This is a genomic window from Flavobacterium sp. LMO8, from assembly GCF_009495755.1.
In the GTDB taxonomy this organism is placed as follows: Bacteria; Bacteroidota; Bacteroidia; order Flavobacteriales; family Flavobacteriaceae; genus Flavobacterium.
On record NZ_WIBJ01000031.1, the window covers coordinates 292,811 to 349,439 of the forward strand.

General features: G+C 31.8%; 60 protein-coding genes, 1 tRNA gene, 1 pseudogene and 1 riboswitch (1 of these 63 only partly in view). Of the genes and pseudogenes, 36 read left to right on the top strand and 26 right to left on the bottom strand.

The genetic code is table 11. From position 1 onward, the window contains the following. Positions 1 to 374 precede the first annotated feature (374 nt). From GFJ94_RS09255 to GFJ94_RS09280, 6 genes and pseudogenes are all read left to right on the top strand, one after another. Entirely contained in the window at positions 375 to 836 is a 462-nt protein-coding gene (locus GFJ94_RS09255) for a mobile mystery protein A (protein WP_153201259.1), read from the top strand. After that, on the top strand, positions 827 to 1,423 hold the full coding sequence (locus GFJ94_RS09260) for a mobile mystery protein B (protein WP_153201260.1): 597 nt from the start codon (positions 827 to 829) through the stop codon (positions 1,421 to 1,423). The genes GFJ94_RS09255 and GFJ94_RS09260 overlap by 10 nt, the downstream gene beginning before the upstream one ends. 362 nt (positions 1,424 to 1,785) lie before the next feature. Next, positions 1,786 to 2,157 carry a type II toxin-antitoxin system RelE/ParE family toxin gene (locus tag GFJ94_RS09265; RefSeq protein WP_153201261.1) on the top strand — a complete coding sequence of 124 codons (372 nt, stop codon included), beginning with the start codon at positions 1,786 to 1,788 and terminating at the stop codon, positions 2,155 to 2,157. Then, the gene (locus GFJ94_RS09270; protein ID WP_153201262.1) at positions 2,150 to 2,458 is read left to right on the top strand and encodes a helix-turn-helix domain-containing protein; all 309 of its coding nucleotides are present in this window, start codon (positions 2,150 to 2,152) and stop codon (positions 2,456 to 2,458) included. The genes GFJ94_RS09265 and GFJ94_RS09270 overlap by 8 nt, the downstream gene beginning before the upstream one ends. 185 nt (positions 2,459 to 2,643) lie before the next feature. Continuing rightward, a pseudogene (locus GFJ94_RS12715) lies at positions 2,644 to 3,456 on the top strand (RHS repeat-associated core domain-containing protein); the annotation flags it as partial. 6 nt (positions 3,457 to 3,462) lie between these two features. Beyond that, positions 3,463 to 3,633 carry a hypothetical protein gene (locus GFJ94_RS09280; RefSeq protein ID WP_153201263.1) on the top strand — a complete coding sequence of 57 codons (171 nt, stop codon included), beginning with the start codon at positions 3,463 to 3,465 and terminating at the stop codon, positions 3,631 to 3,633. A 270-nt stretch (positions 3,634 to 3,903) separates the two neighbouring features. Here GFJ94_RS09280 and GFJ94_RS09285 read toward each other — a convergent pair whose 3' ends face one another. The 3 genes from GFJ94_RS09285 to GFJ94_RS09295 all read right to left on the bottom strand — a co-directional run bounded on the left by GFJ94_RS09285 (position 3,904) and on the right by GFJ94_RS09295 (position 5,214). Beyond that, positions 3,904 to 4,203, bottom strand: a complete 300-nt coding sequence (locus GFJ94_RS09285; protein ID WP_153201264.1) for a type II toxin-antitoxin system RelE/ParE family toxin — start codon at positions 4,201 to 4,203, stop codon at positions 3,904 to 3,906. Continuing rightward, a complete protein-coding gene (locus tag GFJ94_RS09290) occupies positions 4,193 to 4,420 on the bottom strand; it encodes a DUF2683 family protein (RefSeq protein ID WP_153201265.1) in 228 nt (75 codons plus the stop codon). The genes GFJ94_RS09285 and GFJ94_RS09290 overlap by 11 nt, the downstream gene beginning before the upstream one ends. A 296-nt stretch (positions 4,421 to 4,716) precedes the next feature. Next, positions 4,717 to 5,214 carry a DUF456 domain-containing protein gene (locus tag GFJ94_RS09295; protein WP_153201266.1) on the bottom strand — a complete coding sequence of 166 codons (498 nt, stop codon included), beginning with the start codon at positions 5,212 to 5,214 and terminating at the stop codon, positions 4,717 to 4,719. A gap of 65 nt (positions 5,215 to 5,279) precedes the next feature. On the opposite strand from GFJ94_RS09295, the gene GFJ94_RS09300 reads away from it, so the two are divergent. Then, positions 5,280 to 5,762: a hypothetical protein gene (locus GFJ94_RS09300; RefSeq protein ID WP_203228652.1), complete on the top strand. Its 483-nt coding sequence runs from the start codon at positions 5,280 to 5,282 to the stop codon at positions 5,760 to 5,762. Positions 5,763 to 5,942: 180 nt separating this feature from the next. Here the strand turns inward: GFJ94_RS09300 and GFJ94_RS09305 are convergent, their stop codons facing one another. Together GFJ94_RS09305 and GFJ94_RS09310 are read right to left on the bottom strand one after the other, a co-directional pair. Further along, positions 5,943 to 6,968, bottom strand: coding sequence for a glycosyltransferase (locus tag GFJ94_RS09305; protein ID WP_370513814.1), 1,026 nt, complete (start codon positions 6,966 to 6,968; stop codon positions 5,943 to 5,945). Between the two features lie 87 nt (positions 6,969 to 7,055). Further along, positions 7,056 to 7,982 (bottom strand): hypothetical protein, encoded by a 927-nt coding sequence (locus tag GFJ94_RS09310; protein ID WP_153201268.1) that lies wholly within the window; start codon positions 7,980 to 7,982, stop codon positions 7,056 to 7,058. A 54-nt stretch (positions 7,983 to 8,036) separates the two neighbouring features. On the opposite strand from GFJ94_RS09310, the gene ruvC reads away from it, so the two are divergent. From ruvC to GFJ94_RS09350, 8 genes are all read left to right on the top strand, one after another. After that, entirely contained in the window at positions 8,037 to 8,591 is a 555-nt protein-coding gene (gene ruvC, locus GFJ94_RS09315; protein ID WP_153201269.1) for a crossover junction endodeoxyribonuclease RuvC, read from the top strand. Between the two features lie 51 nt (positions 8,592 to 8,642). Further along, positions 8,643 to 9,017 (top strand): four helix bundle protein, encoded by a 375-nt coding sequence (locus GFJ94_RS09320; protein ID WP_153201270.1) that lies wholly within the window; start codon positions 8,643 to 8,645, stop codon positions 9,015 to 9,017. A 53-nt stretch (positions 9,018 to 9,070) separates the two neighbouring features. After that, positions 9,071 to 10,204: a radical SAM family heme chaperone HemW gene (gene hemW, locus GFJ94_RS09325; RefSeq protein ID WP_153201271.1), complete on the top strand. Its 1,134-nt coding sequence runs from the start codon at positions 9,071 to 9,073 to the stop codon at positions 10,202 to 10,204. A 90-nt stretch (positions 10,205 to 10,294) separates the two neighbouring features. Then, positions 10,295 to 11,059: a cyclase family protein gene (locus GFJ94_RS09330; RefSeq protein WP_153201272.1), complete on the top strand. Its 765-nt coding sequence runs from the start codon at positions 10,295 to 10,297 to the stop codon at positions 11,057 to 11,059. Between the two features lie 10 nt (positions 11,060 to 11,069). Continuing rightward, positions 11,070 to 11,462, top strand: coding sequence for a hypothetical protein (locus GFJ94_RS09335; RefSeq protein WP_153201273.1), 393 nt, complete (start codon positions 11,070 to 11,072; stop codon positions 11,460 to 11,462). Between the two features lie 24 nt (positions 11,463 to 11,486). Further along, positions 11,487 to 11,858, top strand: a complete 372-nt coding sequence (locus tag GFJ94_RS09340; protein WP_153201274.1) for an MmcQ/YjbR family DNA-binding protein — start codon at positions 11,487 to 11,489, stop codon at positions 11,856 to 11,858. Between the two features lie 104 nt (positions 11,859 to 11,962). Further along, positions 11,963 to 12,673, top strand: coding sequence for a PH domain-containing protein (locus tag GFJ94_RS09345; RefSeq protein WP_153201275.1), 711 nt, complete (start codon positions 11,963 to 11,965; stop codon positions 12,671 to 12,673). Positions 12,674 to 12,790: 117 nt separating this feature from the next. Further along, positions 12,791 to 13,993 carry an NAD(P)/FAD-dependent oxidoreductase gene (locus tag GFJ94_RS09350; protein WP_153201276.1) on the top strand — a complete coding sequence of 401 codons (1,203 nt, stop codon included), beginning with the start codon at positions 12,791 to 12,793 and terminating at the stop codon, positions 13,991 to 13,993. Positions 13,994 to 14,035: 42 nt separating this feature from the next. On the opposite strand, the gene GFJ94_RS09355 is transcribed toward GFJ94_RS09350, so the two are convergent. Both GFJ94_RS09355 and ahcY read right to left on the bottom strand, forming a co-directional pair. Then, positions 14,036 to 15,136, bottom strand: a complete 1,101-nt coding sequence (locus GFJ94_RS09355; RefSeq protein WP_153201277.1) for a DUF4407 domain-containing protein — start codon at positions 15,134 to 15,136, stop codon at positions 14,036 to 14,038. Between the two features lie 184 nt (positions 15,137 to 15,320). Then, positions 15,321 to 16,637, bottom strand: coding sequence for an adenosylhomocysteinase (gene ahcY, locus GFJ94_RS09360; protein WP_153201278.1), 1,317 nt, complete (start codon positions 16,635 to 16,637; stop codon positions 15,321 to 15,323). Positions 16,638 to 16,767: 130 nt separating this feature from the next. On the opposite strand from ahcY, the gene GFJ94_RS09365 reads away from it, so the two are divergent. From GFJ94_RS09365 to GFJ94_RS09390, 6 genes are all read left to right on the top strand, one after another. After that, positions 16,768 to 17,397: a 4'-phosphopantetheinyl transferase superfamily protein gene (locus GFJ94_RS09365; protein WP_153201279.1), complete on the top strand. Its 630-nt coding sequence runs from the start codon at positions 16,768 to 16,770 to the stop codon at positions 17,395 to 17,397. Between the two features lies 1 nt (position 17,398). Beyond that, a complete protein-coding gene (locus tag GFJ94_RS09370) occupies positions 17,399 to 18,115 on the top strand; it encodes a geranylgeranylglyceryl/heptaprenylglyceryl phosphate synthase (RefSeq protein WP_153201280.1) in 717 nt (238 codons plus the stop codon). Then, a complete protein-coding gene (pnuC, locus tag GFJ94_RS09375; RefSeq protein ID WP_153201281.1) occupies positions 18,112 to 18,726 on the top strand; it encodes a nicotinamide riboside transporter PnuC in 615 nt (204 codons plus the stop codon). The genes GFJ94_RS09370 and pnuC overlap by 4 nt, the downstream gene beginning before the upstream one ends. Next, positions 18,696 to 20,228 (top strand): DUF4301 family protein, encoded by a 1,533-nt coding sequence (locus GFJ94_RS09380; RefSeq protein ID WP_153201282.1) that lies wholly within the window; start codon positions 18,696 to 18,698, stop codon positions 20,226 to 20,228. Before pnuC ends, GFJ94_RS09380 begins: the two co-directional genes overlap by 31 nt. Beyond that, the gene (gene arfB / locus GFJ94_RS09385) at positions 20,221 to 20,622 is read left to right on the top strand and encodes an alternative ribosome rescue aminoacyl-tRNA hydrolase ArfB (RefSeq protein ID WP_153201283.1); all 402 of its coding nucleotides are present in this window, start codon (positions 20,221 to 20,223) and stop codon (positions 20,620 to 20,622) included. Before GFJ94_RS09380 ends, arfB begins: the two co-directional genes overlap by 8 nt. Positions 20,623 to 20,711: 89 nt before the next feature. Next, positions 20,712 to 20,824, top strand: a riboswitch (TPP riboswitch). 81 nt (positions 20,825 to 20,905) lie between these two features. Continuing rightward, positions 20,906 to 23,059 (top strand): TonB-dependent receptor, encoded by a 2,154-nt coding sequence (locus GFJ94_RS09390; protein ID WP_153201284.1) that lies wholly within the window; start codon positions 20,906 to 20,908, stop codon positions 23,057 to 23,059. Positions 23,060 to 23,114: 55 nt separating this feature from the next. Here GFJ94_RS09390 and GFJ94_RS09395 read toward each other — a convergent pair whose 3' ends face one another. Then, positions 23,115 to 23,537: a hypothetical protein gene (locus GFJ94_RS09395; RefSeq protein WP_153201285.1), complete on the bottom strand. Its 423-nt coding sequence runs from the start codon at positions 23,535 to 23,537 to the stop codon at positions 23,115 to 23,117. A gap of 156 nt (positions 23,538 to 23,693) precedes the next feature. On the opposite strand from GFJ94_RS09395, the gene greA reads away from it, so the two are divergent. Both greA and GFJ94_RS09405 read left to right on the top strand, forming a co-directional pair. After that, a complete protein-coding gene (gene greA / locus GFJ94_RS09400) occupies positions 23,694 to 24,170 on the top strand; it encodes a transcription elongation factor GreA (protein ID WP_153201286.1) in 477 nt (158 codons plus the stop codon). Positions 24,171 to 24,183: 13 nt separating this feature from the next. Next, positions 24,184 to 24,573, top strand: coding sequence for an HIT family protein (locus GFJ94_RS09405; RefSeq protein WP_153201287.1), 390 nt, complete (start codon positions 24,184 to 24,186; stop codon positions 24,571 to 24,573). A 44-nt stretch (positions 24,574 to 24,617) separates the two neighbouring features. On the opposite strand, the gene GFJ94_RS09410 is transcribed toward GFJ94_RS09405, so the two are convergent. Both GFJ94_RS09410 and GFJ94_RS09415 read right to left on the bottom strand, forming a co-directional pair. Beyond that, on the bottom strand, positions 24,618 to 24,866 hold the full coding sequence (locus GFJ94_RS09410; protein ID WP_153201288.1) for a GlsB/YeaQ/YmgE family stress response membrane protein: 249 nt from the start codon (positions 24,864 to 24,866) through the stop codon (positions 24,618 to 24,620). A 57-nt stretch (positions 24,867 to 24,923) separates the two neighbouring features. After that, positions 24,924 to 26,072 carry a PAS domain-containing sensor histidine kinase gene (locus tag GFJ94_RS09415; protein WP_153201289.1) on the bottom strand — a complete coding sequence of 383 codons (1,149 nt, stop codon included), beginning with the start codon at positions 26,070 to 26,072 and terminating at the stop codon, positions 24,924 to 24,926. Between the two features lie 152 nt (positions 26,073 to 26,224). On the opposite strand from GFJ94_RS09415, the gene GFJ94_RS09420 reads away from it, so the two are divergent. After that, complete coding sequence (locus GFJ94_RS09420; protein WP_153201290.1) at positions 26,225 to 27,100, top strand: flavin reductase family protein; 876 nt, start codon at positions 26,225 to 26,227, stop codon at positions 27,098 to 27,100. An 11-nt stretch (positions 27,101 to 27,111) separates the two neighbouring features. Next, positions 27,112 to 27,492, top strand: coding sequence for a DUF3127 domain-containing protein (locus tag GFJ94_RS09425; RefSeq protein WP_153201291.1), 381 nt, complete (start codon positions 27,112 to 27,114; stop codon positions 27,490 to 27,492). On the opposite strand, the gene GFJ94_RS12740 is transcribed toward GFJ94_RS09425, so the two are convergent. Continuing rightward, the gene (locus GFJ94_RS12740) at positions 27,458 to 27,709 is read right to left on the bottom strand and encodes a hypothetical protein (protein WP_370513830.1); all 252 of its coding nucleotides are present in this window, start codon (positions 27,707 to 27,709) and stop codon (positions 27,458 to 27,460) included. The genes GFJ94_RS09425 and GFJ94_RS12740 overlap by 35 nt on opposite strands. Here GFJ94_RS12740 and aat point away from each other — a divergent pair. From aat to GFJ94_RS09445, 4 genes are all read left to right on the top strand, one after another. Then, entirely contained in the window at positions 27,595 to 28,233 is a 639-nt protein-coding gene (aat, locus tag GFJ94_RS09430) for a leucyl/phenylalanyl-tRNA--protein transferase (protein WP_153201651.1), read from the top strand. The genes GFJ94_RS12740 and aat overlap by 115 nt on opposite strands. Positions 28,234 to 28,281: 48 nt before the next feature. Next, a complete protein-coding gene (locus GFJ94_RS09435) occupies positions 28,282 to 29,964 on the top strand; it encodes a sensor histidine kinase (protein WP_153201292.1) in 1,683 nt (560 codons plus the stop codon). Continuing rightward, positions 29,957 to 30,607 carry a LytTR family DNA-binding domain-containing protein gene (locus tag GFJ94_RS09440; protein ID WP_153201293.1) on the top strand — a complete coding sequence of 217 codons (651 nt, stop codon included), beginning with the start codon at positions 29,957 to 29,959 and terminating at the stop codon, positions 30,605 to 30,607. Before GFJ94_RS09435 ends, GFJ94_RS09440 begins: the two co-directional genes overlap by 8 nt. A gap of 93 nt (positions 30,608 to 30,700) precedes the next feature. After that, positions 30,701 to 34,027: a LamG-like jellyroll fold domain-containing protein gene (locus GFJ94_RS09445; protein ID WP_153201294.1), complete on the top strand. Its 3,327-nt coding sequence runs from the start codon at positions 30,701 to 30,703 to the stop codon at positions 34,025 to 34,027. A 132-nt stretch (positions 34,028 to 34,159) separates the two neighbouring features. Here the strand turns inward: GFJ94_RS09445 and GFJ94_RS09450 are convergent, their stop codons facing one another. The 7 genes from GFJ94_RS09450 to rplM all read right to left on the bottom strand — a co-directional run bounded on the left by GFJ94_RS09450 (position 34,160) and on the right by rplM (position 38,416). Then, complete coding sequence (locus GFJ94_RS09450) at positions 34,160 to 34,411, bottom strand: VF530 family DNA-binding protein (protein ID WP_153201295.1); 252 nt, start codon at positions 34,409 to 34,411, stop codon at positions 34,160 to 34,162. Further along, positions 34,377 to 34,937, bottom strand: coding sequence for a DNA-3-methyladenine glycosylase I (locus tag GFJ94_RS09455; RefSeq protein WP_153201296.1), 561 nt, complete (start codon positions 34,935 to 34,937; stop codon positions 34,377 to 34,379). The genes GFJ94_RS09450 and GFJ94_RS09455 overlap by 35 nt, the downstream gene beginning before the upstream one ends. Continuing rightward, positions 34,927 to 35,586 (bottom strand): queuosine precursor transporter, encoded by a 660-nt coding sequence (locus GFJ94_RS09460; RefSeq protein WP_153201297.1) that lies wholly within the window; start codon positions 35,584 to 35,586, stop codon positions 34,927 to 34,929. Before GFJ94_RS09460 ends, GFJ94_RS09455 begins: the two co-directional genes overlap by 11 nt. A 92-nt stretch (positions 35,587 to 35,678) precedes the next feature. Then, the gene (tsf, locus tag GFJ94_RS09465; RefSeq protein WP_153201298.1) at positions 35,679 to 36,500 is read right to left on the bottom strand and encodes a translation elongation factor Ts; all 822 of its coding nucleotides are present in this window, start codon (positions 36,498 to 36,500) and stop codon (positions 35,679 to 35,681) included. Positions 36,501 to 36,637: 137 nt separating this feature from the next. Beyond that, positions 36,638 to 37,399, bottom strand: a complete 762-nt coding sequence (gene rpsB, locus GFJ94_RS09470; RefSeq protein WP_008256012.1) for a 30S ribosomal protein S2 — start codon at positions 37,397 to 37,399, stop codon at positions 36,638 to 36,640. A gap of 175 nt (positions 37,400 to 37,574) precedes the next feature. Continuing rightward, positions 37,575 to 37,961 carry a 30S ribosomal protein S9 gene (gene rpsI / locus GFJ94_RS09475; protein ID WP_008256015.1) on the bottom strand — a complete coding sequence of 129 codons (387 nt, stop codon included), beginning with the start codon at positions 37,959 to 37,961 and terminating at the stop codon, positions 37,575 to 37,577. Beyond that, the gene (gene rplM, locus GFJ94_RS09480; RefSeq protein WP_162523833.1) at positions 37,961 to 38,416 is read right to left on the bottom strand and encodes a 50S ribosomal protein L13; all 456 of its coding nucleotides are present in this window, start codon (positions 38,414 to 38,416) and stop codon (positions 37,961 to 37,963) included. The genes rpsI and rplM overlap by 1 nt, the downstream gene beginning before the upstream one ends. Before the next feature lie 194 nt (positions 38,417 to 38,610). On the opposite strand from rplM, the gene GFJ94_RS09485 reads away from it, so the two are divergent. Further along, complete coding sequence (locus GFJ94_RS09485) at positions 38,611 to 39,633, top strand: LacI family DNA-binding transcriptional regulator (RefSeq protein WP_153201299.1); 1,023 nt, start codon at positions 38,611 to 38,613, stop codon at positions 39,631 to 39,633. Here GFJ94_RS09485 and GFJ94_RS09490 read toward each other — a convergent pair. The 5 genes from GFJ94_RS09490 to polA form a co-directional block, all read right to left on the bottom strand. Next, positions 39,628 to 40,338, bottom strand: a complete 711-nt coding sequence (locus GFJ94_RS09490) for a nicotinamide mononucleotide transporter family protein (RefSeq protein ID WP_153201300.1) — start codon at positions 40,336 to 40,338, stop codon at positions 39,628 to 39,630. The genes GFJ94_RS09485 and GFJ94_RS09490 overlap by 6 nt on opposite strands. A gap of 2 nt (positions 40,339 to 40,340) precedes the next feature. Beyond that, a complete protein-coding gene (locus GFJ94_RS09495; RefSeq protein WP_153201301.1) occupies positions 40,341 to 41,711 on the bottom strand; it encodes a serine hydrolase in 1,371 nt (456 codons plus the stop codon). Between the two features lie 41 nt (positions 41,712 to 41,752). After that, positions 41,753 to 42,394, bottom strand: coding sequence for an SdpI family protein (locus tag GFJ94_RS09500; protein WP_153201302.1), 642 nt, complete (start codon positions 42,392 to 42,394; stop codon positions 41,753 to 41,755). Between the two features lie 3 nt (positions 42,395 to 42,397). After that, complete coding sequence (locus GFJ94_RS09505; RefSeq protein WP_008256034.1) at positions 42,398 to 42,652, bottom strand: autorepressor SdpR family transcription factor; 255 nt, start codon at positions 42,650 to 42,652, stop codon at positions 42,398 to 42,400. 576 nt (positions 42,653 to 43,228) lie between these two features. Continuing rightward, complete coding sequence (gene polA / locus GFJ94_RS09510; protein ID WP_153201303.1) at positions 43,229 to 46,081, bottom strand: DNA polymerase I; 2,853 nt, start codon at positions 46,079 to 46,081, stop codon at positions 43,229 to 43,231. Positions 46,082 to 46,205: 124 nt separating this feature from the next. On the opposite strand from polA, the gene GFJ94_RS09515 reads away from it, so the two are divergent. Both GFJ94_RS09515 and GFJ94_RS09520 read left to right on the top strand, forming a co-directional pair. Further along, positions 46,206 to 47,435: a metallophosphoesterase gene (locus GFJ94_RS09515; protein ID WP_153201304.1), complete on the top strand. Its 1,230-nt coding sequence runs from the start codon at positions 46,206 to 46,208 to the stop codon at positions 47,433 to 47,435. A 75-nt stretch (positions 47,436 to 47,510) separates the two neighbouring features. Further along, entirely contained in the window at positions 47,511 to 47,807 is a 297-nt protein-coding gene (locus GFJ94_RS09520; RefSeq protein WP_008256043.1) for a co-chaperone YbbN, read from the top strand. Between the two features lie 39 nt (positions 47,808 to 47,846). Here the strand turns inward: GFJ94_RS09520 and GFJ94_RS09525 are convergent, their stop codons facing one another. Together GFJ94_RS09525 and GFJ94_RS09530 are read right to left on the bottom strand one after the other, a co-directional pair. Continuing rightward, positions 47,847 to 48,485 (bottom strand): polysaccharide deacetylase family protein, encoded by a 639-nt coding sequence (locus GFJ94_RS09525; RefSeq protein ID WP_153201305.1) that lies wholly within the window; start codon positions 48,483 to 48,485, stop codon positions 47,847 to 47,849. A gap of 143 nt (positions 48,486 to 48,628) precedes the next feature. Then, positions 48,629 to 51,829, bottom strand: a complete 3,201-nt coding sequence (locus tag GFJ94_RS09530) for a DUF2723 domain-containing protein (protein ID WP_153201306.1) — start codon at positions 51,827 to 51,829, stop codon at positions 48,629 to 48,631. Between the two features lie 156 nt (positions 51,830 to 51,985). Here GFJ94_RS09530 and GFJ94_RS09535 point away from each other — a divergent pair. Beyond that, positions 51,986 to 52,056 (top strand) — tRNA-Gln (locus GFJ94_RS09535). Positions 52,057 to 52,175: 119 nt separating this feature from the next. On the opposite strand, the gene GFJ94_RS09540 is transcribed toward GFJ94_RS09535, so the two are convergent. Further along, positions 52,176 to 53,000, bottom strand: a complete 825-nt coding sequence (locus tag GFJ94_RS09540) for a universal stress protein (RefSeq protein ID WP_153201307.1) — start codon at positions 52,998 to 53,000, stop codon at positions 52,176 to 52,178. Between the two features lie 170 nt (positions 53,001 to 53,170). Here GFJ94_RS09540 and rimP point away from each other — a divergent pair, with 170 nt between their 5' ends. The 3 genes in view from rimP to infB are tightly spaced (at most 48 nt apart) and all read left to right on the top strand, a layout consistent with a single transcriptional unit that may run on beyond the window. Beyond that, on the top strand, positions 53,171 to 53,638 hold the full coding sequence (gene rimP / locus GFJ94_RS09545; RefSeq protein WP_153201308.1) for a ribosome assembly cofactor RimP: 468 nt from the start codon (positions 53,171 to 53,173) through the stop codon (positions 53,636 to 53,638). 14 nt (positions 53,639 to 53,652) lie between these two features. Then, positions 53,653 to 54,894, top strand: a complete 1,242-nt coding sequence (gene nusA, locus GFJ94_RS09550; protein WP_111566182.1) for a transcription termination factor NusA — start codon at positions 53,653 to 53,655, stop codon at positions 54,892 to 54,894. A gap of 48 nt (positions 54,895 to 54,942) precedes the next feature. Continuing rightward, positions 54,943 to 56,629 carry the 5' portion of a translation initiation factor IF-2 gene (gene infB / locus GFJ94_RS09555; RefSeq protein WP_153201309.1) on the top strand. Its footprint extends 1,112 nt past the window's final position, so 1,687 of the gene's 2,799 nt are visible here — the first part of the coding sequence; its start codon is at positions 54,943 to 54,945; its stop codon lies off the right edge, out of view.

A 56,629-nucleotide genomic window follows, 5' to 3' on the forward strand; every position in this document is an offset into this window, starting at 1 on the left:
TTAACTAGTTTGCAAAAAATTAAACGGCATTGATGTATGATTCAGAAATGCCGTTTTTTTGTGCACTGAATTGTATTGGTACATTGAGATAAACTCAAGAACTCGTAAAGTATATATATTAGAACAACGGAGAAATACATCAAATCAAATGCTAAAAACGAGCGGGTATTGATAAACAGGTATTTTCTAATTTTATAAAGTAATCTTTTATGTTTGCTTTTATTATGTAAAGTAAACTTTTAAGTGTACTATTTTTTTTAAAAGTAATCTTATAAATTTACTTAAATATTAAAAAGTAATCGTTTGTGTTTACTATTTTTTTAAAATGTAAATAAATATGTTTACATTTGTAAAGTTTTGTAAACATATACGTAATGAGAAATCAAAAAAAACTATTAATAGAGCAATTGGATAGAAAGATAAAACCTTTCCAAAAAACTGAAAATGTTATTATTCCTGAAAAAGGATGGGTATATAGTATTAGAACGGCTTTAAATATGACGCTTGAACAATTAGGTGAAAGATTGAATATTACAAAGCAAGGAGTGAAAAAGATTGAGGAAAGAGAAGCAAATGAATCTATTTCTTTAAATTCGCTCAAAGAAATAGCTAATGTATTGGATATGAAATTTGTTTACGGATTTGTTCCTAAGAAAGGTTCAATTGAAAATTTTATAGAATATAAATCCGAAGAATTAGCTAGAAAAATTGTTTTAAGAACAAATCACAACATGAAACTTGAGAATCAAGGTAATAGCGAAGAACAAATTCAGAAAGCAATAAAAGATTTGGCAAGTGAAATAAAACGAGAAGTACGTAGATCATTATGGGATTAGAATTACAATACGAAGATGGTCAAACACCACTAAGCGAAGAAGAAAAAGAAGGGCTTTTAATAAAGACCATAACAACACATGCTGAATTAGATGAATATGAACAATTAAATATTGAAAATGCGGTTGAATGGCTTATGAGACAGAAGTTGAAAAAAGATAAGGTTTTGACTGAGGATTTTATAAAAGCATTACATAAAAGAATGTTTGGTAAAGTTTGGAAATGGGCTGGGGAATTTAGACAATCAGAAAAAAATATTGGGGTAAAATGGATAAATATTTGGACTGATTTAAAAGTATTATTAGATGATACTAGTTATTGGATTGATAATGATACTTTTCCGCCAGACGAAATAGCAATCAGATTCAAGCATAGATTAGTCAATATTCATTGTTTTCCGAATGGTAATGGTAGACATTCAAGATTGATGGCCGATATAATTGTTGAATCAATTTTTGAAAAAGAAATATTTTCATGGCATAGTTCCAATATGGTTAAAGCTGATGAAGTTAGAAAAGAATATATTAAATCGATAAGGCTCGCTGACAATGGAGATATTGAATCATTAATAAAATTCGCAAGAACTTAACTCCCAAATTTGGGAGTTTTTTTATGTTCAAAATTTATAAAAACCGTAAGATTAGTTAACTAGTTCGCAAAAAATTAAACGGCATTGATGTATGATTCAGAAATGCCGTTTTTTTAATAGTAAAAACAAGAAATCCTAACCGTTAAAAGTTAGGATTTTTTTTTGTTTGAAAATTGTAATTGGTTAAACGAACGAAAACTAACATTGTTGCAAACGCAAGAACTCGCAGTACTATATGGATTGGAACAACGGAGAAATACATCAAATCGGATTCTAAAAACGAGTGGGAATTGATAGACAGGTATTTTCCTAAAATTTAAAATAAAAGTTGCACTTTGGTACAACTTTTGTATATTTGTAACATGAATAAACAAAGAACAATCATTTTTTATAAAGATTATTTTGAAGAATTCTTTGATAAACAGCGAGATAAAGTAAAAAATAAAATTATCTGGACGTTTCAATTAATTGAAGAATTAGAAAGAATTCCCGAAACATATCTTAAACATATTGAAAATACGGACGGCTTATTTGAAATCAGAATTCAACAAGGTAGCGACATCTTTAGAATATTCTGTTTTTTTGACGAAGGACAATTGGTAGTGTTGGCGAATGGATTCCAAAAGAAAACCCAAAAAACTCCAAAGAATGAAATTGAAAAAGCAATAAAAATTAAAAACGAATATGAATTGGAAATAACGAATTCCAGAAAAAAAATAAATAGCGATGAGTAAAACGAAAAATAACAACATCAAAACATTAGACCAATTTAAAGACAAACATTACGGAAAAGTAGGAACTGCTAAACGTGATGAGTTGGAAATTGGCTACGACAATTTTAGAATTGGTGCAATGATTCACGAGGCTAGAATTCAAAAAGGTTTAACACAGGAAGAACTTGCTGAAAAGGCTGGAACTACAAAATCATATATTTCAAAAATTGAAAATAATGTAAAAGAAGCTAGATTTTCAACGCTTCAAAAGATTGTAGAACTAGGTTTGGGTGGTCATTTAGAATTATCGATAAAAATTTAGTTAGAAGTTAATGCAAATTAAAGCTCTCAAATCGAGGGCTTTTTTTATGCTCAAAAGTTAGGAAAACAATAAGATTAATCTTATTTTCGTTATCCAGAAAATGAAGTTGGAACGTTCTTATTTGGTAAAAAGTTGAGGTGCTTTATGTGGTTTAGTCAAGTTTTACAAAGGCGTATAAGTATAAATACAATGGCAAAGAATATCAAGATGAACTAGGGCTTAATGTTTATAACTATGGATTTAGAAATTACATGCCTGATTTAGGAAGATGGTTTAATATTGACCCTCTAGCAGAAGAATATTATGATAATTCAGCTTATGTGTATGTAAAAAATAGTCCTTTAACAAATATAGACCCTGACGGACGCTACCTATTTGGTTTATTTGGAAGTACTTCATCCGAAAGAAGAATGGCACGTGCAGAAAAATATGCTGAAAAAACTGGAGGAACTGTATCGGTAAACAGTAATGGTAATCCTTCGGTATCAACATTTACAACTGATGCAGACGGAGGTGTAACAATGACTACGCAATCTAATTTTGGAGATTTTTCATCTTGGAAAAACTTTAAAAATACTTTATTAGGTTTGGATAGTGCTATGCAAGGTAGTAGCGGAAATGAATATACAGGAACTAAAGGAATGAGAGAGTTTGGAGAAGATTTAGGTAAAGGTAGCACGTACGTAAAGGCTGGTGGTGTAGTCTTAGTAGTAGGAGGGGTTATGACAGCTCAGCCACAATTTGTTACTGCTGGTGTTGGCGCCTACAAGTTTGGGGATGGGATGGACAAAACATCAAATTTACTATTAATCAATGCAGATATTGACCAAAAGAAAGGTGGAGATGCAGCTGTTAGACTTACAGCACTTGCAGTTGGACAAGCGGCAGGGGCTAAAATTGATAGTAAAATTACTCAAGAAGCAACAAAAACCGTTATAAATTCAGTTGTAGACAAAGCAATTGATAAGGCAAAAGAGGAATCATTAAGTAAAGATTAATTATATATGAATGTTTTAAAAGCAATAGGTTTTATAATAATAGGAGTTTTTGTAGCATATTATACTTATAAACATCCTAACAAAACTTTTCCGACTAAAGATTTTGGAGGTTATATGGCAGGTGTTGGTTTTGTTATTTTGGGAATATTATTGTTGCTTGGCAAAATTAAAATATAAAACTATTAAAAACCTCCCCCGACCGCTCGGATATCTCCCCGCAACGCTAGCGCAGATTTGCAATTTGTGCCTACAAAGTGAGGAAAAAAGAACTCTAACAATTCATAAATCCTAAATTAAACTAGGATTAGTTAACTAGTTTGCAAAAAATTAAACGGCATTGATGTATGATTCAGAAATGCCGTTTTTTTAATAGTAAAAACAAGAAATCCTAACCGTTGAAAAGTTAGTATTTTTTATTATTTGAAAAGGTTTTGTTGTATTTATAAATTACAATTTCTCTATTTTGTTAGGATTTTGATGAGTGTTAAAAACAGCATTTAAGAAAACGGTTTTTGTAGGTTCATCTACTAAAAAGAAAGCGATAAAAGGAAATTTTTTAAAAGGCAAATACCTGTAATTACTATCATGAAAAGAATAAAAAGGGTTTTTCTGTAAATCTTTATAGGTTTTCTTGTAATCATTTAAAAAATCAATCGCTACTTTTTTACTAACTTCTTCAATGTAATAATTTACAGCATTATCAATGTTCTTGATTGCTATTGGCGAAACAATAATCTTATAAGCCATATTTGTTTTTTAAATCGGCAAAAACAATGTCAGCATCTGTGTAGTGTTTTTTATCTAAACCTATTTGACTATCTAATACTTTTTGTTGTTCACTGGATAAAACAAATGTTTTTTCTTTAGAAATCTCAAACTTCATTTTTAAAGCTTTTACAAATGCTTTTAAAGCACTTTCTTGCTCTGGAGTTTCTGTGCGTATAATAAAAGTGTGCTCTGCCATAATTTCTAAATTTTAATCATTTATTATTATTTTATTCCTTGAAAAACAACAATTTAAGCAAAATTTGCCTTTACAGGACTCATAATCAATTACAAAGATATTATTTTTTCTATTATATCAGTATCATTACAAGTTTGTACAAGTAATTTTAGTCCAATTTACATTAAAATTATATTCGTTAAAACAATCATTCATTTCGAAAACGTAACTCAAAAAGGTAGCTATTTAAAATTAAACTTTGAAATCTCTTGTTGTTATTACAAAAAATTAATCGGGTTCGAGTCCCGTCCAAACCATCAAAACCAAATTCCTCTATTCTGCCAAACCAAAACAAAGAATAATCCAAAGAAAAGTAAACTCACTAAGAACTTAATAAACGTTCCCGCTAAGAAACCTAAGAACGAACCTGTAGCCGCTTTAAATGCACGTTTTCCTTCGTTTGAGTTGTAAATGAGTTCGCCGATTAAGGCGCCTAAAAACGGTCCAATCAAAAATCCAAAAGGCGGAAAAAACAAACCAACAACCAAACCTATATTCGTTCCCCAAATGCCGTATTTACTTCCGCCAAAATATTTGGTTCCTTGTGCAGGAATTACATAATCTAAAATTCCAATCACAATGGCAATTACTAAAGTGATTCCCAGCAACCAATAATTCGTTTCCATTCCAGGACAAAAATAAAGCAACAAAATTCCAACCCAACTAATAGGCGGACCTGGTAAAGCAGGAAGTAAACTACCAATAATTCCCACTATCATTAAAAGCAAACTCAGAATCAGTAAAAAGTATTCCATAAGATTTTAGTTATTGTCTAACAAATTTATAACTTTGTTTTTTATGATGCATTAAAAATCAAATAATGAAATTATTTTCTGGTTTATTTCTTTTAATTTTTATGGTTTCCTGTCAGTACTTCGATAAAGAAGTTCCTGATGAGAAAGAATTGTTAGAACAAGAATTGAAAAAAATTAATTGGGAAGAAGTGGATGAATTTCCATCAGTTTTACAATGTGATACGATAAAAGATACGGAAATAAAAAGACAATGTTTTTTCGATTACTTAGCACAAACCATACAAGAACGAATAGGAATTGATACGTTACGATTTGAATATCCAGAAATTGACACCATCAACGTAAAAATTACCGTAAATCCTGATTCGAGTATACAATTTGAAACGCAATATCCAAACGACAGCATCGCTTTAGCAGATAAAACAAAAATCGATAGTATTTTAACTTCAAGATTATCCGATTTTCCAAAGGTAGAACCTGCGATTAAAAGAGGTGTGAAAGTAAAAACACAATTTGTGCTTCCGGTGATTATTAAAATAGAGAAATAAGCAAGGGCAAAATCAAGTACAACTTCAATTTCAAGTTGGGAACACAGAATTAAGAAATTTCAATAATTTTTAAAATCTTATATGAACTTAATTCGAAAAAAATGTCCACTTCAAAAAACTTACATGACTTATATGTTAAAAACAATTTGTGCTAATTAGTAAAATTCGTGTTTAAGCCAATTATTTTCTAAAATTTCTCCCTTTCCAACTATATTTTCCAAACAATGAATACACCGCCACCGAAACACTAAAAAACGGATACAACAAACTACTTGCCAACACATATTGTAATTTCGATTCGAAGAAATTAGCGGTTTTGTAAATCAAAATAAAATCGATTAGGAATTTCAAAGCAACGAATAGCATGAAAATGTTTTGGTCTAATAAGCTTGTCAACCAAAGTATAAAACTAAGTATCCAAGCCAAATTCCCGCCAAAAACCACAAGCGCTAGCAACTTTCCATAAACTGAAGAATAACCTGTGCTTTTCGAAGCCCAACGAACACGTTGTTGAAATAATTCAGACCAAGTTTCTACTGGTTTTGTTGCGACAATACTTTCTTTAGCCAATAAAAATCCAACTTTCTTAGGAGCAACTGAAACTGCTTTTTGCAATAAAAAAACATCATCACCACTGGCAATGGTTTCATTTCCTTGAAAACCGTTTAATTCCTTGAAAAAATGTTTGGAATAGGCAAAATTAGCACCGTTACACATAAAAGGTTTCCCAATTCCAAAACTTCCAATCGTAGCACCTTGTAAACTCAGGAAATCTAAATTCTGAAAAGCGGATAAAAAACCACTTTTTGGAACATAACAAACGCTAGAAGCTATCATTTCCACTTCATTTTCCTGAATATATTGATCATAAATCGTCAACCAATCTTTCTGAACCAAACAATCTGCATCAGTAGTAATAATCCAATCATTTTTGGCAACTTGAATCGCTGTTTCAATCGCATCTTTCTTTGGTGAATTTGATTTCCGTTCGTTTTTAATTACTTTCAAACTGAACACTAAATCCTGAACACTGAACACTTCTTCTGAGTCATCATCAACCAAAATTACTTCCACTAATTCCTTCGGATAATTCAATAGCGAAATCGAATGCAATAAATTCGGAAGATTTTCTTTTTCATTTCGGAAAGGAACCACAATGGTAAAAGATGTTTTTGGAGTAAATTCTTTTTTAGCAAAATGTTTCATTCGATTAAATCCATAAATCAGTTGCCCAATGAATAGGAGGTAAATGAGAAAAACGATTCCGAGAATTAATTCCAACATACGAATAAACTATTTTGAAGTATTCAATTTAAATCGCATCACGTAATAACTTCCAATCACTACGGGTAAAACTACGTTTAAAAACCACATCAAGGTACTAATGAAAATTACAATCCATTCGTTAACTCCGTATTTTCCAAAGAAAAACATCGCTACACTTCCTTTTACGGCGAAATCTAAAAATTGAAAACTCGGTAACGAAGAAGCTAAAAAGTAAACCGCAGCAATCGAACTAATCAAATTTAGGTAAGGTAAATCTACATCAAAAACCAGAAATAAAACATAATACTGATGCGAAAAAATCAAGTATCGACAAACGCCAAGCAAAATATTTTTTCGGTGAATCTTCTTTGGGATTTCGTTGATTTTGTGAAACAATTTCTGAATGGAATAACCTTTTATTGTGATGTTTTTCGAAAGAATGGAAGCCATAAATAATACGATTGCTATTCCAATTATCGCTATTGCCCATTTCCAATACCCAATTAAAATCAATCCAATAGTTCCGAAAATAATAGTCAAAATCATTTGAATTCCGTTGCAAATCAAGTTTAAAAATACCACTTTTTTAGTTTGTTCTTTTTTGAAAAACATTGCTTTTCCAGCGTATTCTCCCAAACCATTTGGTGTAAAAATTCCAGCTGTTAAAGCACCTAAAACTTGTTTACTTGCTTCGCCAACGGAAATCGGTTTGATAAAACTTACTAAATTCTGCCATTTTAAAATTTCGAAATAACGATTCGCAACACTAAATAATAAAATAAATAGAATGGTTAAAATGGAAGTTTTTTCCAAAACCAAAGTCTGGAATTTACTCCATTCTAATTTTGAATTTTCTGCAATTTGGTTATAAATAAAATAAAACGCACCAATTACAATCAAAAGTTTGATGGTAAAAACAAGGAATTGCTTAGCTTTGTGAGGAATTGAAATCATTGGTACAAAGAAACGAAAACTTTGAACTTGAAACTTGAAACTTGAAACAAAATTTTGGCAAACGAACGCATCATATTAGGAATTGACCCAGGAACGACGATTATGGGTTTTGGATTAATCAAAGTAGTCAACAAGAAAATGGAATTTCTACAGTTGAACGAACTCATTTTGTCCAAATACGACAACCATTATCAGAAATTAAAAGTCATTTTTGAACGTACCATAGAATTAATCGACACTCATAATCCAGATGAAATTGCTATTGAAGCGCCTTTTTTTGGTAAAAACGTACAATCGATGCTGAAATTAGGAAGAGCGCAAGGCGTTGCCATGGCAGCCGGACTTTCGAGAGATATTCCCATTACAGAATACGAACCTAAAAAAATCAAAATGGCCATTACTGGAAACGGAAACGCCAGCAAAGAACAAGTAGCCAAAATGCTCCAACAATTATTAGGTTTAAAAGAATTACCAAAAAACCTTGATTCAACCGATGGTTTAGCAGCAGCCGTTTGTCATTTTTTCAATTCGGGAAGAGTTGAAGTGGGGAAAAGTTATTCGGGTTGGGATGCTTTTGTGAAACAGAATGAATCGAGAGTAAAAAAATAGTGCTCAGTGCTCAGTTTTTAGTGTTCAGTATAATTAGTGTTAAAAAACAATATGAGATTTCAAGATTTATTAGCTTATAAAAAAGGATTTGATGTTGCAATGGAAGTTTTTGAAATATCAAAAATTTTTCCAAAAGAAGAAACTTATTCTTTAACAGATCAAATTAGAAGAAGTTCAAGAAGTGTAACAATCACAATAGCTGAAGCTTACCGTAAAAGGGAATATCCAAAATATTTTCACAGCAAATTAACTGATGCTGATGCAGAAAATTCCGAAACACAAGGTTGGTTAGAATATGCTTTAGCTTGTAAATATATTACTCAAAACACATTTGACAATTTGACTGAAAAATCAAAAGAAGTAGGAAGATTAATAAATTACATGATTTTAAACCCAGGAAAATTCGGTTCAAAATCTGAAAACTAAATACAACTGTATCTAGTACTGAACACTAAAAACTGAACACTGAGCACTTAAATATGAGCGGAATCTACATCCATATCCCTTTTTGCAAACAAGCTTGTCACTATTGCGATTTTCATTTTTCAACTAATTTGAAGAAGAAAGTTGAGATGGTTTTAGCATTGGCTAAAGAAATTGAAATGCGCAAAAGTGAGTTTCAAGATGAGATTGTAGAGACGATTTATTTTGGTGGTGGAACACCTTCGATATTACAGATTGAAGATTTGAAATTTTTGATTGATGAAGTGTATCGAAACTACAAAATAGTCGAAAATCCTGAAATCACGGTTGAGGCTAATCCCGATGATTTAACAGAGAATCGAATAATTGAACTTTCAAAAAATAAAGTCAACCGTTTATCAATTGGAATTCAATCTTTTTTTGAAGACGATTTGAAGTTGATGAATCGCGCGCACAATTTAGAAGAAGCTAAAAAATGTTTAGAAATTGCCACTCAATATTTCGATAACATTTCTATTGATTTAATTTACGGAGTTCCAGAAATGTCCAATGAAAAATGGTTGCAAAACATTGAAACCGCATTGTCTTTTGGTGTGCCACATATTTCGAGTTATGCGTTAACGGTGGAGCCTAAAACGGCTTTGCATACGTTCATCCAAAAAGGAATCATTCCGCAACCTGATGATGAAGTCGCACAAGAACATTTTCATATTTTAGTTGACAAACTTTCGGAAAATGGTTTCATTCACTACGAATTATCGAATTTTGGGAAAGAAAATTATTTTTCCAAAAACAATTCGAGTTATTGGTTAGGTAAAAAATACATCGGAATTGGTCCGTCAGCACACAGTTATGATGGAAAAAATAGAGGTTGGAATGTGTCAAATAATTCACTTTATATCAAATCGATTCAAGAAAATAAATTACCAATCGAAATTGAAACCTTAACCAAAACCGACCGCTATAACGAATATATCATGACGGGTTTACGAACGATTTGGGGTGTTTCTTTAGAACGAATCGAACAAGAATTTGGGAAAACTTATTTGGATTATCTGAACCAACAAGCAGCAAAATTCATAGAAGATCATTTGTTGTTTGTAGATGATAACATTTTAAGAACTACAAAAAAAGGAAAGTTTTTGAGTGACGGAATAGCTTCCGACTTATTTTTATTAAATTTGGATTGATTATTAACCACTAAGAACACAAAGAAAGCACAATGAAACACAAAGCTTTGTGGACTTAGTGAAAAACCTTGTGACCTTTGTGGTTAAATTATGAAAGCAACCATCAACAACATACAAATAGACCTATCAAAACCAATTGATATTTCCATTCCATTAACAAACAATGACCAAAACCCGATTGCATGGTATCAAAACGCTCCTGAAATTGAACCTGTAAAAATGGGTGATTGGATAGGAAAAGTTTCGGAAGGAAAATCGTCTACGAATTTCAATAATATTTTCTTCAATCCGCACGCGCATGGTACGCATACCGAATGTTTAGGGCATATTACACGCGATTTTTATTCGATTAACCAATCTTTAAAACAGTTTTTCTTTACTGCGGAATTGATTTCTGTTGAGCCAAAAAAGGTTGGAGAAGATTTAGTTATTACAAAAGAACATATCTCGACTGCGCTCGATAAGACAAATAACGATTCAATTGAAGCCATCATCATCAGAACCTTGCCAAATCCTGAAAGTAAAAAGCATTTGAATTATTCCAATATGAATCCGCCTTACTTAGAAGAAGCGGCTGCGATTTTTATTAGAGAAAAAGGCATTCAACATTTATTAATCGATTTACCAAGTGTCGACAAAGAACACGATGAAGGAAAATTACTAGCACACAAAGCATTTTGGAATGTAAAAGACGTGAATCAAGTAAATGAAGATGCTCGTTTTACTTGTACGATTACGGAAATGATTTACGTTAATGAAGAAATTCAAGATGGAAGTTATATACTGAATTTACAATTCGCTTCGTTTGAAAATGATGCTTCACCATCGAAACCAGTTTTATATAGTTTGGAGTAAGGAGTTATTTATGAAAAAAATTTTTATAATATCGGGCTCAATCATAATTTTATTCTTGATGTATTTAGCTTTTTGGTTTTATTCAGCTACGGATACCAAAAATGTTTATTTATCTGGTTATGTTTTTGATATAGAAACAAATAAGCCCATTCAAAATGCCATAATCAAAGTAGAAAATCAACGTTATGAAAGTGATAATGGAATTTTAAATTACAGTGAATATTTTGGGAAAGATAATTATGACTTGAAATCTGATAAAAATGGGTTTTATGAAATCAAAATCCCTAAAAGTGCATTCATAGCTATAGAAGTAAAAAAAGATGGTTATAAACCCGAAACTGGTAGTGATTATTCATTTAAATATATGAGATTTAAAACTTATTTAGAAAAAACTAATTACTAATTACTTTTCACTAATCACTCAAAAATGAACATTCAACAACTCTACGAATTTTGTCAATCTAAAAAAGGCGTCACTGAACATTTTCCGTTTGATGAAGATACTTTGGTGTTTAAAGTAGGTGGAAAAATGTTTTGCTTAACATCATTATCCGAATGGGAAAAAGGAGCACCATCGTTAAATTTAAAATGTGATCCAGAACGCGCTTTGGAACTTCGAGCGGAATATGAAGCTATTGAACCAGGCTATCATATGAGTAAAATACATTGGAATACGGTTCGTTTTCATGGCGATGTTTCCGATAAAATGATGTGCGAATTGATTAATCATTCCTACGAACTTGTTTTCAAAAGTTTAACGAAAAAAGTCCAACAAGAAATTCAAGAATTAGAGAATTAGGCATTACTTTTGTCATTGATTTGCTACGAAGTTTTCAAAACCTTCTAGGTATAAAAAATAAATGTTGAATATTCAATTTTGAATATAGAATTTTGAAATAAATTATGATAGACAACTTAAAAAAAATATTAAACGAAGATCAAGATCCAAAAGCTATTGAGAAAATCACGGCTAAATTGGAGAATCTTTTAATGTCGAACGAAGAAGTAGGCTATATTGCCGTTCAGAAAAAACCAGCGGTAACTATTTTTCCAGATAGCATTGTGGTGACGAACAAACGTATCATTTTATGTAAGCCTAAGAATTTAGGATTGTCAATGGAATTCATTGATTACAATTGGGATGATATTGCAGGTTCGTTTGTAAAAGAAGGTATTTTAGGTGCTGATTTCACCTTTACAACTAATTCCGATTTAACCCATACAGTTGATTATTTACCAAAAAATCAAGCGAGAAAATTATATACTTACGCAAAAGAGCAATTGGATTTGTTGAAAAACCCAAAAGTAACCACTCCAGTTGTAGAAGAAGTAAAAGCAGAAGCTCCAATTGAATCGCCAGTTCAAGAATCAGAAGTTGTAGAAGAAATTCAAGCGGAAGAAGTGACTCATTTTGCAGAGTTAATGCCTACTCCAAATGATGTTATTCGTGATACGGAAGTAGAAGCTCCAATTTCGGAGGAAAAAGGGTTAGCTCATTTATCGCAAGACGAATTGTTTGCGAAACTTCAGAACTATAAAAAATTATTGGATAACGGATTAATCCTTCAAGGAGAATACGACAGATTAAAAGCAGAAATTTTAAAATATCTATAATAAAATAGGAATATTATTTGAAGCCTGAAATTCACGTTTCAGGTTTTTTTTGTGTAACTTTTGTAACAGATAATATTCTTAATATGAGGTAACTTTATACTATAAAACTAAGATATAATGACAACAACAGTAGTAATAGGAGGAAGTTTCGCAGGAATGACTGCAGCCTTAGAGATAAAAAGAAAAGGTAAAGACCAACATAAAGTAATCTTAATCGATAAATCACCTTTGTTTTTGTTTATCCCATCATTAATTTGGGTGCCTTTTGGAAGACGAGATATTAAAGACATTTCTTTTAGAAAGGATGCTATTTTAGCTGAAAAAGGAGTTGATTTTGTTAATGCAGAAGCGTTAAAAGTAGATGTAAATAATCAAGTAGTAACAACAGAAAAAAGCGATTATAAATACGACCATTTAGTAGTAGCAACGGGTCCAAAAGTAAAATATGATGTTGCACCAGGCGTTGCTGAATATACCCATTATATAGGAACTCCAAATGGAGCCATGAAAGCCAGAAAAGCTTTGGAAGAATTCAAAAGAAATCCAGGTCCAATTGTAATTGGAGCGACTCAAAACGCTGGTTGTATGGGAGCTGCTTATGAATTTTTATTCAATGTTGAAAAATGGCTTCGCGAGCAAAATATTCGTAAAAAAGTAGATTTATATTGGATAACACCAGAAGATTATTTAGGACATTTTGGAATCGATGGAATGCCAATGGGAGAAACTATGTTGAAATCGTTCATGAGTATGTTTAATATTCACTATAAAACACAAGTTGGAGTAGAAGAAGTTACCGAAGATAAAATCAAATTGACCAATGGTGAAGAATTACCATTCAAATTCTCAATGTTGATGCCACCGTTTATTGGAGTGGAATTTGTAACCAATTCTCCTGAATTACATGCTACACCAACGGGTTATATTCCTGTTAAAGACAGTTACCAACATATAGATTATCCAAATGTTTGGGCTGCCGGAATTGCCGTTAATGTTCCGCTACCATTTACACCAGGAAAAGTGCCTTTTGCTTCTCCAAAAACAGGTTATCCAAGCGATGAAACTGGTAAAATTGTAGCCGAAAACATCATTAGAGTTACCGAAGGTAAAACAAAATTAAAAGAAAAAGCATGGGGTAGAATTCCGGGATTATGTGTTATGGATGCTGGTAAAAAAGAAGTGTTGTTATTGTCAACAAGTCTTTTTAAACCAAGAACTTTTGCCATTATGATTCCAAATGTAATTTATGATTTCAATAAAGTAATTTTAGAAAAATATTTCCTTTGGAAAAGTAGAAATGGCTATTCATATTTGCCATAAAATTTAACTAAAAACCCGATAAGTAATTATCGGGTTTCTTTTTTACATTGACTTTTTTTGCTTCTCCACAAAACCATCGGCTTGGAGTTTTAGTAATTCCGTAGCGCTTTTCTTTTTGTAGTTGTACAGTTCTTTATCTTCTTTGATGTCGGCATAGACTTTATCGTAAATTTCCGCATCGGTTTTCTTTTGTAATTCGCTTTGGTAACGATTTTGCGCCAACATATTTTTGATTCCCATTTCGTTATCTTCTTGTTTGAAATCGTATTCGCTTTTTGGCGATAATAATTTGGCAATAATGGGCGAAGTTTCAATCGCTAAAAACAATAACATAATGAAAAACGATGGTAAGAAAGGTAATTTATTCAACGCATTTATTCGAGCCATTAAGCCGTCGAAACCTTCGATAATCGGTTGGGTTTCGGTGACTTTTTTGTCTAAATCGGTTTGTAATGTTTTTGCTTTGGCTTCTAAATCGGTAATTTTTGCTTGGTTTGCAGCTTTTAAAGTGGCTAAATCTTGCAATGAAGCATCGTGTTTTTCACGTTTTTCTTTATAAACCGGACCTTTGCCTAACTTCTTAGTTCCAGCAGTTCCTTCTGCTTCGGTGATGTAAACGGAATATAAATCGTTTACTTCTTTCTCTTTTTTAAGAATATCCGATTTTAAACTATCAATTTGGGCTTTGTTTTTATCTAAATCCGATTGAAAATAATTGGCTACTTGTTTTTTGTTAGCCAACATCATTTCATTTTTCTCTTTTAGTAAAACCGTATTGATTTCTTTTTCAAAGATTTTAATTTCCAAAGGTTTTGAAATTACGATAGCAATAATAATCGCCAAAGCAATTCGTGGTGTTGCCTGAATAAATTCGTCTAAAAAGCTATCTCTTTTTTTAATGGTAGACACAATAAATCGGTCTAAATTAAAAATAAGCAAACCCCAAACCAATCCGAAAGCAATTGCAATAAAAGCATTATCGAAAACAGTAAAAAGCGCATAAGAACTTGCAATAGAAGCCATTACGGCGGTGAAGAAAACGGTAGCTCCAATTCCGGCATATTTGTTTTGCTCGCCATTGGAACAGCTATTAATTATGTCGGAATCTACGCCCGAACATAACATAAAAAAACGTTTTAACATGATGATTGATTTTGATGATTGATGATTAGTACAAATTTAACGCCAAAAGTTTAAAGTTGTTGCTAATTTGTTGAAAAATAGTTGGTATAAGAAAAACCCTCACATTTCCGAATAGTCGGAATGCAAGGGTTTTAATATGTTTTAAGTGACTATTTGCTAATCACTTTTCACTATTTACTAAATATTAGTATCTGTAATATTCTGGTTTGAATGGGCCTTGTACTTCTACACCAATATATGCTGCTTGGTCATCACGTAAAGTTTCTAATTCAACTCCTAATTTAGCTAAGTGTAACATCGCTACTTTTTCATCTAAATGTTTTGGTAACATATAAACGTCATTGTTATAAGCAGCACTGTTGTTCCATAATTCAATTTGAGCTAATGTTTGGTTAGTAAATGAATTACTCATAACAAAACTTGGGTGACCAGTAGCACAACCTAAGTTTACTAAACGACCTTCAGCTAAAATGATAATATCGTTTCCGTTGATTGTATATTTATCAACTTGTGGTTTGATTTCGTTTTTAGTATGACCAAAGTTTTTGTTTAACCAAGCCATATCAATTTCGTTATCGAAGTGTCCAATGTTACAAACGATAGTTTTATCTTTCATTTGCTCAAAGTGAGAACCTAAAACGATGTCTTTATTTCCTGTTGTAGTAATAATAATATCAGCAGTTTTGATAACTGTGTCTAATTTTTTAACTTCAAAACCGTCCATAGCTGCTTGTAAAGCACAAATTGGATCAATTTCAGTAACTGTTACAATAGAACCAGCTCCACGGAAAGAAGCCGCAGTTCCTTTTCCAACGTCACCATATCCACAAACAACTACTCTTTTTCCAGCTAACATAATATCTGTAGCTCTTCTTACTGCATCAACAGCTGATTCTTTACAACCGTATTTGTTATCAAATTTAGATTTAGTAACTGAATCATTTACGTTAATTGCAGGCATTGGTAAAGTTCCAGCTTTTACTCTTTCGTATAAACGGTGAACTCCAGTTGTAGTTTCTTCAGATAAACCTTTGATTCCAGCAACTAATTCTGGGTAACGGTCAATAACCATATTCGTTAAATCTCCACCATCATCTAAAATCATGTTCAATGGTTGTCTATCTTCACCAAAGAATAAAGTTTGCTCAATACACCAATCGAAATCTTCTTCATTCAAACCTTTCCAAGCATAAACCTGAATTCCAGCAGCAGCAATAGCAGCAGCAGCTTGATCTTGAGTTGAAAAAATGTTACAAGAAGACCAAGTAACTTCTGCACCTAAAGCAATTAAAGTTTCAATTAAAACAGCAGTTTGAATTGTCATGTGAAGACATCCAGCAATTCTAGCTCCTTTTAAAGGTTGAGTTGCTCCGTATTCTGCTCTTAAAGCCATTAAACCTGGCATTTCAGCTTCTGCTAATTCAATCTCTTTTCTTCCCCAAGCTGCAAGTGAAATATCTTTCACTTTATAAGCTACATAAGGTAATGTTTGTGTACTCATCTATTATGTATATTTGTATATTCTAAAATTAGAGTGCAAAATTACAAAATAACTTTTTATTTTTTCAAAGATTTCTATTAATTTGTGAATTGTTTAATTTTCTAACGATTTGAAAAACAACAAAATATAAATGCCGCTACATAAAATTATACATATCAACGAAAATACTACTGCGTACTTCTGGCACATTACAGAAGACGTAACTTCGTTATTTAGAGCGGTTTCGTTACGTGATACTTCGCTTTTTCGTTTAGAAGGGATGAAATCTGAAGAACATCAAAGAGGATTTTTAGCTGTTCGAATGTTGTTACAACATTTGGGTTATACCGATTATGATTTAACTTATGATGAAGCTGGAAAACCTCATTTAAGTGATGGTAAGCACATTTCTATTTCGCATTCGCACGAATTTTCATGTATTTCTATTAGTGATGAATTGATGGGAATTGATTTAGAAAAACTCAAAGAAAAAACTTTGAAGATTGCTCCAAGATTTATGGAAGTAAAGCACTTAGAAAATCTTTCAATTTCTGAACAAATGGAAAAGGCAACTGTGGTTTGGGGTATAAAAGAATCTATTTTTAAAATCAAAAACGAAAAAGGAATCAGTTTTCCAGAGCATATTTTTGAAGATGAGTTTGATTTAAAAGATGGGAAATGTTCGGCTGAATTGCATTTTAATAATCAAATAGAAAAGTTTAATATACAATTTTATAAAGTAGAAGAGTATATCTTTGTGTGTGCTTTCCTAAATAAATAAAATGCAAAACCTATATCAAAATATACTTCAGGCTAAAAAGAACCATCAAAAACTATTGGCTATTCTAATCGATCCCGAAAAGGTTTCAATTGAACAAGCAATTGTTTTGTCAGATAAAATTAAAATGTCACCAGCCACACATGTTTTTGTGGGTGGAAGCACTTTCAATGGAACGCATTTAGACGAACTGATTTCCGTTATTAAAACAACTACTCAATTACCCGTTTTAATTTTTCCAGGCCATCCATCCCAGATTTCCAATGAAGCAGACGGAATTTTATTTCTAAGTTTGCTTTCAGGTCGAAATCCAGAATATTTAATTGAACATCATATTAATTCGGTAGATATATTAGCTAAATCTAATTTAGAAATTATCCCAACAGGTTATTTACTAATCGATGGAGGAAAAGAAACAGCTGTGCAACGCGTAAGTCAAACGCAACCGATTGAACAAGACAATATCGAATTGGTCTATAAAACGGCAAAAGCAGGCGAGTTTTTAGGGAAGAAATTGATTTATTTAGAAGCAGGAAGTGGCGCTAATCAGCATGTTTCGTTAGAAATGATTCGCTACGTTGCTCAAAATATCGAAATTCCGTTGATTGTAGGAGGCGGCATTCGTTCCATTAAAACCATTCAAGAAGTGTACAATGCTGGAGCTGATTTGGTTGTTATTGGAACCGCATTTGAAAACGATAGTAATTTCTTTTCATTATGATAGAGTTACTTTTTTCTCAATATAAAGACTATTCTAATCTTTTTATTTTTCTTGAATTAACAGCTGTTGTATTTGGAATAATTAGCGTTTTATTCGCCAGAAAGAATAATATTTTAGTGTATCCAACAGGATTAGTCAGCACACTGATTTTTGTATATATTTTGTTGGAATGGAAATTGTTTGGCGATTTTATCATCAATATTTACTATTCCATAATGAGTGTTTTAGGTTGGTATTTATGGACAAGAAAGAAAAATGGAGCGGACGAATTTCCAATATCCGTTATGAATCGAAAAGATTATTTTATTTCTACCTTAATTTTTACAGGAACCTTACTATTTATTGCGTTGGTTTACCATTTTTTTGATAAATTTACCCATTGGACGGCTTATGTAGACACGCTTACAACTGCTTTGTTTTTTGTAGGAATGTGGCTCATGGCCAAACGAAAGATTGAAAACTGGATTATTTGGATTGTAGCCGATTTTATTTCGGTGCCTTTGTACTTTTATAAAGGATTGACCTTCTCCAGTATGCAGTTTTTATTATTTACAATTATTGCTATTTTAGGATATTTAGAATGGAAAAATTATTTAGCGAAGCAGATTTAAAATATATAGTTGAACGTGGGAATTCATTAGATAAAATTATGCAACAATTGCATTACTTTAGATATGGAATTCCTAAAATTAATTTATTAAAATCGGCTACTGTAGAAGATGGGATTTATAAATTTAATGAAGAAACTAAAGCTGATTTTATTACTTATTTTGATAAACATAAAAATAAATATAGCATTGAAAAATTTGTTCCAGCTTCTGGTGCTGCAACACGAATGTTTCAATTTTTAAGCGAATTTTTAAATAATTTCAATCCAGAAACCGATACTATTACTAGTTATATCAATAAATACAATGTTCAAAGTTTGAATTTGTTTATTGTTGGAATTCGAAATTTTCCATTTCATTCAGAATTAAAAGAAACAACCAGGCAACTTTTTCCGGATTATGATTCTTTTCATTCAGATCGTAAAGTTCATGCTATAGTTACTGCATTATTAAGTGATAAAGGATTGAATTTTGCTAATAAACCAAAAGGAATTTTGCCTTTTCATAAATATGATAGTCAGATTTTAACTCCTATTGATGAGCATGTGAAAGAATCTGAATTGTTTAGAAAAGAGAATGAAAGAACAAAAATTCATTTTACGGTTACTGAAAATTTCAGAATAGATTTTGAAAAAATATTATCAAATTATAAAGATGTACAATCTACCTTTTCCTATCAAAACCAATCAAGCGACACCATTGCAGTAACAGATAATAATACACCATTTCGATTGGAAAATGGTGAATTGTTTTTCAGACCAGGTGGTCATGGAGCCTTAATTGAAAACTTAAATCAGTTGCATTCTGACATTATTTTTATAAAAAATATTGACAACGTTTCGTTACGAAATGGTAATGTAGAAATTCAAAACAAAAAATTATTAGGTGGAGTTTTACTTCGAATTCAATATCAAGTATTCGAATATTTAAAACTCCTTTCTCAACCAATTTCTGATGATCTGCTTAAAGAAATAATTGAATTTGTCGAAACAAAATTATCGTTTCCGTTATCAGAAGAATTCAGTATGTTTCAAAAGAATTACCAAATTGAATATTTAACAAAAATATTGAATCGACCTATCCGGGTTTGTGGAATGGTTAAAAATGAAGGAGAGCCTGGTGGAGGTCCGTTTTGGGTTATTGATTCTAAAGGAAGAAGTACGTTACAGATTGTCGAATCTTCTCAAATTGATCTATTAAATTTGAAGCAAAAAGAAATTTTTCAAAATTCGACACATTTTAATCCAGTAGATTTAGTATGTAGCGTTAAAGATTTTAAGGGAAATAAATTTGATTTATTACAATTTGTAGACCCTGAAGCTGCATTTATAACAGAAAAGACTAAAAATGGTAAGCCAATAAAGGCGTTTGAACTACCGGGTTTGTGGAATGGCGCTATGGCTAAATGGATTACACTTTTTGTTGAAGTGCCATTGGAAACTTTTAATCCCGTGAAAACGGTTAATGATTTACTGAAACCTGCTCATCAACCTGTACATGAATAAAGATGTTGTTTTATCGGAGCTAAATTTTAAAGCAGTTAGAAGTAGCGGAGCAGGAGGACAAAACGTAAATAAAGTATCTTCTAAAGTAGTGCTAAATTTTGATTTGGTCAATTCAAAGGGGTTGACAGATGATGAAAAGTCATTGTTACAAACTAAAATTGCGACTAAACTTACGCAAGACGGAATTTTAATTTTAACTAGTGAAGAAGATAGAAGTCAACTAAAAAATAAAGAAAAAGTCATTAAGAAATTTTTTAAGTTACTTGAAAATGCTTTGGTTGTTCCAAAAGAACGAAAAGAAACTAAAATTCCAAGAGCAGTAAAAGAAAAACGACTTAATGCTAAAAAAGTAATGAGTAATTTAAAGCAAAACAGAAAAAAGCCAAATTTTTAAAAACGCAAGGGCAAGCGCAAGTTCAAAAATCAATATAAGAAAGTTTGAAATTGTTCTTGTAATTGTCATTGATATTGCTTTATCTTTGCCCCGTCTCAAAGGGGTGCTTAGATTCTTTCAGAATGACAGATTCAAAGCTGAGATCATACCCATAGAACCTAGAACAGGTAATGCTGTTTAGGGAATTGACAAAAATAAATGTGCACGTTTATTGGAGTCAGAGTATCAAAATTAATTTTTAACCAAGGAATAATTGCCCCTTTTATTCGTATTTATTTTACGAATGAAAACTTTATTCAAATCAAGTACAAAGACTTTTTTAAGTCTATTTTCAATTTTCTTTGCTCTTTTTTCTTATTCACAAGAAATCAAGAAAGACACTACAAAAGTTACCGAACTTAAAGAAGTTACGGTTTCGTCGGTTAGAGCAAAAGACAAAAATCCAATTACATTTACAAACGTTTCCAAAGAAGAAATTGCACCTCGAAATTTAGGTCAAGATGTGCCGGTTTTGTTGCAATATTTGCCTTCTGTCGTTAGTACAACAGATGCAGGAAATGGAGTAGGTTACACTTCTATGCGTGTGCGTGGATCTGATGGTTCTCGAATTAATGTTACCTTAAACGGAGTTCCCTTTAACGATAGTGAAAGTCAAGGAACCTTTTTTGTGAATTTACCTGATTTTACTTCTTCATTGGAAAGTGTTCAGCTTCAACGTGGTGTAGGAACTTCAACCAATGGAGCAGGAGCTTTTGGCGCAAGTTTAAACATGGAAACTAAATCGTATCAAGAAAAAGCATACGCTGAAGTTGCAAATTCTTTCGGAAGCTTTAACACGAGAAAACATACGTTGTCTTTTGGTACAGGCTTGTATAATAATTTTGAGTTAAACGGACGAATTTCCAACATTTCTTCGGATGGATTTATTGATAGAGCAACATCAAATATGTTTGGATACTTTTTCAATGCTAATTATGTAAAAGAATCTACTTTAATAAAATTAATGGCATTTGGAGGAAAAGAAAAAACCTATCAAGCATGGTACGGAACAGAAGATTTAAATGGAAGTAGAACGTTTAATCCTGCTGGAATGTATTTCGATGAATTCGGAAATATGCAATTCTACAACAATGAAACCGATAATTATTGGCAAAATCACTTTCAATTACATTGGACAGAGAAATGGTCGGAGAAATGGATTTCAAATGCGGCATTGCATTACACTATTGGAAAAGGTTATTACGAACAATACAAAGAAGATGAAGATTTAACCGATTATAATTTGCCTGATTTTAATGGAAATTCAATTTCTGATTTAGTTAGAAAAAGATGGTTAGATAATGATTTCTTCGGAACAACATTTTCTTTAAATTATAAAACAGCAAAAACTGATTTATTATTTGGTGGTGCTGCCAATCGTTATTTAGGATTACATTATGGTGAAGTAGTTTGGACTCAGAATTATACTCCAAATTCAAATAGATATTACGACGATTATGGAAATAAAGATGATGTGAATTTCTATACAAAAGCATCATACAACGTTACAAACAAGTTGAATTTATTTGCCGATTTTCAATACAGAATGGTGTTTTACGATGCCACAAGTGTAAAATTTGATGATGTAAATGATACATTTAGATTCTTTAATCCAAAAGCAGGTTTGAATTACCAATTAAACACTAAAAATTCATTCTATGGTTATTTTGGAATTGCAAACAAAGAGCCAAGACGAGATGATTACGAAAGTGGAGCTATAAAACCAGAACGTTTGTTTGATTATGAATTAGGTTGGAAATACAATTCAGAAAAAGTGAAATTATACGTAAACGCATTTTATATGCGATACAATGATCAATTAGTAATGACTGGTGCATTAAACGATGTTGGTTCGCCAATTTTTACTAATAGTGGAAAAAGTTATCGATTAGGTTTGGAAGTAGAATCTACAATTGCTTTAACAGATAAGTTGTTTTTGAATCCAAACATCACCTTGAGTCAAAATAGAAATGAAAAATTTTATTTTCAAAGAGATGGTGTGGTTCAGAATTTAGGAAATACTAATATTGCTTATTCTCCAAATCTTATTTTTGGAAATAGATTTTCGTATTTACCAGTTAAAGGTTTACAATTATCATTATTGTCAAAATTTGTTGGCGAACAATATATGGGAAATATCGATTCAGAAAACTCTAAATTAGACAGTTATTTTATCAATGATTTCAATGTTTCATACGATTGGCAAATTAATAAAGGAATTAAATCCATTATTTTTTCAGCATTAGTGAACAATGTTTTTGATGTAGAATACGAATCAAACGGATATTTCTATACGTATGATGATGATTCTTCAGGAAGTCCAATTACATATGAAGGAGCAGGTTACTATCCACAAGCGGGAATTAATTTCTTAGTTGGAGCTACCTTAAAATTTTAGTTAAAATAAGTTAAGTTGAATGAAGCCTGAAAGTTTTATTTTTCAGGCTTTTTTATTAGTTATAAACGCGAAGAGAAACTTCTCCTAATTGTTCCACTCGATAACGTATCATTGGGTATTGCATTTCTTGTGCTTGACCTGAAAACAAACTATATCTTACGTCATCACATGGACAAACCGCATCAATACCATTTACATACATTGTTGAACATGATGATAGCGCCTGATTTGGGCATGCGGCATCATATGCAACATAACCGCTACCTGTATTAAAAATAATAATTCCTCTTATCCCTTGTCCTGCAGCGTTAACATATACTGCATTAGCGGGACTTAATAAATTACTATATTGAGGTAAACTCATATTAATATTTAAATTCACAGGATAATTTGGCAAATAAGGGTTGTTGTTTTGAATCTCTTCTTTGTTACAACCAAAAAAGAAAGGTACTAGAAATAAAATGAGGTACTTTTTCATAAGAATTTTTACTATCAATTGTTAAACAAATTTAATTAATTACTTTTGACTAAACATTACGTTAATACATAAATTAATATTAAAAATAAATTACTATCTTTGTGAAAAGGAATCCCATGCAGGTGGGATTCTTTCTATTTTATAAACAATGAAGTCATGAGTACAGTATCTTATTACACAGCAGAAGGATTAAAAAAATTAAGAGACGAATTAGATCAACTTAAAAGTATAGAACGCCCTAAAGCATCACAAGCAATTGCAGAAGCAAGAGACAAAGGAGATTTGTCTGAAAATGCAGAATATGATGCTGCTAAAGAAGCGCAAGGATTATTAGAAATGAGAATTTCTAAGATGGAAGAAATTGTAGCAAATGCTCGTTTGATTGATGAATCACAATTAGATTTATCAAAAGCTTTAGTGTTGTCTACTGTTAAAATTAAAAATCAGGCTAATGGTATGGAAATGAAATACACATTAGTAGCTGAAAGTGAAGCGGATTTAAAAACAGGGAAAATTTCGGTAACTTCTCCTATTGGAAAAGGTTTGTTAGGAAAATCGGTTGGTGAGGTAGCGGAAATCATTGTGCCAAATGGCGTATTGAAATTCGATGTTTTAGAAATCACAAGAGACTAATAATACATTAAAAATGGCTAGTATTTTTACTAAAATAGTAAACGGAGAAATTCCTTGTTATAAAATTGCCGAAGACGATAACTATTTGGCTTTTTTAGATGTGAATCCTAATGCAAAAGGACATACTTTATGTATTCCAAAACAAGAGATTAATAAAATCTTTGATATGGAAGAAGAGGATTATTTAGGATTAATGAAGTTTTCTAGAAAAGTGGCAAAAGCTGTTGAAAAATCAGTTGAATGTAAACGAATTGGTGTTGCTGTTGTAGGATTAGAAGTACCGCACGTTCACGTACATTTAATTCCGCTTCAAGACATGGATGATATGCGTTTTCAAAGAAAAACTAGTTTATCACCAGAAGAATTTCAAAAATTAGCAAAAAAAATTACAAGTTATTTATAAAAAAAATCCTGAAATCGAAATTTTTTATTTCAGGATTTAATTTTTTATTTATTACCTCTAATCATTCCAATAATAAATAATAAAATCCATGCGCCTACTGCAGCTACAAGAATTTGTACGATAACACCTCCATCTGTAGCAATCCCTAGTTTTCCTGCTAACCATCCTCCAAAAACACCTCCAACAATTCCGATAATAATGTCACCAATTAAACCAAATCCACTACCTCTCCAAAATTGACCTGCTAGCCATCCTGAAATTGCTCCAATTAAAAGAAAATACAAAAATTCCATAGATATTAATTTTATAGTTAATATGTTAAAATTACAAAAAAAAAATTACAAAAAAAATTAAATTTTCATAAATTGTAATAACATTGTTGTTCCTTTTCCTATTTCCGATTGTTCCACTTTTATTCTTCCTTTATGATATTCCTGAACAATTCGCTTTGTTAACGATAACCCTAATCCCCAACCACGCTTTTTTGTAGTAAAGCCAGGTTCAAAGACTTTTGAAAATTGATTTTTTGGAATTCCTTTTCCAGTATCGGTTATCTTAATTTTTATCATATTTTCCAATTCTGAAATCGTAATATCTAATGTTCCTTTACCTTTCATGGCATCAATCGCATTTTTAACTAAGTTTTCAATCGTCCAACTGTGCAAAGCGGGATTAATTTCTACATAAATAGGATGTTCGGGAGCTTTAAAAGTAAAAACAACTTGCTGTGAAACTCGGGTTTGTAAATAATCAACTGTGTTTTTTGTGTCTTCAATAATATCGCGTTTTTCTAGCACGGGTTCGCTTCCTATTTTTGAAAATCGATTTGTAATAGTTTGTAATCTTGTAATATCTTTTTCAATTTCAATAATCGTACTTTCTTCAATATTTTCCATTTTCAAAATTTCCAACCAACCAATTAACGATGACAATGGTGTTCCAATTTGATGTGCGGTTTCTTTTGCCATTCCGGCCCAAAGTTTATTTTGAGTTGACATCTTAGTAGCGCGATAAAAATTGTAAACTACAGCGCCAAACAAAATAATAATCAATAATAAAGCAATAGGATAATATTTCAATTTATTCAATAAAGGCGAATCTCCATAATAAACCAATTGATATTTACTGTTTGAGCGCTCCATTTTAATGGGTAGGTTGTCATTTTTTACCGAATTGAAATATTTTTTTAAAGCTATACTATCTTTTGAAATTTCTTCATCAATATTATTAAAATCAATAATGTTTTCTTTACTATCAGTAATAAAAATAGGAATGGTTGTATTTTTTGTAATTATTTGCAAAGGAAGTTCTATGTCGGTATTTTCATTCGCATTAGCAATCGTGGTAAGAGCACTTGCCCAAAACTCCATTTTTGCTCGTTCTTCATTTTTAAAAATTTGGAAAAAATTATAGGTATTCCAAAGTATTAAAATTACAATGAAAAAGGAAGCAAATATGATAAACCAACGCGTAATATTTCGCCTTTCTGAAAACTGCATGTATTGAGATTTGATGTAAAAATACTAAAAACCATTTTAAATTTGATACTTGATCGTGTAATTGTATTTGTCTTTGATTTTTGCACTTGCTATTGTTTTTTGTACTTGAAATTGTTCTTGTTCTTATTATCTTTGTAAAAAATAGTTTCAACATGTTAAGCATCGATCCAAAAGAAATAGCTCCAGCAAAATTACAAGGATATTTACAAAGTGCGGTAGCGCCAAGACCTATTGCATTTGCTAGTACGATGGATAGTAATGGAAATCCAAATTTATCACCATTTAGTTTCTTTAATGTATTTAGTTCTAATCCGCCAATTTTGATTTTTTCGCCAGCAAGACGCGTGCGTGATAATACTACAAAACACACGTTGATTAATGCCCAAAACACGAAAGAAGTGGTAATTAATGTAGTGAATTTCGATATCGTACAACAAATGTCCTTATCAAGTACCGAATATCCAGATGGTGTAAATGAGTTTGAAAAAGCCGGATTTACGATGCTAAAATCTGATAAAGTAAAACCATTTCGTGTGGCTGAAAGTCCAGTACAATTTGAATGTAAAATTAATGATGTAATTGCATTAGGAGACCAAGGAGGAGCAGGAAATTTAGTAATTTGTGAAGTGGTAAAAATTCACATTAATGAAGCTGTTTTAGATGCGACAGGAATGATTGACCAACACAAAATTGATTTAGTTGCCCGAATGGGAGGCAATTGGTATAGTCGTTCTAATGTAGGAATGTTTGAAGTGGAAAAACCATTAACTACTTTAGGAATTGGTGTAGATATGATTCCCGATTTCATCAAAGAAAGTGGCTATTTTACGGGTAATGATTTAGGAAAATTAGGTAACATAGAAAATATCCCAACAGAAGAAGAAATTGCTATATTTGTAAAAGAAAATTTTGAAGTAAAAGCCGTTTTAAGTTCGGATGATATGGATACAAAATTTCAAAAAGCAAAAGAATATGTAGACAATGGAAGAGCTATTGACGCTTGGAAATTGTTATTAGCAAAAAAATAAATTTAAGTATTATGGAAGTTTTAGGAAGAGTAAAATTAATTAATCCTGTACAACAAGTAAGTGCTTCTTTCAAAAAAAGAGAACTTGTAGTTACTACAGAAGAGCAATATCCTCAACACATTTTGATTGAGTTTGCACAAGACAAAACAGATTTGTTAAACAATTATAATGTTGGTGAACAAGTAAAAGTTTCTATCAATTTAAGAGGAAGAGAATGGGTAAATCCACAAGGAGAAACTAAATTTTTTAACTCTATCCAAGGTTGGAGAATTGAAAAAGTACAAGCAGAAGCACCAAGCGCATCACCAATGACGCCTCCAGTGCCTGCTGCAGAAGCTTTTGAACCAGCAACTAACTTTAAAGAAGAAGAACACGACGATTTACCTTTCTAAAAGTTAGAAGTCGGAAGATGGAAGTCAGAAGTTTAAGTGATACTTGAATTTCTGACTTTTTTATTGAACTTGAAATTTGATATTGAATTTGTACTTTACCGAATGTATTTTTTAACCAAAGAATTATATTTCCCACCAGCAGAAACAGCTTCACCCGAAGGTATTGTAGCCGTTGGAGGTGATTTATCTCCAGAACGACTCGTATTGGCCTATAAATCGGGAATATTTCCATGGTTTGAAGATGATGAGCCTATTTTGTGGTGGAGTCCACCAGAACGCATGGTGTTGTTTTTTGAAGATTTGAAGATTTCGAAAAGCATGCGAAATATAATCAATCAAAGGAAATTTAAAGTTACTTTTAATACTGCTTTTAGGGATGTAATTCTAAATTGCAAAAGGATTTCTAGAAAAGATCAACCTGGCACTTGGATTACCGACAACATGGTAGAAGCCTATTGTAAACTCCACGAATTAGGAATCGCAAAAAGTGTTGAGGTTTGGCAAGAAGATGAATTAGTAGGAGGTTTGTATGGAGTTGATTTAGGTCACGTTTTTTGTGGTGAAAGTATGTTCTCAAAAGTGTCAAATGCTAGTAAATTAGCTTTTATTGCGTTAGCAAAACAATTAGAAATGGCTAACTATCATTTATTAGATTGCCAAGTCTATAACGACCATTTGGATAGTTTAGGTTGCGTAGAAATTGATAGAGAAGATTTTTTGATGGTGTTGAAAAACAAATAAGTAACTAAATTAAAAATAAATTAGTAAGTTTATCTAAATTATAATTTAATGAGAATAACAAAAATTTTATTTTTTATTTTTTATTTTTTTTCAATTCAAAACTGCTTTTGTCAAAATGATATTGATCGAAAAATTGATTATTACTTAAATAAATTTCAGTACGATTCTGCCAGTATAGTAACTCAAAAAGCTATAAAAAAATTAAAAGTAAATTCTAATAATAAAGCAGATTTATATATTAAATATTCAAGAATTCTAAAATCTCTATATAAAACAGATAGTTGTTTTTATTTTTTAGATGAAGCAGAAAAATTTTATAAAGTAAAAAATGATAAGAGTAAACTTTTTTATATTTTAACAATAAAGGCAGAGGTTGCTCGTTCATTGGTAAAAAGAAATTTAGCGAATAATTATATTTTTGAGGCTGAAAAATTATTTCCAAAAAACAAAAACTTAGACTATAAATACTTTTTTTTAAATAGGCGAATAGCATTATTAGCTGAATATTATAATAATGTGCCTGATTCTTTATTAAAGATAAAAGAAATTGGAAATAATATTCTTAAAAATCAAAAAGAAATAACTGACAAATCAATTATTGCTTACACGCTCAATGAGATTGGCTATTTAGATTTTCATAGGAATCCAAAAAACGCACAAAAATATTTTTTACAAGCACATCAATTAGCTGAAAAATATAATTCTAAAATAGCTTATGTAGATATTTCTATAAATCTAGGCAGATATTATCATCAAAAAGAAAATAATTTAAATCTTGCTATTTTTTATCATAATCAAGGTTTAAAAAAAGCTAAGGAAATAAATAATCTTTTTCAAATACAACAGTGTTATAACGAAATTAAAATTTGTTATATACTTCAAGAAGATTATAAAAATGCATATTCTTATAGAGATTCATTAGCAAATATTGACTTGTTAATTGAAAAAGTTGCAAATTCTAAAAAATATGAATTATTAGAAAATAAATTTATTATTGAATCTAAAGAAAAAGAGCTTGTAACTTCAAGGAAAAATCAATTATTATTATTAGTTATTTTACTTTTTTTATTTACAGGTTTGGCAACTTTATTGTTTTACAGTAGAAAAATAGGGAAATCAAAAAAAGCGCTTGAAAAATTAAATAAAGAAAATGAATTTTTAATAAGCGAGACTAATCATCGGGTTAATAACAATTTGCAGTTAATCAGTTTGTTAATTAGTGAAACCATTAGGAAAAATAAAAAGGAAAATAAGGAAAATATTGATTTAATTCGATTGCAATCCAAAATTCAGTCAATTGCTATATTACACCGCGAGTTATATGCCTCAAAGGATAAAAAAACAGTTGATTTACATTTATATTTTAAAAAAATAGAAGAGCGTTTCTCTGAAATATGTACAAACGAAAATATAGTTTTAAAATTAAACGTTGATAGCATAAGTTCTGATTCAGATTCGGCTATGTACTTGGGATTATTAGTTACAGAATTAATTATGAATTCTGTAAAATATGCTTTTAAAGATGACCAATTAAAAAATATCAGTATTGAAATAATAAAGGTTCAAAACCAATTTGCATTTAACTATTCCGATAATGGTCAAAAAAATAATTCTCAAGAGATTCATCCTGTTTTAGTTAAACAGTTATGTCAACAAATGGGAGTGCATCCAGAAATAATTATCAATAATGGATTTCATTTAAGTTTTATCAAATCAATAGGAAATGTCTAAAATATTAATTGTTGAGGATCAAGTTTTAATTGCTAATTACATCAAAAATTTACTAAATGATAGTGATTTAAAGGATGTTGAATTAGCTTTTACAGTTGAAGATGCAACACAAAAAATGAACGTATTTCATCCCGATATCATTTTGCTAGACATAAATTTACATGGTAAAGACACCGGTATTATGTGGGCAAAAGAATTTGTAAAAAATAGTCAAATTATATTTATAACAGGACAAACCGAAAAAGAAACTATGTTGAAAGCCTTTGAGGTAAATCCTGTTACGTATTTGACAAAGCCAGTTAAGGAATCCGATTTAATTGCTGCAATTGAATTAGCCAAAATCAAGAACAAAGTAAATTACGTAATTGTTAAAAATGGTTTTGACGACGTAAAAGTAAATTTTGAAGATATTCTTTTTCTGAAAAGTGATAAAAATTATGTAGATATTCAACTAACTAACAAAACCATAACCATTCGAAATACTCTAGACAACTTTTATAAAGAATTAGATTCTGAGATGTTTTGTAGAGTTCATCGTTCATACATAGTAAATAAATCGAAAGTTACACAAAAGAAATCTTCTTTCATAAAGGTTAACGAATTTGAATTGCCTATTTCAAGAAGTTTTTCATTTGATTTTTGATTTCGTCCACATAGTTTTGCAGTTTGTCCCAATAGAATAATTTGCATTCTTTTAAAAAATACTTTTGTTTCACAAACTTTAAATATTTTAGGTATGAAACAAAAAATCCTTTTTTTATGCTCACTTTTCATGTGTGCTATTTCGGTTTTTGGACAAACATTAGATCAAACAGGTAATGGAAGTTTTTCAACAGATTTACTGGTATTTGGGAATAATGACGGTCAATCTTTTCGAGCTGGTATTACGGGTAATTTAGCATCTATAACTTTTAACGTTAATAATACTCCTTCTCCTACCTTACCAGGAAATTTTACAGTATCAATTTATGATGGTGATGGCTACGGAGGTTCTTTACTAGGTTCTGCAAATTTAAATGTCAATAGTGCTACAGGAGGGTCTGTAGTTGTAAATTTTCCGTCTACAATTTCATTAATTGCGGGTAATACATACACATTTGGTTTACAGAGTTCTGATGGAGCAAGAATTAATTTATTCACGAACAATAATGGTTATTTAAATGGTTCGGCTTATTCAAATGGCGTTTCATTAGCTACTAGAGATTTATATTTTAGTACTTTTATGTTTCCACAAGCCACTCATCTAAATTTTGATGGTGCAAATGATTTTGTTGATTTAGGAAGCTCATTAACATCAACATTAAATGGTTCTAACTTTTTTACGGCTGAAGCTTGGGTTTATACACCAAGTGTAACGGGCACCAAAACTATTGTTGGAAATCATATTTCAAATGGTGCACATTTTAATTTAAGAATTATTAATGATAGACTTAATGGATTTCTTGGATTTGGTGCTTATGATTTAAATTCAGCAGCTGGTACTATCGTTGCTAACACATGGCAACATGTAGCTATGGTATATAATGATACAACATTAAAATTATATATTGATGGAACTGAGGTTGCTTCAATGGCTATACCAGCAGCATATTCCTTGCAAAACACCGTTCAACCATATAGAATAGGAGCTTCAGGATATGGAGGAGAATATTTTAATGGAAATATTGATGATGTAAGAATTTGGAACGTTGTAAAAACACCAGATCAATTGGCGGCTTCTAAAAACTGTGAATTGCTAGGTAATGAACCTGGATTATTAAGATATTATAAATTAAATCAGGGTATTGATACAGCTGACAATTCAGCTATTACTTCAGCAACTGATGCAACAGCTAATGCAAATAACGGAACTTTAAATGGATTTACTTTAAATGGTTCAACTTCAAACTGGTTAGCTGGTTCTCCAGTAACTACAGGTTCGATAGTTCCTTCAGTTGCATCGGTGACAACTCCAGTTGTTTATGCTCAAGGAGCAACAGCATCAGCATTAACAGCAACAGCAGGTGCAAACGGAACGGGATTAATGTGGTATACAACAGCAACAGGAGGCACAGGTTCTCCAACAGCCCCAACTCCAAGTACAGCTACAGTTGGAAATACTTCTTTTTGGGTTTCTTCAACTAACGCAAATGGTTGTGAGAGTACAAGAACAGAAATTGTTGTAAATGTACTTTTACCTGCAACTCATTTAAACTTTGATGGTTCGAATGATTTTGTAAACATAGGTTCTTCTATTGCAACTGCTTTAAATGGAGCAACTGCATTAACTTTAGAAGCATGGATTAATCCTTCGGCTTTGAATGGATGGAATAATATTATTACTGATTATGATGGAGCCTACCATAAATTTTTATTGCGTGTAAGAAATAACAACAACATTCAATTTTGGTTGAATGGAACGGTATTGAATTCTTCTTTTACGGTTCCTCTAAATACTTGGACTCATATAGCAGCAGTGTACGATGGAACGAATATGTTTGTGTATGCAAATGGGGTATTAGTCGGTTCTCAAGCGGCTACTGTTAGCTTACCTGCAACAGCTAATCAAGTTAATATTGGATCAAGAATAGGTTCAAATACGGAAAACTTTACAGGTAATATTGAAGATGTTCGTGTTTGGTCTAGCGCAAGAACACCTGAACAAATTAATGGTTCAATGAATTGTGAATTAGCTGGAAACGAATCAGGTTTAATTGCTTACTATAATTTCAATCAAGGTATAGATCAATCTGATAATTCAACAGTTACTACATTAAATGCTGTTACAGGTCCAAACGGTACATTAACTAACTTTACATTAACCGGTACTACATCAAACTGGTTAGCAGGTTCTCCTGTAACTACAGGTTCAATTGTGCCTTCAGCACCAACAGTAACTACTCCAGTAGTTTATAACCAAGGTGATACGGCTTCTGCTTTAACTGCAACAGTAGGTGTAAACGGTACAGGTTTAGTATGGTACACAACTGCTACAGGCGGTACAGGAGATACTACAGCTCCAACGCCAAGTACTGCTTCAGCTGGAAATACTTCGTATTGGGTTGCTTCCACAAATGCAAATGGTTGTGAAAGTGCAAGAGTAGAAATTGTTGTAACGGTTATTGCAAATGCAACCCATTTAAATTTTGATGGAGTTAATGATTTTATTGTTTCAGCAAATGCAATTACTAACAATACTGAAAATCAAACGTATCAAGCTTGGTTTAGAATTCCTTCAATTCCAGCTAATAGTGATAGAATTCTTCAAAGAGGAAATGATGGAACAGGAGGTTGGTCTTTACAGATTGATGTAAATGCTGCAGGGAGATTAAGTGCTGGAATTAGTGCAACTCCAGATACATTTATGACAGGAACAACTGTATTGACACCAAATACTTGGTATCATGCAACTTTTGTATTTGAAAATAACAATTCATTGCGTTTGTATTTGAATGGAAATTTAGAAGCTTCTGTAGCTATTGGAAATAGAACATTACGTAATTCTGATAATAGATTAAGAATTGGTGTTGGTAATATTGCCTCTGAGTATTTTAATGGAGATATTGATGAAGTAAGAGTTTGGAATATTGCCTTATCTCAAACTGATATTATGAATACAATGAATTGTGAAGCACAAACACAACCTGAATTAGTTGCTTATTACAAGTTTAACCAAGGGAATGATAGCGTGAATAATTCAACGGTTACTTCACTTCTTGATAGTTCTAGTAATGGAAACAATGGAACTTTAACTAATTTTACTTTGACAGGAACAACTTCAAACTGGAGATCAGGTTCAACAATTACAACAGGTAATACTTGTGTAACCTTAGGGAGTTCAGATTTTGAAAATAGCGCAAACAGTACTATTTATCCTAATCCTTCAAACGGAATTTTCAATATTGTTTCACAACAAAATGTTTCAATAGAAATTTATGATTTATTAGGAAAATTAGTTTTAAACCAACATGTAATTATTGGAACAAATAATGTTGATATTTCAAACTTCAATAATGGAGTTTACTTATTAAAAGTTACAGATGGTAATGGGAATTCTCAGTCACATAAAATAATCAAAAATTAATGAAGTTTTTTTATAGATATAAATTTGAACTTTTGTTGATTTTACTCTATGTAATATTAGCTTTAATTGGTATTTATGTTTATAATTTATAATGAAAAAGGCTGTCATTTGACAGCCTTTTTTTTATTTTATTTAAAACTTCGGCAACGTTCTAATATACAATTCCTCTACTTTTTTTCTTGCCCAATCGGTTTTTCTTAGAAATTTTAAACTTGAATTTATTGACGGGTTGTCTTTAAAACAGTTTATATTGATTAGTTCTGCTAAAGTATCAAAGCCATAGAAATCTACCAATTGTTCTACAATAGTTTTTAATGATTTTCCGTGAAGTGGGTCGTTGTTCATTTCTTTATTTTCTTGTAAAACATTCCATAATATGGTCATTCACCATTCCTGTCGCTTGCATGTGTGCGTACATAACTGTCGAACCTACAAATTTAAATCCCCGTTTTTTTAAATCTTTGCTTAATGCGTCTGAAATAGGAGTAGTTGCTTTTACTTCGCTTAAGGTTTTGGGTTGGTTGTCAATCGGTTTTCCATCAACAAATCCCCAAATATATTTAGAGAAAGTCCCGAATTCTTCCTGCACTTTTATAAAAGCCTGTGCATTAGTAACTGTCGCTTTGATTTTTAATCTATTTCGAATAATTCCTATATCCTCTGCTAATTCAGCCATTTTGTCTTCTGAATAATTGGCAACTTTTTGTAAGTCGAAATTATCAAATGCTTTTCTGAAGTTTTCTCTTTTGGCTAAAACGGTATACCAACTTAATCCCGCTTGAAAGGTTTCTAAAATCAAAAATTCGAAAATAGTTGCATCATCATAAACTGGTTTTCCCCATTCGTTATCATGGTAATTTCGATATAAATCGTCTTTTTCGCACCAAGCGCATCTTTGTTTAGTTTCCATGTTTTTCTGTTCCTAAATAGTTGTCAATTAAATAATGTCCGAGATAAATTAAAGGTGTTAAGCAAATAGCAATTCCTAATTTAACAGAATATCCAGTTAATGCAGATGCTACAAATGTTTCACCATTTATTTTCCCTGGTAGCCAAAAGGCAATACCTAAAACAATAAAACTATCAAATAATTGTGAAATTACAGTTGAACCTGTACTTCTTAACCAGAGCATTTTCTTTCCTGTTCGGTTTTTTACAAAATGAAAAATGGTAACATCAATTAATTGTGAAACTAAAAACGCTGTAATACTTCCTACAATAATCCACATACTTTGACCAAATACCGCATTGAATTGTTCGTCAGAAATTAATCCATCTCCTTTTACTGCTGGAATTTGAAGTCCTATCAGTAACAGAAAAAAAGTATAAGCAATTAACCCAGCGGTTATGAAAGATAGTTTTTTTACGCCTTTTTCACCAAAATATTCGTTGATTAAGTCGGTTGTGATGAATACAATGGGCCAAGGTAAAATCCCTAAACTCATTACGGTGTTCCCAACATGTATTAATTTTCCGCCAATTAATTCTGCTACTAAGGCATTTGTGATAAAAATACCTGCTAATACTACGTATATGATGTCTTTTTTTCTTTGAAACATTGCGATTGTTTTATCAAAAGTAGGAGAATTATAACATAAAAAAAAACTTCAACCCTAAGATTGAAGTTTTTATATGTTTTGAATTAGGAAAATTATCCTAAAGCAACTCTACTAAATCCAGTTACAACTAAATTAGCATCTACTGATTTAATATAAGCAGCAACGCTCATAGAACCGTCTTTAATATAATCTTGGTTTACTAATGTGTTGTCTTTGTAAAAACGTTGGATTTTTCCTTTAGAAATGTTATCTAACATTGCTTCTGGTTTTCCTTCAGCTCTTAATTGCTCTTTAGCGATTTCGATTTCTTTTTCAATAATTGCAGCATCAACACCAGCTTCGTTTAAAGCAATTGGATTCATAGCAGCAGCTTGCATTGCAACGTTTTTAGCAGCTTCGTCAGCTCCAGCAACGTTTGCAGATAAAGCAACTAAAGTAGCAATTTTACCAGCGTGGATGTAAGATCCAACAAAAGCACCTTCTAATCTTTCGAAAGAACCTACTTCAATTTTTTCTCCAATAACTCCAGTTTGCTCAATTAATTTCTCAGCAACAGTGATTCCACCGAAGTCAGAAGCTAATAATTCTTCTTTAGTAGCAAATTTTAATGCTTGGTTAGCTAAGTCATTAGCTAATTTTACGAAAGATTCGTTTTTACCTACGAAGTCAGTTTCACAGTTTAATGTAATAGCTACACCAGCTGTGTTGTCTGCGTTGATAGCAGCAATAGCAGCACCTTCAGTAGATTCTCTATCTGAACGGTTAGCAGCTACTTTTTGACCTTTTTTTCTTAAGTTTTCGATAGCTAAATCGAAATCTCCTTCTGCTTCCACTAATGCTTTTTTGCAATCCATCATTCCAGCACCAGTGATAGTTCTTAATTTATTTACGTCTGCAGCAGTAATTGTTGCCATAATATATTTTTTAATTTGTTGTTTATAAAAGTAAAAAATTCCAATTACTAAATCCCAAATTCCAATTTTACTAAATTGCTAACTAAAAGTTAGAACAAGTTTGGAATTTGGAATTTAATTCTTGGAATTTAATTTATTTATGCTTCAGTTTCAGTAGCAGGAGCTTCAGTAGCTTCTACTTCTTTAGCTGGTAATTCGTCTTTTTCAACTTTTCTATCAGAAAGACCTTCGATTAAAGCAGCAGATACTAAAGATAAAACTTTATCAATAGATTTAGAAGCATCATCATTAGCAGGAATAACGAAATCAATTGGACGTGGGTCCGAATTCGTATCTACCATTGCGAAAACTGGAATGTTTAATTTTTGTGCTTCTTTAATTGCAATATGCTCAGCTTTAACGTCTACTACAAAAAGAGCTGCTGGAAGTCTAGACATGTCAGCAATAGAACCTAAGTTTTTCTCTAATTTAGCACGTAAACGATCTACTTGTAATCTTTCTTTTTTAGATAAAGTCATGAAAGTACCGTCTTTCTTCATTCTATCAATAGAAGCCATTTTCTTAACAGCTTTACGGATAGTTACGAAGTTAGTTAACATACCACCAGGCCATCTTTCAGTGATGTAAGGCATGTTACATGCAGCTGCTTTCTCAGCAACGATATCTTTTGCTTGTTTTTTGGTAGCAACGAATAATACTTTTCTACCAGATGCAGCAATTTTTTTCAAAGCTTCGTTAGCTTCTTCAATTTTAGCTGCAGTTTTATATAGGTTAATGATATGAATACCATTACGCTCCATATAAATATAAGGAGCCATGTTTGGATCCCATTTACGAGTCATGTGTCCGAAATGTACACCTGCTTCTAATAACTCTTTAACGTCAATTTTGTTTGCCATTGTGTAATAGTTTACGTTCCGTGATTAGCAATTTTCAAGTAGTCACTTACGTTAGTCTTGAAAATTTAGATGCTAAACTAATTCCCTTTTTACAAGGAATATCGACAACTTTGTTTTTAATTCAATTTTAATTGTAAAAATAAATCTGAAAATATATTCTGATAAATATCGAATATTAACGTTTCGAGAATTGGAATCTCTTACGTGCTTTTTTCTGACCGAATTTTTTACGTTCAACCATTCTAGGATCTCTTGTTAATAATCCTTCTGGTTTAAGGATAGCTCTGTTTTCAGCCTCAACTTCACACATTGCTCTTGCAATAGCCATTCTCACAGCTTCTGCTTGTCCTGTTGAACCACCACCATATACGTTTACTTTAACGTCAAAGTTAGATGCATTTTCTGTCATAGACATTGGTTGCATAACTTTGTACTGTAAAGTTGCAGTTGGGAAGTAGTTAGTGAATTCTCTTTTGTTTACAGTGATTTTTCCTGTTCCTTCTGAAACATAAACACGTGCAACAGCGCATTTTCTTCTACCGATTTTGTGAATAACTCCCATTACTTAAGATCGTTTAGGTTAACGGTTTTAGGTGTTTGAGCTGCATGTTTGTGCTCAGAACCTACATATACATTTAAATTGCGGAATAATTCAGCACCTAATTTATTTTTAGGTAACATTCCTTTGATAGCTTTTTCTACTAATAATGCAGGGTTTTTTTGTTGCATTACTCTAGCAGTTAAACTTCTTTGACCTCCTGGGTAACCTGTGTGTCTGATGTACGTTTTGTCATCTAACTTGTTACCAGTAAGGTTGATTTTTTCTGCGTTGATAACAATTACGTTATCTCCACAATCAACGTGCGGTGTATAACTTGGCTTGTATTTACCTCTTAAAAGCATTGCTACTTTTGTTGATAAACGACCTAAGTTATGCCCTTCAGCGTCCACAACAATCCACTGCTTGTCTGCAGTTGCTTTGTTGGCTGATACTGTTTTGTAGCTTAATGTGTTCACAATAATTAATTTAAATTAAACATTCCATTCCCAATAAAGGGAGTGCAAAAGTACAATTATTTATTAGAATTACAAACCTACTTTGTAAATTATTCTTTTTTATTGTTTTTATCGCAGTTTGTTTGCATAAAATTACGATATGTTGTATATTAATTGAAGATTTGTATTAATTTTACAAAATAACTTGTTAACATATGAAAGCAAAAGCAACTTTAAAACAAATTGCCCTTGAATTTGGCGTTTCAATTTCTACAGTGTCTAAAGCTCTTAGTGATAGTCCAGAGATTAGTGAAGCTACTAAAATTAAAATTCGTGAGTATGCTGCTTTACAAAATTATAAGCCTAACAGTATTGCTAAAAATTTAAAAAATCAAAGAACAAATACTATTGGAGTAATTATTCCTAATATATTGAATCCTTTTTTTGCTAAAGTTTTTAGTGGTATTGAGAAAAAAGCTCTTGAAAAAGGTTATAATGTAATTACTGGAATATCTAATGAGTCTTTTTTAAAAGAAAAAGAAATAATGGATATGCTAAACAGTGGAACTATTGATGGATTCATTGTAAGTGTTGCAGAAGAAACTCAATCTTTAAAAGAATCTAAACATTTTAAAGACATTATGAATAGTGGAACTCCTATAGTAATGTTTGATCGGGTCTCTGAAGCTATTAATTGTGATAAAGTTATTGTAGATGATTTTGATTCGGCTTTTGATGCAACGCAATATTTAATTAAATTAGGAAGTAAAAAAATAGCGGTGCTTTCAACTATTGATAATTTAAGTGTTGGACATTTACGTTATGAGGGTTATGTAAAAGCATTGAAAGAAAATAATTTAGTATTAAATGAGGAATTAGTAGTTTTAGAAAAAGATACAGAGGTATTTGATAATAAATTGCAAGATTTAATGTCTAATCATAAGTTAGATGCTGTATTTGCTTTAGATGAACACGCTTCTACAATGGCAATGAAATTTGCTTATAAAAACGAAATTAAAATTCCAGAAGAATTAAATGTAATTGGTTTTGCAGATGGTGTATGGTCGAAAAGATTGACACCTAGTTTAACTACGGTTAGTCAGCATGCACCAGAAATTGGTGAAAAAGCGGCTGAACTCTTAATCGATAAATTGAATTCTAAAGATGAGTTTTATCAACCGCAAACCGTTGAGATTAAAACAGAATTACGTCATAGAGAATCTACTAGAAAGTTATAGTTGTTTCGCTTTATCATCCTTCCAAGTGATATAACCCAAAATCGCATTGAACATATAAAATACATATTTTGCGGTGTTGGCAATGTTCATCAGCATGACATTTTGTACAATCTTGAATAAATTATATACTTGCCAGTTAATCCAATTGTCAGGATACATTCTTCCTATATTAAAGGTGCCTCCAAAACTAATTCCGGCTGGAATGGCTATGGCGAAAAACAATTTCCAGTCAATAACTTTATTTGAGAAAGTGGTAAAAGCAATGTAATTCAATACTAACGAAAGGAGTAATCCAATTACCATATTTCGGAAAAAGATACTATCAATCGCATTTAAATATTGTTTCTTCTTCCAAATTCGGAACGCAAAATAATTCCCAAAAAACGAAACGGGATAGGTTAAAATTGCACCAATATTTCCTAAAAGATAGTCAATACTTCCGCTTAATAAGGTGTTGCAAGTGCTGATTAAATTCCCAATGTTGTTTTTCTTCGTGACCAATCGTGTCGCCATCATCGATAAGCAAGTGTTTAGAATGGAAAAGTAACCCAAGTAAAACGAGTAATTCTTTTCGTTAAAACTAAAATCGTAAGTGGTTTTATAATATTCTAAATACACCGAAACGCCCACCACCAAAAACACTCCAATGATATCGAGATATTTGCTATTGGTAATGCTTTTGATGGTTGCGATAGTGTTTTTCATCTTTATTCTTTTGTAAAGTTGAATTTCATTCCACCTTGAATTAAAACAAACGACTTGTCTCCAAAAACCATTTCAATTCCGGCTGGAGCAAAAACAAACGTTGTTTCTTCTTTAAATGTCAATGGAAAAGCACCTTGTCCAGTGGCTTGTGCTGATAATTCACCATTCTTTTCGGAAACCGTAATTTTTAGAGGAATTTCTTTTGAAGCATAAGTTCCAATATATTTTGCCAATTCAGTCGCATCCATTTTCATGAATTGTGGAAACGGGAAAGGCATTTTGTAATAAATGCTTAATATGCCTATAGTAATGTCATTTTGGATATAATTATCGCCATTTGTTATTAATGAAAAACTCAATTTTTCAGCAGGATAATAACCTAACATTGAATTAAAATTTTCAATTCTTCCACCATGACCATAAAAACGTCTTTCGCCAAACGGAAATTGAATAAGCGCTTTTCCATAGCCTTCTTTAATTTCTTTCATTTGGTCTAAAGAAGTTGATTTTACTAATTTTCCATCAAAAAGTGCATAAATAAACTTCGTTAAATCAGCTGGAGTAGAAGTAATTCCTCCTGAAGAAAATGCTATGGAATTGTGATTTTCGTAAGATTTAATCCATTTTTCTCCATCAAAGTAATAGGAATAACTTTCTTTATTGGCAGTATTTGTTGATTCTTCTGTAAAATATGTTGTTGGAACAAAGACTTTTTTAGTAACTGCGCCTTTGTCTGTCATCTCAGTTTTGTTTTCAAATGTTCCTAGTTCTGCTTTTTTTACAATGCGATTTTCTAAGTTTTCACCATATGATTTTTTTGTCAACTTTTCGATGATACATCCTAATATAAAAAAGTTCGAATTACTGTATTCGTATTTGCTTCCTGGTTCAAAAATAGGCTCGTATGAAGTAATTACTTTTAAAATATCTTCTTTAGAATGTTTTTTGTCAATTACTTTATGAAATGTGGAATCTTGGTTAACAAAATCCACAATTCCGGTTCTGTGATGTAGTAAATCGTAAATCGAAATCTTTTCAGCATTTGGCATTTTCGGATAAAAACGATTCAACTTGGTTTGCAAGGTTAGTTTTTTCTCTTCAATCAATTGCATTACCATTACAGCTGTGAAAGTTTTAGAAATCGAACCTATTTTGTAACGTGTCAAGCGATCGGCTTTGATGTTCTTTTCTACATCGGCAAAACCATACGCTTTATTAAAAACTACATTTTCTCCTTCGCGAATAGTTAACGAACCCATGAATTTGTTGTTTTCGTTTAAATAGTTTAACAAACTATCAATTCGTGTGAATTTATCTTGTGCAATAGTGAAAGTAGAAAAGGCAAATACAAAAAGTAATAGTAATTTCTTCATGATTTTTTGTTTTACTAATTAGTAGTTGAGATTTTATTTTGTTACTGATTTTTGATTTTTTTGAATTCCAAATACGAATATATAATCGGAACAATACTAATAACGGCTGTAATTCCTAAAAAAGTATACAATTGCATTTCATTAGGTATCAAAAATGTCAACGCCATTAAAAGTCCGCCAATGAACCATAGTTTTCCGCCTAGTACATGTGTTTTTTTCCAGACTTCTTCGTTTTCTAATGTCCATGGTGTTTTTATCCCAATAAAATAATTCGGTTTTATCGTTTTGAAATAATTACCTAAGAAAGCAAAAAGCAAGCCAATAATTGCAAATACAAAGCCAGGATTACTGCTTTTTTGTTGTACACTATACAAAATAAAAACCGCCAAACCCGACATAAATAAAGTAAGAATCATTCGTAAATTATTCAGTTTGTTGCCCATATTTTGTAATTTTTGCTTTGGATCGATGTAGGGAATTATCAAGAATACGAAGTAAGTAATTCCTATCAGCATGAAAAGCATTATGAAAAGTTCGCTTTTATTTCCCCAACGGTCAATCTCTCCAGCACCATTCCAATGCATTGGAACTTTTTCGGGTAAACGATTCCAAATGTAAGCTAAGTAAGCAAAAGGCAACAAAGCCACAGCAATAAACGGAATTTCTTTTTTAAACTTCTCCATACTTTATTTTTTTAGAGTAATAATCCATTGTAAAATATCGTCAACAATTGTAGTGTTTAAAGAATAGACTACAAATTGTCCTTTTTTCTCGCTCGTGACTAAATCGGCACGTTTTAAAATATCCAAATGATGCGAAATACTGGGTTTTGAAATATGAAATTGGTCCGCAATATCGCCAGCCGTCATTTCCTGTTTACGCAGCAATTCCAGAATATCTCTTCTGGTTTCGTCGTTTAAGGCTTTGAAAATTGCGTTCATACTTGTTTATATATTTAGACAAATATCTAAATATTATTTGAAATGGCAAAATGTTTTCAAAAAATAACCCGATAGGTTTTGAAACGTATCGTGGTTGATGGGTTATTTTTGAGATTTGAATTTCAAATAAATGGAATTTATAAAAATCATTAGAAATAGTAAGGTGATAAATAGTAAAACTTTATCTGTAAAAACTATTTGTATGTTGCCGTCTTGTATCAAACAAAAAAAAAACGAAAGATATAAAGAATAAAAAGGACAAGATAAAATTTGTTTTTGCTTTGATAAAAGCTAAAAATGAAAATCCAATTATAAAGCTTATAAAAAAATTAATAGAATAGTAACTGATTCCATTGATATCATATGCCCAACCAACAGTTTTATTATATCCATAATGAGCTACATTATCTATGAAAATTAAAAACAATAATGGAATTATTGAAATCAAATACATTTTAGTTTCAAAAAGAAATTTAATTTTATTTATCATGTTTCTAATTTATTATGAGATTTCTCCTTCGTCGAAATGACAAAGTTTATAACTCCAAACTCAATTCTCCAAACTCCAAACTAAAATTAATGCGCTTCCAACCAATTTTTACCCAATCCTATTTCAACATCTAACGGAACTGCCATTTTGAAAGCATTTTCCATTTCGTGTTTGATCATCGGTTGAATTTTTTCTAATTCGGAGTTGTGCACGTCAAAGACTAATTCGTCATGTACTTGCAATAGCATTTTTGATTTCCAGTTTTCAGAAGTCAACTTTTTATGAATGTTAATCATCGCAATTTTGATGATATCCGCAGCCGAACCTTGAATTGGTGCATTCACTGCATTTCGTTCCGCACCACCACGAACAATGGCGTTGGCTGAGTTGATGTCTTTTAAATAACGTCTTCTTCCTGAAATGGTTTCTACATAGCCGTTTTCTCTGGCAAAATCTACTTGCGAAGTCATAAACGATTTCAATTTTGGATACGTTTGATAGTACGCTTCAATTAATTCTGCACTTTCTTTTCGAGATAAGTTGGTTTGGTTGCTCAATCCAAAAGCCGAAACCCCATAAATAATTCCGAAGTTTACAGTTTTGGCATGACTTCTTTGTTCTTTTGTTACTTCGTCTAAGGGCACATTGAATACTTTTGCAGCCGTACTTTTGTGAATGTCTTCGTGATTTTGAAACGCTTTTATCATATTTTCTTCGCCACATAAAGCAGCAATAATACGCAATTCAATTTGAGAATAATCGGCAGAAAGTAGCGTGTAATTTTCATCTCGAGCAATGAACGCTTTTCTAATTTGTCTCCCTCTTTCGGTACGAATTGGAATGTTTTGTAAGTTTGGATTATTCGAACTTAAACGACCAGTTGCAGCGACCGTTTGCATATAATCGGTATGAACTCTTCCAGTTTTATTATCGACTTGATTTGGTAACGCATCAATATACGTACTTTGTAATTTCACCATTTGTCGCCATTCTAAAATATCGCGCACAATTTGATGTTCGTTTGCTAAATAACTCAATACTTCTTCACCGGTAGCATATTGGCCTGTTTTGGTTTTCTTTTGTTTCGCACCACCAATTTTTAGTTTGTCGAATAAAATATCGCCCAACTGTTTTGGAGAAGCTAAATTGAATTTCTCACCAGCGGTTTCATAAATTTGTTGTTCAAACGCATCGATTTCTTTTTGCATATCAACCGACATGCTTTTTAGAAACTCCACATCCAAACGAATGCCTTCTTTTTCCATATCCGCTAAAACAGGAACTAGCGGAATTTCGATTTGGTCAAACAATTTTTTGGTGCCTACTTTTTCTAAAATCGGTTGAAAATGTTCCTTCAATTGGAAGGTTATATCAGCATCTTCAGTTGCATATTCTTTGATATCTTCCAAAGGAACATCGCGCATTGATAATTGATTTTTCCCTTTTTTACCAATTAACGTTTCAATGGATTTTGGCGCATATTTCAAATAGGTTTCCGACAATACATCCATATTATGACGCATATCAGGATTAATCAAATAATGCGCAATCATGGTGTCGAATAATTTTCCTTTGACTTGAATGTTGTAATTCGAAAGAATTTTCAAGTCGTATTTCATGTTCTGACCAATTTTTTCGATGTTTTCATTTTCGAAGAATGGTCGGAATTTTTCAATTAATGTTTGGGTTTCTTCCTGATTTTCGGGAAACGGAACATAAAATCCTTTTCCTTTTTCGAAAGAAAACGACATTCCTACTAACTCGGCATTCAAAGCGTCAATTCCAGTAGTTTCCGTATCAAAACATACCGAAGTTTGATTCAATAAATTCTGCATTAATAATTTTACAGGTAAATCGCCTTGAACTATTTGGTAGAAATGCGTCGTATTTTCTAAGGTTGCATAATACGAATGATTCGCTGTTGGTTCATCCGATTCGTCACTAAATCCAAACAAATCAAATTGGTCTTCGTTTGATTTTTTAGCTGGAGCTTTTTTTATGGGTTGCGGGATTTCAGAAGTATTTCCGTTGGCATCAATTTCGTCGTATTCTTTCCCAGAACCAAATAACTTATCAAACTGCGCTTTCATTTGACGAAATTCTAATTCCTGAAACAAAGCATCTGTTTTCTCCACATCTGGTTTTGATAGTTCGTAATCATCAGCATCAAAAGTCACCGGACAATCGAGTAGGATAGTAGCTAATTTTTTGGATAAAATTCCTAATTCTTTATTAGCTTCGATTTTGTCTTTCATCGCACCTTTTAGTTGATGCGTGTTAGCCAATAAATTTTCTAAAGTTCCATATTCCGCTAAGAATTTCTTCGCTGTTTTTTCTCCCACACCAGGTAATCCCGGAATATTATCGGCAGAATCGCCCATCATTCCTAAGAAATCAATTACTTGATCAGGGCGTTCGATTTCAAATTTCGCTAAGACTTCAGGAATTCCCCAAATCTCGATATCATTCCCCATTCGGGCTGGTTTATACATGAAAATATTTTCCGAAACCAATTGGGCAAAATCCTTATCTGGTGTTACCATGAAAACTTGAAAGCCTTCTTTTTCGGCTTGTTTTGCTAATGTTCCAATCAAATCATCAGCTTCAAAACCTGCTTTTTCGATAATTGGAATGTGCATGGCGCGCAATAACTCTTGAATGTAAGGAACCGCAATTTTAATTGCTTCAGGCGTTTCGTCACGATGTGCTTTGTATTCTTGATACATTTCAAAACGATAATCGCTTCCGCCTTTATCAAAGGCTACGGCTAAATGATCTGGTTTTTCGCGTTTAATGACATCCATTAGAGAATTCATGAATCCCATAATAGCGGAAGTATCCATTCCTTTAGAATTGATACGAGGATTTTTTATAAAAGCATAATACCCACGAAAAATAAGCGCGTAGGCATCAAGAAGGAAAAGACGTTTTTGTGACATTGTTCTGAAATTTCATTTAAAATGTAAAAGTACAATTCTTTGCTTAAAAAAACTTTGTTAAAATTCATTTAATGCAGCATCAATTTGTCTAACTTGTTCCTTACTTTGCAAAAAAAAAGAGTTAATGATTCGTTGGATTGTTTTTTTAGTATTTGTTGTCATTCTGGAAATCTATGCTTTTCAGGCGTTTAAGACTTTGATTAAATCGAAGTGGTTTTTTATTTTCTATTATGTAACATCAGCAATTGCTTTATTTTATATTGTTTACCAATTGTATCATTTTGATAGAAGTGTAGGGCAAACACCGCAAACTATGTTGACTTTTGGTTTGTTGTTACTACTTTATGTGCCGAAATTATTGTTAACCATCATTTTATTTGGAGAAGATATCGTTCGCTTTTTTGCAGGATTATTTGGTGTGATAACAAAAAGCGGTTCCGAAGGTTTTTTACCCGAAAGAAGGAAGTTTGTAAGTCAAATTGCTTTAGGAATCGCAGCTATTCCGTTTGCTTCTTTTTTATACGGAATTACCATTGGAAAATACAATTACAAAGTAATCAGACAAACTTTGTTTTTCCCAGATTTACCCGATGCTTTTGATGGAACCACGATTACTCATATTTCAGATGTTCACAGTGGAAGTTTTGATGATGCCGAGAAAATTCAGTATGCTATCGATTTGATTAATGAACAAAATTCGGATATGGTTTTGTTTACGGGTGATATTGTAAATACACACGCTACCGAAATGGATCCGTGGATTGATACGTTTAAAGAAATTCATAATCCAAAATTTGGAAAGTTTTCTATTTTAGGGAATCACGATTATGGGGAATATATAGATTGGAAATCACAAACTGAAAAACAAGCTAATTTTGAAGGCATAAAAGCTATTCATGATAAAATTGATTTTAAATTGTTATTAAATGAGCATGTAAAAATCAAAAAAGACAATCAGGAATTAGCCATCGTAGGTGTTGAAAACTGGGGAAGAAAATTTGGTGAACGTGGCGATTTGAATTTGGCTTCGAAAGGTTTAACGAAAGAAGATTTCAAAATTGTAATGAGTCACGATCCAAGTCATTGGGATGAGAAAATTCAGCACGATGACAATCATTATCATTTAACACTTTCGGGTCATACACATGGGTTTCAATTTGGTATAGAAATTCCGGGTTGGATAAAATGGAGTCCGGTGCAATATGTATATAAACAATGGGCTGGATTGTATGAAAATGCAGGAAGATATATTTATGTAAATCGTGGTTTTGGCTTCCATGCGTACCCAGGTAGAGTAGGAATTATGCCCGAAATTACGGTTATTGAACTAAAAAAAGGAGAAAAAGTAGCGTAATTCAGTAAAAATGCTACATTTGTATATTATTTTCGTGTGAAAAGTAATATTTTTGATACTAATAAATCGCAATTTATGTCAAAATTTGGAGAACTTATCGATGCTCAAGTACCTGTACTAATCGATTTCTTTACAGAGTGGAATGAACCTTCAGTAGCTATGAATGAAGTAATTCGTCACGTAGCCGCAGCATTAGGAGACAAAGCGCGCGTAATTAAAATTGATGTGGATAAAAATCAGGAATTAGCTGACGCACTTCGTATTAAAGGTTTACCTACTTTAATGATTTATAAAGAAGGTCAAATGGTATGGAGACAAAGCGGTGAACTTGATGCGAATACTTTGATTTCTTTAGTGCAAGAACAAGCCTAACCCTTCTACTGCGCTCAGGATGACAAGTTGTAGTAAAATTTATTTTATTACATCAAAAACAAACCCCTTATTTTTTAAAATTTGTATTGCTTTTGGCAGTGCATATTTCAGGTTTTTTTCTGCCTTTAAGCTATCGTGAAATACGATAATGCTTCCTTGTTCTGTATTTGAAATTACATTTTCCAGACATTTTTCTACTGAAATACTTTGGTCAAAATCATAACTCAACACATCCCACATAATTATTTTGTAACCTAATTGTCTGATTGCTTTTGATTGACCTGATTTAATTTTTCCGTAAGGAGGACGAAATAAAAATGAGTATTTAGTGTTCAGTTTTAAGTGTTCAGTTTCGCACAACTTGAAATTGTCAATGTAATGATTAGTTTCGGTTTTCCAACCGTTTAAATGGTTGAATGTGTGATTTCCGGTTTGATGACCTTCAGAGAGGATTTTTTTATAAACTTCAGGATGTTTTTGAATATTGTCTCCAATACAAAAGAAAGTCGCTTTAATGTTTTCCGATTTCAAAAGATCTAGGGCCCATTCGGTTACTTCTGGAATTGGACCATCATCAAAAGTTAAATAGATTTTTTTATCCGAATTTGGAATATTCCAAACCAGATTATTGAAAATCTTTTTAATCCATTTGTTTGTTTTAACCCAATTGAAGTTCATCTTGTAAAATTAGTATAAAAAAGCTGTCTAAAAAGGCAGTTTTGTCAAACTGAACTTGTTTCAGTTTCTATGTAAGATTCTGAAATAAATTCAGAATGACAAAGTACTACGACTTTTAGACAGCTTTTATATTTTGAAATTAGTTATTCCATTTTTCTTCCAAAACGTTCAAACATTTTATTGAAATTATTGAACTTTACTTTTTCTTTATTGTAGAATTCTAAATCTTCTGCCGATTCTGCAACTTTGATTAAGTCACGATACATTTCAATGTCGGTAACAACATCCATTGCGTCAAAGTTTTGCTCGCTAGGTTTCCATCCGCTGTAGAACCTTAAATTTTCTTGGTATTTTTTAATTACCTCAGAAATAATAGCTCTTGCTTTTTCTTTTTTACCTAGTTCGTAATAACCAATTGCAAAAGGTTCTAACATCGAATAATATTCAAAATATTGAATAGGCATTTTTTTCATTGCCAAGTCAATTACTTTTTCAGCTTTATCCATTTTGCTATCCATGATTAAAGCTTCCATCAAGCGGGCTAGGTTTGTTCTGTAGCTAATGCTGTTTTTACGTGTTTCTGGATCGTGATAGATAATTGATTTACCACTATTACCCCAATCCCATTTCATGACAATATTGTACATTTTATCAGCATCAATTTGCCCCATTTTCATAGGGCTTGGAGATTCTGCAGGCGTTTTAATAGGGACTAATTTAAAGCACATTCCATCTAATTGCAAGTAGTCTTTCATCCAAAGATAATCATCTTCACCAAAACTTCCACCAGTAAAATAGATAGGACGTTTCCAGTTGTTTTGATTTACGATGTCTAACATCATCAATCGGTTTTTGTATAAAGCACTTTCTTTAATTTCAAATTCGATAGCCGGAACTATAGAATCATAATATTTCTCTGAAACTACTTTGTTTTTTATTACCGCAGCTTTGTCAATAGGGTAAATTACTTTTTTAGATGGGAAATAATTAATTTTACGACCATTATTCAATTCGATTTTAGCTCTTTCATCATCTAATGCGATGAATTTAAGCATTTCATCTAATAATAAAGGTTCTTTAGTTCTTTCCACATATAAACTATAATCTCTGTTACTTCCTTTGTATTGCTCTCTGTTGAAAGAACTTGGAATTGGTTCAGAATCATGCGTTTTCATTTTCATTTGGTCAATGTACCAATCAGTCATGAACAAACTTGTATTTACGATTCGGATATCGGTTCTGTAGCCTTCAATTTCTTGCATGTACCACAATGGAAACGTGTCGTTATCACCAATGGTAAATAATATAGCATTTGGTTCACAAGAATCTAAATATGCTTTTGCCATTGTATACGCAGTATCTTTATTAGAACGATCATGGTCATCCCAGTTTTGAGCTGCTAAAACCACAGGAGAAGCTAATAATGAAGTTGCTAAAACTATCGGAATTGCTACTTTTGGTTGAATGTATTTTTTCAAAGTATCGAAAATAGCATAAATTCCGTAAGCTATCCACATAGCAAATACGAAGAACGAACCTACTAATGCGTAATCTCTTTCTCTTGGTTCAAAAGGTCTTTCGTTTAGGTATATTTTTAATGCTAATCCAGTAAATAAGAATAAAACTAGTAAGACGTAGAAACTCTTAATATCTCTTTTGGCATGAAAAACCATTCCAATAATTGCTAAAATAAAAGGAAAGAAGAAATAAGTGTTTCTTCCTTTGTTGTTTTGCATGTCTGATGGTAGATTTTTTTGAGTTCCTATGAATATTTCGTCAATAAAACTAATTCCACTAAGCCAATTTCCATTAGTGTTGTCATATTTTCCTTGAACATCACTTTGTCTTCCAACAAAATTCCAAAGTAGATAACGTACATACATGTATCCAAATTGATATTGAATCATGAACTTCATATTGTTGAAGAATGTAGGTTTGTCTACAATTAAATAGTCACCATATCCTTTTAAGAATTTATCATAATCGGCTTCGTCGATTTCACCAGCTTGATAAGCTTTTCTAAATTGAGTTACAATTTGAACTAATTCATCTTCGTGAGCATATTCAGGATTAATTCTAAACTCTAATGGCTCAGTAAAAATTATGTAATTTTCTCTATGTTCATTGCTCCACATTCTTGGTAATAATGCTTTGTGAGCATCATCGGTGTTTTGTTTCGCGTTGATATAATCGTTAGTAATGATGTATTTTTTTGTTTTATAATCACGCTCGTAGTTAGGTTTGTCATCTAAATAAGGCGTAACAGGATCTAATCCTGAATAAGTATCTGAAAATTGAGGTCCGTAGAATAATTTTTGTTCTCCATATTGCTCACGATTGTAGTAGGCTAAAACCTCTGCAGCATCTGATGGTTTATTTTCATTAATAGGCGTGTTTGCATTTGCTCTAATTGGCAACATCATCCAAGTTGAAAATCCAATCAAGATGAAAAGAGTTGACAAGATTAATGTATTGTAAAAAACATGCCCTTTTTTCTTAGTGTAATTTAATCCAAAATAGAAAGCAGCAACTATTAAAATAAAAGCAAAAATGGTTCCCGAGTTAAAAGGCATTCCAAGGCTGTTTACCATGAAAATTTCCGTTTTCCCAAAGAAAGCTAGTGTGTAAGGAAGTAAAAGTTTAAAGATAAAAAGCAAAATTGCGATAATAACGACGTTTGCAATTAAGAAGCTTTTAACGGTAATGTTGTTGTATTTTTTAAAGAAATATAGAAATCCAATAGCCGGAAAAGTTAATAAAGCCATAAAGTGAACTCCGAAGGAAAGTCCAATAACTAAAGAGATAATCAATAACCATTTGTTGCCTCTAGGTGTGTTTATTTCTTGTTCCCAACGTAATCCTAGCCAAAACAGTAGTGCGATTAGGAAAGTTGCCATAGCATAAACTTCAGCTTCTACGGCATTGTACCAAAAACTATCGGTAAAAGTAAATGATAAAGAAGCAACAGCTGCGCTTCCTAAAATCATAATAGCGTTGTTTGTAGAAAGTTCTTTTTCGCCAATAATTAGTTTTTTTAACAATATTGTCAAAGACCAAAACATGAAAAGAACTGTAAAAGCACTTGAAAATACAGAAAGGTAGTTTACCATAAGCGCAATCTTGTCTGGGCTAAAGGCAAACATAGCGAAGAAAGCACCCAACATTTGAAATAACGGTGCTCCTGGTGGGTGACCTACTTCTAAATTGGCTGAAGTTGCGATGTATTCTCCGCAATCCCAAAAACTCATGGTAGGCTCTACGGTTAATGAATAAGTAATTAATGCTACCATAAAAGTAGACCATCCTAAAATAGTGTTCCACTTTTTAAAGTTGAATGAATTCATATTGTATTTTGATTTTTCTATATTGTCCTACAAAGAAACTATTTTTTTGTTTACGATTTCGGTTTAATAAATTTTTTAATATTTTTTTTAGAAAAATTTGCAGAATAAAAAATATGCATTACATTTGCACTCGCAATCGAAAAGGTTGTTAGGTATTGGCCCATGGTGTAATGGTAACACTCCGGTTTTTGGTACCGTCATTCAAGGTTCGAGTCCTTGTGGGCCAACAAAACTCCACTTATTTCTAAGTGGAGTTTTTTTATTTTTATAATATCTTAATATGTCGATAGTTATCATAAAAAAAAGACCACAATATGGTCTTTTTTTATCAATATAAATCTTAAGATTAGATTTTAAAAGTAATAACTGGTCTTTTAGCGTGGTTTACTAAATCTTCGCTAATACTTCCGTTGAAGAAGTGAGATAAACCTTTTCTTCCGTGTGTGCTCATTCCGATAATATCAGCATCGATGCTTTTTGCAAAATGTAAGATTCCTTTTTCTACATTTACATCATTATAAATATGAGTAGAATAATTATCAATCTTGAAGTTGGCGATAAACTCATCCATTTGTTTTTGAGCTACTTTGGTAGATTTAAAGTTGTTTGGAGTATTGATGTTTGCTAAGTATAGATGAGAACCAAATTTATTAACAAATTCAACTACTTTTTCAAATGGCTTTTTAATTTCGTCTGAAAAATCAGAAGCAAATACAAATTTAGTTGCGTTAAAAATATCTTCTTCGCGTTTTATTACTAATACTGGAACGTTCGAGTTTCTTACTACTTTTTCTGTGTTAGAACCAATGAACATTTCTTGAAAACCATTAGCTCCGTGAGAACCCATAACTATTAAATCAGCATTATGAGCTTCTCCATTTTTAATGATGCCGTCGAAAGCCATTTCAAATTGAATAATTCTTGAAATTTTAACACCATTTAAGTATTCAGCATCCATTAATTCATCTAATTTGGCTACGGCTGCATTTTTAAAGAACATTAATTCTGGAATATCGTGAGCTCTTGAAATAGCGTCATTTCCCGATGTTGGTAATTCTAACATGTGAACTAAAAAGATTTCGCCGTCATTTTTTTTTGCAATTTGTGCTGCTACTTTTAATGCGTATTCTGCGTGTTTTGAAAAGTCGGTTGGTACTAAAATTCGTTTCATAAGTTTGTTTTAGGTTATTTTAATAATGTAAACTGAATTACACTATAAAAGTACAAAAAATATCCAAACTGACAATGTTTTTTTTAATTCAAAAAATTTTGTATATTTGCAACGTTATTAAAGGACAAATGATTATGAGGCACGCACAGCGTGCCTCTTTTTATAAAAATATGACATTTAAAAGTAAAGTTCAGGAAGTGTTGGATGCAGTATTGGCCGAGCGCGAGCATCTTTTTTTGATTGATTTATCTATCAATGAAGCAAATAAAATTTGTGTAATTTTAGATGGTGATTCAGGTGTGAATTTGCAAGATTGCATCGACGTAAGTAGAGCGGTTGAAAATAATTTAGACAGAGAACAACAAGATTTTTCATTAGAAGTAGCTTCAGCAGGTGTTTCAAGTCCGTTAAAATTAGTAAGACAATATAAGAAAAATATTGGCAGAACTCTAAAAGTTAAAACTATTTCATCGGAAGAAATTGAAGCTAAATTAACAGTGGCTGATGATGAAAAAATAACCTTAGAGTGGCAGGCACGTGAGCCTAAAAAGATTGGTAAAGGGAAAGAAACAGTAAATAAAAAACTAGAAATTCCTTACGAGAATATAAAAGAAGCAATTGTTATAATATCATTTTAAAATAAAGAGTTGACATGGAGAATATTGCATTAATCGAATCGTTTTCAGAATTTAAAGACGACAAACTCATTGATAGAGTTACACTAATGGCAATTTTAGAAGATGTGTTTAGAAATGCATTGAAAAAGAAATACGGTTCAGACGATAATTTCGACATTATCATTAATCCTGATAAAGGAGATATGGAGATTTGGAGAAATCGTGTTGTTGTAGAAGATGGTGAAGTTGAAGATCCAAATTCTGAAATTTCTTTATCTGAAGCAAGAAGAATTGAGCCTGATTTTGAAGTAGGTGAAGACGTTTCTGAAGAAGTGAAATTAATTCAATTAGGAAGAAGAGCTATTTTGGCACTACGTCAAAACTTGATTTCTAAGATTCATGAACACGATAATACAAATCTTTACAAACAATTTAAAGATTTAATTGGCGATATTTATACAGCGGAAGTACATCATGTTCGTCCAAAAGCTGTAATTTTGATGGATGATGAAGGAAACGAAATTGTTTTACCAAAAGAAAAACAAATTCCAAATGACTATTTTAAAAAGGGAGATAACGTAAGAGGTGTTATTGAAAATGTTGAATTGAAAGGTAATAAACCACAAATCATCATGTCAAGAACTGCTCCAGAATTCCTTGAGAAATTATTCGAACAAGAAATTCCTGAAGTATTTGATGGTTTAATTACTATCAAAAAAGTAGTTCGTATTCCTGGTGAAAAAGCAAAAGTAGCGGTAGATTCTTATGATGATAGAATTGATCCTGTTGGAGCTTGTGTCGGTATGAAAGGTTCTCGTATTCATGGGATTGTTCGTGAACTAGGAAACGAAAACATCGATGTGATTAATTATACAGCTAATGCTCAATTATATATTACAAGAGCTTTAAGTCCAGCAAAAGTTTCAACAGTTAAAATTAACGAAGAAGCTAAAACGGCAGAAGTGTTCTTAAAAATTGAAGAAGTTTCTAAAGCTATTGGTAGAGGCGGAAATAATATTAAATTAGCTAGTTTATTAACAGGTTACGAAATTGATGTTATTAGAGAAGGTATTGCTCAAGAAGAAGATGACGTAGAATTAAGAGAATTCTCTGATGAAATCGAAGCGTGGGTAATTGAAGAATTTGAAAAAATCGGTTTAGATACAGCTAGAAGCGTATTAAATCAAGATGTTGCTGACTTGGTAAGAAGAACAGATCTTGAAGAGGAGACTATTTTAGATGTAATCAATATTTTAAAAGAGGAATTAGAAGGATAATTCTTTAACCAAACAACACAACAATACAAAGAATTTTAAAAAGGTTATATGTCTGAAGAAAGAGTAATAAGAATAAACAAAATTTTAAGGGAGTTAAATATTTCTCTTGATAGAGCTGTGGATTTTCTTAAAGAAAAGGGTCATGAAATTGAGTCAAGTCCAAATGCTAAAATATCACAAGAGGAATACAAAGTCTTATGCGGTCAATTTTCTGCTGACAAAGGGAATAAGGTTGCCTCTCTTGAAGTGAGTGAAGAAAAAAGAAAAGAGAAAGAGGCGCTTAAACGCGAACTGGAAAAAGAACAAGAAGCAAAGCGTTTGCAGGAAGAAGAGCGTCAAAGACAAGAGATTATCAAAGCTAAAGCAGTTTTGTCTGCCCCAAAGGCAGTTGGTAAAATTGATTTAGATCCTAAAAAACAAGAAGTTAAGTCTGAAAAACCAGTATCTGAAGAAAAACCTGTGGTTGCAGAAGTGAAACCAGTTATTGAAAAAACTTCAGAGCCAGTTAAAACAGAGATAAAGGAAGAAGCGCCTGTTGCTAAAAAAGATGAGGTTGTTAAAGCAACTAAAGAATTTGAAGCGAAAGCAGAAACTACATCTGAAGAAGTAGTGGATGAAAAAATAGAAACGCAATACCAAAAGTTGTCTGGCGCTACTTTTACAGGTCAAAAAATTGATTTATCTCAATTTGAAAAACCTAAAAAGAAAAAAGAAGAGCCTAAAAGAGATATTAAAAAGCCAGGAACTCCTCAAGCACCAAATGCAGGTGGAGCAAATGCGGCTAATAACAAAAACAAACGTAAACGTATTATCAAGCCAGGCGGACCTGGAGCTCCTGGGGCTAACAATAACGCAGGCGGACCTAAGAAAGAGTTTGTTAAAGGTGGAGGAGCAGGTGGTTTTAATAAAGGGAAAAAACCTATAATTCAAAAGGTAGAGCCTTCTGAAGAAGATGTAAAAAACCAAATCAAAGAAACTCTTGAAAGATTACAAGGAAAAGGTAATAAATCAAAGTCTGCAAAATACCGTAGAGATAAAAGAGATTCACACCGTCAACGTGTAGATGATGAAATACAAGCACAAGAAGAAGGAAGTAAAACATTAAGAGTTACAGAATTTGTTACTGTAGGTGAAATTGCATCTTTAATGGATGTGCCTATTACAAAAGTAATCGGAACATGTATGTCTCTTGGAATCATGGTTACGATGAACCAGCGTTTAGATGCTGAAACATTGTCAATTGTAGCAGATGAGTTCGGATTTGAAGTGGAATTCATTACAACGGATATTGAAGAAGCTACGGAAATAGTTCAAGATAATCCAGAAGATTTAGTACATAGAGCACCAATTGTTACTGTAATGGGTCACGTTGACCACGGTAAAACCTCTTTACTAGATTACATTCGTAAAGCAAATGTTATTGCGGGTGAATCGGGAGGAATTACTCAGCACATTGGAGCATACGGAGTAATTTTAGAAAATGGCGAAAAAATCACATTTTTAGATACACCAGGTCACGAAGCGTTTACCGCGATGCGTGCACGTGGAGCTCAAGTTACCGATATCGCTATTATCGTAATTGCTGCGGATGATGATATCATGCCACAAACAAAAGAAGCAATCAGTCACGCACAAGCGGCTGGTGTTCCAATGATTTTTGCTATAAATAAAGTAGATAAGCCAGCGGCTAATCCAGAGAAAATTAAAGAGCAATTAGCAGGAATGAATTTATTAG

What these genes read in the sequence shown, in the direction of transcription:
- GFJ94_RS09340 (WP_153201274.1), top strand. Translation starts at nt 11,487, where the DNA reads ATGAACATTCAACAACTCTACGAATTTTGTCAATCTAAAAAAGGCGTC.
- GFJ94_RS09355 (WP_153201277.1), bottom strand. Translation starts at nt 15,136, where the DNA reads ATGTTAAAACGTTTTTTTATGTTATGTTCGGGCGTAGATTCCGACATA.
- GFJ94_RS09425 (WP_153201291.1), top strand. Translation starts at nt 27,112, where the DNA reads ATGGAAGTTTTAGGAAGAGTAAAATTAATTAATCCTGTACAACAAGTA.
- GFJ94_RS09290 (WP_153201265.1), bottom strand. Translation starts at nt 4,420, where the DNA reads ATGGCAGAGCACACTTTTATTATACGCACAGAAACTCCAGAGCAAGAA.
- GFJ94_RS09265 (WP_153201261.1), top strand. Translation starts at nt 1,786, where the DNA reads ATGAATAAACAAAGAACAATCATTTTTTATAAAGATTATTTTGAAGAA.
- arfB (WP_153201283.1), top strand. Translation starts at nt 20,221, where the DNA reads ATGAATAAAGATGTTGTTTTATCGGAGCTAAATTTTAAAGCAGTTAGA.
- GFJ94_RS09440 (WP_153201293.1), top strand. Translation starts at nt 29,957, where the DNA reads ATGTCTAAAATATTAATTGTTGAGGATCAAGTTTTAATTGCTAATTAC.
- GFJ94_RS09350 (WP_153201276.1), top strand. Translation starts at nt 12,791, where the DNA reads ATGACAACAACAGTAGTAATAGGAGGAAGTTTCGCAGGAATGACTGCA.
- polA (WP_153201303.1), bottom strand. Translation starts at nt 46,081, where the DNA reads ATGTCACAAAAACGTCTTTTCCTTCTTGATGCCTACGCGCTTATTTTT.
- GFJ94_RS09380 (WP_153201282.1), top strand. Translation starts at nt 18,696, where the DNA reads ATGGAAAAATTATTTAGCGAAGCAGATTTAAAATATATAGTTGAACGT.
- GFJ94_RS09330 (WP_153201272.1), top strand. Translation starts at nt 10,295, where the DNA reads ATGAAAGCAACCATCAACAACATACAAATAGACCTATCAAAACCAATT.
- GFJ94_RS09370 (WP_153201280.1), top strand. Translation starts at nt 17,399, where the DNA reads ATGCAAAACCTATATCAAAATATACTTCAGGCTAAAAAGAACCATCAA.
- rimP (WP_153201308.1), top strand. Translation starts at nt 53,171, where the DNA reads ATGACATTTAAAAGTAAAGTTCAGGAAGTGTTGGATGCAGTATTGGCC.
- aat (WP_153201651.1), top strand. Translation starts at nt 27,595, where the DNA reads ATGTATTTTTTAACCAAAGAATTATATTTCCCACCAGCAGAAACAGCT.
- GFJ94_RS09540 (WP_153201307.1), bottom strand. Translation starts at nt 53,000, where the DNA reads ATGAAACGAATTTTAGTACCAACCGACTTTTCAAAACACGCAGAATAC.
- GFJ94_RS09515 (WP_153201304.1), top strand. Translation starts at nt 46,206, where the DNA reads ATGATTCGTTGGATTGTTTTTTTAGTATTTGTTGTCATTCTGGAAATC.
- rpsB (WP_008256012.1), bottom strand. Translation starts at nt 37,399, where the DNA reads ATGGCAAACAAAATTGACGTTAAAGAGTTATTAGAAGCAGGTGTACAT.
- GFJ94_RS09485 (WP_153201299.1), top strand. Translation starts at nt 38,611, where the DNA reads ATGAAAGCAAAAGCAACTTTAAAACAAATTGCCCTTGAATTTGGCGTT.
- GFJ94_RS09460 (WP_153201297.1), bottom strand. Translation starts at nt 35,586, where the DNA reads ATGTTTCAAAGAAAAAAAGACATCATATACGTAGTATTAGCAGGTATT.
- GFJ94_RS09525 (WP_153201305.1), bottom strand. Translation starts at nt 48,485, where the DNA reads ATGAACTTCAATTGGGTTAAAACAAACAAATGGATTAAAAAGATTTTC.
- GFJ94_RS09395 (WP_153201285.1), bottom strand. Translation starts at nt 23,537, where the DNA reads ATGAAAAAGTACCTCATTTTATTTCTAGTACCTTTCTTTTTTGGTTGT.
- GFJ94_RS09435 (WP_153201292.1), top strand. Translation starts at nt 28,282, where the DNA reads ATGAGAATAACAAAAATTTTATTTTTTATTTTTTATTTTTTTTCAATT.
- GFJ94_RS09310 (WP_153201268.1), bottom strand. Translation starts at nt 7,982, where the DNA reads ATGATTTCAATTCCTCACAAAGCTAAGCAATTCCTTGTTTTTACCATC.
- GFJ94_RS09490 (WP_153201300.1), bottom strand. Translation starts at nt 40,338, where the DNA reads ATGAAAAACACTATCGCAACCATCAAAAGCATTACCAATAGCAAATAT.
- GFJ94_RS09305 (WP_370513814.1), bottom strand. Translation starts at nt 6,968, where the DNA reads ATGAAACATTTTGCTAAAAAAGAATTTACTCCAAAAACATCTTTTACC.
- GFJ94_RS09405 (WP_153201287.1), top strand. Translation starts at nt 24,184, where the DNA reads ATGGCTAGTATTTTTACTAAAATAGTAAACGGAGAAATTCCTTGTTAT.
- hemW (WP_153201271.1), top strand. Translation starts at nt 9,071, where the DNA reads ATGAGCGGAATCTACATCCATATCCCTTTTTGCAAACAAGCTTGTCAC.
- GFJ94_RS09415 (WP_153201289.1), bottom strand. Translation starts at nt 26,072, where the DNA reads ATGCAGTTTTCAGAAAGGCGAAATATTACGCGTTGGTTTATCATATTT.
- GFJ94_RS09285 (WP_153201264.1), bottom strand. Translation starts at nt 4,203, where the DNA reads ATGGCTTATAAGATTATTGTTTCGCCAATAGCAATCAAGAACATTGAT.
- GFJ94_RS09450 (WP_153201295.1), bottom strand. Translation starts at nt 34,411, where the DNA reads ATGACCATATTATGGAATGTTTTACAAGAAAATAAAGAAATGAACAAC.
- GFJ94_RS09390 (WP_153201284.1), top strand. Translation starts at nt 20,906, where the DNA reads ATGAAAACTTTATTCAAATCAAGTACAAAGACTTTTTTAAGTCTATTT.
- GFJ94_RS09295 (WP_153201266.1), bottom strand. Translation starts at nt 5,214, where the DNA reads ATGGAATACTTTTTACTGATTCTGAGTTTGCTTTTAATGATAGTGGGA.
- GFJ94_RS09255 (WP_153201259.1), top strand. Translation starts at nt 375, where the DNA reads ATGAGAAATCAAAAAAAACTATTAATAGAGCAATTGGATAGAAAGATA.
- GFJ94_RS09335 (WP_153201273.1), top strand. Translation starts at nt 11,070, where the DNA reads ATGAAAAAAATTTTTATAATATCGGGCTCAATCATAATTTTATTCTTG.
- GFJ94_RS09280 (WP_153201263.1), top strand. Translation starts at nt 3,463, where the DNA reads ATGAATGTTTTAAAAGCAATAGGTTTTATAATAATAGGAGTTTTTGTA.
- GFJ94_RS09320 (WP_153201270.1), top strand. Translation starts at nt 8,643, where the DNA reads ATGAGATTTCAAGATTTATTAGCTTATAAAAAAGGATTTGATGTTGCA.
- GFJ94_RS09520 (WP_008256043.1), top strand. Translation starts at nt 47,511, where the DNA reads ATGTCAAAATTTGGAGAACTTATCGATGCTCAAGTACCTGTACTAATC.
- GFJ94_RS09505 (WP_008256034.1), bottom strand. Translation starts at nt 42,652, where the DNA reads ATGAACGCAATTTTCAAAGCCTTAAACGACGAAACCAGAAGAGATATT.
- GFJ94_RS09345 (WP_153201275.1), top strand. Translation starts at nt 11,963, where the DNA reads ATGATAGACAACTTAAAAAAAATATTAAACGAAGATCAAGATCCAAAA.
- GFJ94_RS09445 (WP_153201294.1), top strand. Translation starts at nt 30,701, where the DNA reads ATGAAACAAAAAATCCTTTTTTTATGCTCACTTTTCATGTGTGCTATT.
- tsf (WP_153201298.1), bottom strand. Translation starts at nt 36,500, where the DNA reads ATGGCAACAATTACTGCTGCAGACGTAAATAAATTAAGAACTATCACT.
- GFJ94_RS09455 (WP_153201296.1), bottom strand. Translation starts at nt 34,937, where the DNA reads ATGGAAACTAAACAAAGATGCGCTTGGTGCGAAAAAGACGATTTATAT.
- ahcY (WP_153201278.1), bottom strand. Translation starts at nt 16,637, where the DNA reads ATGAGTACACAAACATTACCTTATGTAGCTTATAAAGTGAAAGATATT.
- GFJ94_RS09495 (WP_153201301.1), bottom strand. Translation starts at nt 41,711, where the DNA reads ATGAAGAAATTACTATTACTTTTTGTATTTGCCTTTTCTACTTTCACT.
- GFJ94_RS09260 (WP_153201260.1), top strand. Translation starts at nt 827, where the DNA reads ATGGGATTAGAATTACAATACGAAGATGGTCAAACACCACTAAGCGAA.
- GFJ94_RS09300 (WP_203228652.1), top strand. Translation starts at nt 5,280, where the DNA reads ATGAAATTATTTTCTGGTTTATTTCTTTTAATTTTTATGGTTTCCTGT.
- GFJ94_RS09270 (WP_153201262.1), top strand. Translation starts at nt 2,150, where the DNA reads ATGAGTAAAACGAAAAATAACAACATCAAAACATTAGACCAATTTAAA.
- GFJ94_RS09365 (WP_153201279.1), top strand. Translation starts at nt 16,768, where the DNA reads ATGCCGCTACATAAAATTATACATATCAACGAAAATACTACTGCGTAC.
- GFJ94_RS09410 (WP_153201288.1), bottom strand. Translation starts at nt 24,866, where the DNA reads ATGGAATTTTTGTATTTTCTTTTAATTGGAGCAATTTCAGGATGGCTA.
- greA (WP_153201286.1), top strand. Translation starts at nt 23,694, where the DNA reads ATGAGTACAGTATCTTATTACACAGCAGAAGGATTAAAAAAATTAAGA.
- GFJ94_RS09530 (WP_153201306.1), bottom strand. Translation starts at nt 51,829, where the DNA reads ATGAATTCATTCAACTTTAAAAAGTGGAACACTATTTTAGGATGGTCT.
- GFJ94_RS09500 (WP_153201302.1), bottom strand. Translation starts at nt 42,394, where the DNA reads ATGGAGAAGTTTAAAAAAGAAATTCCGTTTATTGCTGTGGCTTTGTTG.
- rpsI (WP_008256015.1), bottom strand. Translation starts at nt 37,961, where the DNA reads ATGGGAGTTATTCACAAAATCGGTAGAAGAAAATGCGCTGTTGCACGT.
- pnuC (WP_153201281.1), top strand. Translation starts at nt 18,112, where the DNA reads ATGATAGAGTTACTTTTTTCTCAATATAAAGACTATTCTAATCTTTTT.
- nusA (WP_111566182.1), top strand. Translation starts at nt 53,653, where the DNA reads ATGGAGAATATTGCATTAATCGAATCGTTTTCAGAATTTAAAGACGAC.
- GFJ94_RS09420 (WP_153201290.1), top strand. Translation starts at nt 26,225, where the DNA reads ATGTTAAGCATCGATCCAAAAGAAATAGCTCCAGCAAAATTACAAGGA.